This is a genomic window from Mycolicibacterium sp. XJ879 (assembly GCF_053483935.1).
Window position 1 is genome coordinate 1 of the sequence record NZ_JBEFTH010000008.1, and the last position, 55418, is coordinate 55418.

General features: G+C 67.2%; 59 protein-coding genes and 4 pseudogenes (1 of these 63 running past the window's edge). 26 read left to right on the forward strand and 37 right to left on the reverse strand.

Features of this window, described 5'->3' with window-relative positions:
• Nucleotides 1-203: 203 nt before the first annotated feature.
• Complete coding sequence (locus ABQF13_RS17725) at nucleotides 204-629, reverse strand: nuclear transport factor 2 family protein (RefSeq protein WP_448394093.1); 426 nt, start codon at nucleotides 627-629, stop codon at nucleotides 204-206.
• Nucleotides 629-1363, reverse strand: coding sequence for an SDR family NAD(P)-dependent oxidoreductase (locus ABQF13_RS17730; protein ID WP_448394094.1), 735 nt, complete (start codon nucleotides 1361-1363; stop codon nucleotides 629-631). Before ABQF13_RS17730 ends, ABQF13_RS17725 begins: the two co-directional genes overlap by 1 nt.
• Nucleotides 1364-1487: 124 nt before the next feature.
• Here ABQF13_RS17730 and ABQF13_RS17735 point away from each other — a divergent pair, with 124 nt between their 5' ends.
• From ABQF13_RS17735 to ABQF13_RS17760, 6 genes are all read left to right on the forward strand, one after another.
• Nucleotides 1488-2078 (forward strand): TetR/AcrR family transcriptional regulator, encoded by a 591-nt coding sequence (locus ABQF13_RS17735; RefSeq protein WP_448394095.1) that lies wholly within the window; start codon nucleotides 1488-1490, stop codon nucleotides 2076-2078.
• A 247-nt stretch (nucleotides 2079-2325) separates the two neighbouring features.
• A complete protein-coding gene (locus ABQF13_RS17740; protein WP_448394309.1) occupies nucleotides 2326-2961 on the forward strand; it encodes an NADPH-dependent F420 reductase in 636 nt (211 codons plus the stop codon).
• Between the two features lie 34 nt (nucleotides 2962-2995).
• Nucleotides 2996-3958: an SDR family oxidoreductase gene (locus ABQF13_RS17745; RefSeq protein ID WP_448394096.1), complete on the forward strand. Its 963-nt coding sequence runs from the start codon at nucleotides 2996-2998 to the stop codon at nucleotides 3956-3958.
• Nucleotides 3959-3982: 24 nt separating this feature from the next.
• A complete protein-coding gene (locus ABQF13_RS17750) occupies nucleotides 3983-4408 on the forward strand; it encodes a nuclear transport factor 2-like protein (protein ID WP_448394097.1) in 426 nt (141 codons plus the stop codon).
• 147 nt (nucleotides 4409-4555) lie between these two features.
• On the forward strand, nucleotides 4556-4762 hold the full coding sequence (locus ABQF13_RS17755) for an antitoxin MazE-like protein (RefSeq protein ID WP_448394098.1): 207 nt from the start codon (nucleotides 4556-4558) through the stop codon (nucleotides 4760-4762).
• Nucleotides 4763-4775: 13 nt separating this feature from the next.
• Nucleotides 4776-5090, forward strand: coding sequence for a type II toxin-antitoxin system PemK/MazF family toxin (locus ABQF13_RS17760; RefSeq protein WP_448394310.1), 315 nt, complete (start codon nucleotides 4776-4778; stop codon nucleotides 5088-5090).
• Nucleotides 5091-5209: 119 nt separating this feature from the next.
• Here ABQF13_RS17760 and ABQF13_RS17765 read toward each other — a convergent pair.
• A pseudogene (locus tag ABQF13_RS17765) lies at nucleotides 5210-5570 on the reverse strand (GMC family oxidoreductase N-terminal domain-containing protein); the annotation flags it as partial.
• Nucleotides 5571-5755: 185 nt separating this feature from the next.
• On the opposite strand from ABQF13_RS17765, the gene ABQF13_RS17770 reads away from it, so the two are divergent.
• Nucleotides 5756-6151, forward strand: coding sequence for a nitroreductase family deazaflavin-dependent oxidoreductase (locus ABQF13_RS17770; RefSeq protein ID WP_448394099.1), 396 nt, complete (start codon nucleotides 5756-5758; stop codon nucleotides 6149-6151).
• Between the two features lie 548 nt (nucleotides 6152-6699).
• Here the strand turns inward: ABQF13_RS17770 and ABQF13_RS17775 are convergent.
• Together ABQF13_RS17775 and ABQF13_RS17780 are read right to left on the reverse strand one after the other, a co-directional pair.
• A pseudogene (locus tag ABQF13_RS17775) lies at nucleotides 6700-7056 on the reverse strand (RES domain-containing protein); the annotation flags it as partial.
• Nucleotides 7057-7125: 69 nt separating this feature from the next.
• Nucleotides 7126-7473 carry a DUF2384 domain-containing protein gene (locus tag ABQF13_RS17780; protein ID WP_448394100.1) on the reverse strand — a complete coding sequence of 116 codons (348 nt, stop codon included), beginning with the start codon at nucleotides 7471-7473 and terminating at the stop codon, nucleotides 7126-7128.
• Between the two features lie 261 nt (nucleotides 7474-7734).
• Here ABQF13_RS17780 and ABQF13_RS17785 point away from each other — a divergent pair, with 261 nt between their 5' ends.
• Complete coding sequence (locus ABQF13_RS17785; RefSeq protein ID WP_448394101.1) at nucleotides 7735-7872, forward strand: hypothetical protein; 138 nt, start codon at nucleotides 7735-7737, stop codon at nucleotides 7870-7872.
• On the forward strand, nucleotides 7869-9293 hold the full coding sequence (locus tag ABQF13_RS17790; RefSeq protein ID WP_448394102.1) for a hypothetical protein: 1425 nt from the start codon (nucleotides 7869-7871) through the stop codon (nucleotides 9291-9293). Before ABQF13_RS17785 ends, ABQF13_RS17790 begins: the two co-directional genes overlap by 4 nt.
• Before the next feature lie 587 nt (nucleotides 9294-9880).
• On the opposite strand, the pseudogene ABQF13_RS17795 reads toward ABQF13_RS17790, so the two are convergent.
• Nucleotides 9881-10219 (reverse strand): annotated as a pseudogene (locus tag ABQF13_RS17795) (type II toxin-antitoxin system PemK/MazF family toxin); the annotation flags it as partial.
• On the reverse strand, nucleotides 10213-10461 hold the full coding sequence (locus tag ABQF13_RS17800; protein WP_448394103.1) for a ribbon-helix-helix protein, CopG family: 249 nt from the start codon (nucleotides 10459-10461) through the stop codon (nucleotides 10213-10215). The pseudogene ABQF13_RS17795 and the gene ABQF13_RS17800, both read right to left, overlap by 7 nt.
• A 261-nt stretch (nucleotides 10462-10722) precedes the next feature.
• On the opposite strand from ABQF13_RS17800, the gene ABQF13_RS17805 reads away from it, so the two are divergent.
• From ABQF13_RS17805 to ABQF13_RS17820, 4 genes are all read left to right on the forward strand, one after another.
• On the forward strand, nucleotides 10723-11004 hold the full coding sequence (locus ABQF13_RS17805) for a hypothetical protein (RefSeq protein ID WP_448394104.1): 282 nt from the start codon (nucleotides 10723-10725) through the stop codon (nucleotides 11002-11004).
• Nucleotides 11005-11039: 35 nt separating this feature from the next.
• Nucleotides 11040-11264 carry a hypothetical protein gene (locus ABQF13_RS17810; protein WP_448394105.1) on the forward strand — a complete coding sequence of 75 codons (225 nt, stop codon included), beginning with the start codon at nucleotides 11040-11042 and terminating at the stop codon, nucleotides 11262-11264.
• A 157-nt stretch (nucleotides 11265-11421) separates the two neighbouring features.
• Nucleotides 11422-12654 (forward strand): alpha/beta hydrolase family protein, encoded by a 1233-nt coding sequence (locus ABQF13_RS17815; RefSeq protein WP_448394106.1) that lies wholly within the window; start codon nucleotides 11422-11424, stop codon nucleotides 12652-12654.
• Between the two features lie 711 nt (nucleotides 12655-13365).
• Complete coding sequence (locus ABQF13_RS17820; protein ID WP_448394107.1) at nucleotides 13366-14721, forward strand: flavin monoamine oxidase family protein; 1356 nt, start codon at nucleotides 13366-13368, stop codon at nucleotides 14719-14721.
• Between the two features lie 10 nt (nucleotides 14722-14731).
• Here the strand turns inward: ABQF13_RS17820 and ABQF13_RS17825 are convergent, their stop codons facing one another.
• From ABQF13_RS17825 to ABQF13_RS17855, 7 genes are all read right to left on the reverse strand, one after another.
• Nucleotides 14732-15901: an MSMEG_1130 family ribosome hibernation factor gene (locus ABQF13_RS17825; protein ID WP_448394108.1), complete on the reverse strand. Its 1170-nt coding sequence runs from the start codon at nucleotides 15899-15901 to the stop codon at nucleotides 14732-14734.
• Between the two features lie 93 nt (nucleotides 15902-15994).
• Nucleotides 15995-16816: an acyl-CoA thioesterase domain-containing protein gene (locus ABQF13_RS17830; RefSeq protein WP_448394109.1), complete on the reverse strand. Its 822-nt coding sequence runs from the start codon at nucleotides 16814-16816 to the stop codon at nucleotides 15995-15997.
• 37 nt (nucleotides 16817-16853) lie between these two features.
• Entirely contained in the window at nucleotides 16854-17555 is a 702-nt protein-coding gene (locus ABQF13_RS17835) for an SDR family NAD(P)-dependent oxidoreductase (RefSeq protein WP_448394110.1), read from the reverse strand.
• A complete protein-coding gene (locus ABQF13_RS17840; RefSeq protein ID WP_448394111.1) occupies nucleotides 17552-18139 on the reverse strand; it encodes a TetR/AcrR family transcriptional regulator in 588 nt (195 codons plus the stop codon). The genes ABQF13_RS17835 and ABQF13_RS17840 overlap by 4 nt, the downstream gene beginning before the upstream one ends.
• 40 nt (nucleotides 18140-18179) lie before the next feature.
• Nucleotides 18180-19283: a CapA family protein gene (locus ABQF13_RS17845; RefSeq protein WP_448394112.1), complete on the reverse strand. Its 1104-nt coding sequence runs from the start codon at nucleotides 19281-19283 to the stop codon at nucleotides 18180-18182.
• Nucleotides 19284-19322: 39 nt separating this feature from the next.
• Nucleotides 19323-19940: a class I SAM-dependent methyltransferase gene (locus tag ABQF13_RS17850; protein ID WP_448394113.1), complete on the reverse strand. Its 618-nt coding sequence runs from the start codon at nucleotides 19938-19940 to the stop codon at nucleotides 19323-19325.
• Complete coding sequence (locus ABQF13_RS17855) at nucleotides 19937-20638, reverse strand: YwaF family protein (protein WP_448394114.1); 702 nt, start codon at nucleotides 20636-20638, stop codon at nucleotides 19937-19939. Before ABQF13_RS17855 ends, ABQF13_RS17850 begins: the two co-directional genes overlap by 4 nt.
• A gap of 97 nt (nucleotides 20639-20735) precedes the next feature.
• On the opposite strand from ABQF13_RS17855, the gene ABQF13_RS17860 reads away from it, so the two are divergent.
• Nucleotides 20736-22196, forward strand: coding sequence for an MFS transporter (locus ABQF13_RS17860; RefSeq protein WP_448394115.1), 1461 nt, complete (start codon nucleotides 20736-20738; stop codon nucleotides 22194-22196).
• On the opposite strand, the gene ABQF13_RS17865 is transcribed toward ABQF13_RS17860, so the two are convergent.
• Complete coding sequence (locus ABQF13_RS17865; protein ID WP_448394116.1) at nucleotides 22193-22621, reverse strand: type II toxin-antitoxin system Rv0910 family toxin; 429 nt, start codon at nucleotides 22619-22621, stop codon at nucleotides 22193-22195. The two genes, ABQF13_RS17860 and ABQF13_RS17865, sit on opposite strands and share 4 nt — an antisense overlap.
• A 177-nt stretch (nucleotides 22622-22798) precedes the next feature.
• Here ABQF13_RS17865 and ABQF13_RS17870 point away from each other — a divergent pair, with 177 nt between their 5' ends.
• The gene (locus tag ABQF13_RS17870) at nucleotides 22799-23968 is read left to right on the forward strand and encodes a polyamine ABC transporter substrate-binding protein (RefSeq protein WP_448394117.1); all 1170 of its coding nucleotides are present in this window, start codon (nucleotides 22799-22801) and stop codon (nucleotides 23966-23968) included.
• Here the strand turns inward: ABQF13_RS17870 and mddA are convergent.
• From mddA to ABQF13_RS17910, 8 genes and pseudogenes are all read right to left on the reverse strand, one after another.
• Nucleotides 23955-24734 (reverse strand): methanethiol S-methyltransferase, encoded by a 780-nt coding sequence (gene mddA / locus ABQF13_RS17875; protein WP_448394311.1) that lies wholly within the window; start codon nucleotides 24732-24734, stop codon nucleotides 23955-23957. The two genes, ABQF13_RS17870 and mddA, sit on opposite strands and share 14 nt — an antisense overlap.
• 66 nt (nucleotides 24735-24800) lie before the next feature.
• Nucleotides 24801-26252: pseudogene (locus ABQF13_RS17880) on the reverse strand (HD domain-containing phosphohydrolase); the annotation flags it as partial.
• Nucleotides 26222-26974 (reverse strand): hypothetical protein, encoded by a 753-nt coding sequence (locus ABQF13_RS17885; protein WP_448394118.1) that lies wholly within the window; start codon nucleotides 26972-26974, stop codon nucleotides 26222-26224. The pseudogene ABQF13_RS17880 and the gene ABQF13_RS17885, both read right to left, overlap by 31 nt.
• A gap of 49 nt (nucleotides 26975-27023) precedes the next feature.
• Nucleotides 27024-27374 carry a hypothetical protein gene (locus ABQF13_RS17890; protein WP_448394119.1) on the reverse strand — a complete coding sequence of 117 codons (351 nt, stop codon included), beginning with the start codon at nucleotides 27372-27374 and terminating at the stop codon, nucleotides 27024-27026.
• Nucleotides 27375-27464: 90 nt separating this feature from the next.
• The gene (locus tag ABQF13_RS17895) at nucleotides 27465-27695 is read right to left on the reverse strand and encodes a hypothetical protein (protein ID WP_448394120.1); all 231 of its coding nucleotides are present in this window, start codon (nucleotides 27693-27695) and stop codon (nucleotides 27465-27467) included.
• Complete coding sequence (locus ABQF13_RS17900) at nucleotides 27682-27912, reverse strand: DUF6400 family protein (RefSeq protein WP_448394121.1); 231 nt, start codon at nucleotides 27910-27912, stop codon at nucleotides 27682-27684. The genes ABQF13_RS17895 and ABQF13_RS17900 overlap by 14 nt, the downstream gene beginning before the upstream one ends.
• Nucleotides 27913-28012: 100 nt before the next feature.
• The gene (locus tag ABQF13_RS17905; RefSeq protein ID WP_448394122.1) at nucleotides 28013-28708 is read right to left on the reverse strand and encodes an MBL fold metallo-hydrolase; all 696 of its coding nucleotides are present in this window, start codon (nucleotides 28706-28708) and stop codon (nucleotides 28013-28015) included.
• Nucleotides 28705-30099: a xylulokinase gene (locus ABQF13_RS17910; RefSeq protein WP_448394123.1), complete on the reverse strand. Its 1395-nt coding sequence runs from the start codon at nucleotides 30097-30099 to the stop codon at nucleotides 28705-28707. Before ABQF13_RS17910 ends, ABQF13_RS17905 begins: the two co-directional genes overlap by 4 nt.
• An 80-nt stretch (nucleotides 30100-30179) precedes the next feature.
• On the opposite strand from ABQF13_RS17910, the gene ABQF13_RS17915 reads away from it, so the two are divergent.
• Together ABQF13_RS17915 and ABQF13_RS17920 are read left to right on the forward strand one after the other, a co-directional pair.
• Entirely contained in the window at nucleotides 30180-30689 is a 510-nt protein-coding gene (locus tag ABQF13_RS17915) for a DUF6328 family protein (protein WP_448394124.1), read from the forward strand.
• A gap of 49 nt (nucleotides 30690-30738) precedes the next feature.
• The gene (locus ABQF13_RS17920; protein WP_448394125.1) at nucleotides 30739-31593 is read left to right on the forward strand and encodes a DoxX family membrane protein; all 855 of its coding nucleotides are present in this window, start codon (nucleotides 30739-30741) and stop codon (nucleotides 31591-31593) included.
• Nucleotides 31594-31595: 2 nt separating this feature from the next.
• Here ABQF13_RS17920 and ABQF13_RS17925 read toward each other — a convergent pair whose 3' ends face one another.
• Together ABQF13_RS17925 and ABQF13_RS17930 are read right to left on the reverse strand one after the other, a co-directional pair.
• Nucleotides 31596-33029 carry a GntP family permease gene (locus tag ABQF13_RS17925; RefSeq protein ID WP_448394126.1) on the reverse strand — a complete coding sequence of 478 codons (1434 nt, stop codon included), beginning with the start codon at nucleotides 33027-33029 and terminating at the stop codon, nucleotides 31596-31598.
• A 14-nt stretch (nucleotides 33030-33043) separates the two neighbouring features.
• A complete protein-coding gene (locus ABQF13_RS17930) occupies nucleotides 33044-33535 on the reverse strand; it encodes a gluconokinase (RefSeq protein ID WP_448394127.1) in 492 nt (163 codons plus the stop codon).
• Nucleotides 33536-33656: 121 nt separating this feature from the next.
• Between ABQF13_RS17930 and ABQF13_RS17935 the strand changes: the two genes are divergently transcribed.
• The 3 genes from ABQF13_RS17935 (at nucleotide 33657) to ABQF13_RS17945 (ending at nucleotide 35673) form a co-directional block, all read left to right on the forward strand.
• Complete coding sequence (locus ABQF13_RS17935) at nucleotides 33657-34367, forward strand: FadR/GntR family transcriptional regulator (protein ID WP_448394128.1); 711 nt, start codon at nucleotides 33657-33659, stop codon at nucleotides 34365-34367.
• Nucleotides 34368-34375: 8 nt separating this feature from the next.
• Nucleotides 34376-35254 carry an SCO6745 family protein gene (locus ABQF13_RS17940; RefSeq protein ID WP_448394129.1) on the forward strand — a complete coding sequence of 293 codons (879 nt, stop codon included), beginning with the start codon at nucleotides 34376-34378 and terminating at the stop codon, nucleotides 35252-35254.
• Between the two features lie 92 nt (nucleotides 35255-35346).
• Nucleotides 35347-35673, forward strand: a complete 327-nt coding sequence (locus tag ABQF13_RS17945) for a YnfA family protein (protein ID WP_448394312.1) — start codon at nucleotides 35347-35349, stop codon at nucleotides 35671-35673.
• Between the two features lie 118 nt (nucleotides 35674-35791).
• Here ABQF13_RS17945 and ABQF13_RS17950 read toward each other — a convergent pair whose 3' ends face one another.
• Nucleotides 35792-37783: a DUF7064 domain-containing protein gene (locus ABQF13_RS17950; protein ID WP_448394130.1), complete on the reverse strand. Its 1992-nt coding sequence runs from the start codon at nucleotides 37781-37783 to the stop codon at nucleotides 35792-35794.
• 71 nt (nucleotides 37784-37854) lie between these two features.
• Complete coding sequence (locus ABQF13_RS17955; RefSeq protein WP_448394131.1) at nucleotides 37855-39363, reverse strand: carboxylesterase/lipase family protein; 1509 nt, start codon at nucleotides 39361-39363, stop codon at nucleotides 37855-37857.
• A 76-nt stretch (nucleotides 39364-39439) separates the two neighbouring features.
• Between ABQF13_RS17955 and ABQF13_RS17960 the strand changes: the two genes are divergently transcribed.
• Nucleotides 39440-40099 carry a hypothetical protein gene (locus ABQF13_RS17960; protein WP_448394132.1) on the forward strand — a complete coding sequence of 220 codons (660 nt, stop codon included), beginning with the start codon at nucleotides 39440-39442 and terminating at the stop codon, nucleotides 40097-40099.
• Between the two features lie 12 nt (nucleotides 40100-40111).
• On the opposite strand, the gene ABQF13_RS17965 is transcribed toward ABQF13_RS17960, so the two are convergent.
• Nucleotides 40112-40441 (reverse strand): hypothetical protein, encoded by a 330-nt coding sequence (locus ABQF13_RS17965; RefSeq protein ID WP_448394133.1) that lies wholly within the window; start codon nucleotides 40439-40441, stop codon nucleotides 40112-40114.
• A 127-nt stretch (nucleotides 40442-40568) separates the two neighbouring features.
• Between ABQF13_RS17965 and ABQF13_RS17970 the strand changes: the two genes are divergently transcribed.
• Nucleotides 40569-40910, forward strand: coding sequence for an RNA polymerase-binding protein RbpA (locus ABQF13_RS17970; protein WP_448394134.1), 342 nt, complete (start codon nucleotides 40569-40571; stop codon nucleotides 40908-40910).
• Here ABQF13_RS17970 and ABQF13_RS17975 read toward each other — a convergent pair.
• From ABQF13_RS17975 to ABQF13_RS17990, 4 genes are read right to left on the reverse strand one after another with little or no spacing between them, the layout of a single operon-like run.
• A complete protein-coding gene (locus tag ABQF13_RS17975) occupies nucleotides 40907-41683 on the reverse strand; it encodes a polyprenol monophosphomannose synthase (RefSeq protein ID WP_448394135.1) in 777 nt (258 codons plus the stop codon). The two genes, ABQF13_RS17970 and ABQF13_RS17975, sit on opposite strands and share 4 nt — an antisense overlap.
• Nucleotides 41680-43326: an apolipoprotein N-acyltransferase gene (gene lnt / locus ABQF13_RS17980; protein WP_448394136.1), complete on the reverse strand. Its 1647-nt coding sequence runs from the start codon at nucleotides 43324-43326 to the stop codon at nucleotides 41680-41682. The genes ABQF13_RS17975 and lnt overlap by 4 nt, the downstream gene beginning before the upstream one ends.
• The gene (locus ABQF13_RS17985; protein ID WP_448394137.1) at nucleotides 43319-44905 is read right to left on the reverse strand and encodes an amidohydrolase; all 1587 of its coding nucleotides are present in this window, start codon (nucleotides 44903-44905) and stop codon (nucleotides 43319-43321) included. The genes lnt and ABQF13_RS17985 overlap by 8 nt, the downstream gene beginning before the upstream one ends.
• Nucleotides 44906-45379, reverse strand: a complete 474-nt coding sequence (locus ABQF13_RS17990; RefSeq protein ID WP_448394138.1) for an FxsA family protein — start codon at nucleotides 45377-45379, stop codon at nucleotides 44906-44908.
• Nucleotides 45380-45427: 48 nt separating this feature from the next.
• Between ABQF13_RS17990 and ABQF13_RS17995 the strand changes: the two genes are divergently transcribed.
• Nucleotides 45428-46123: a dienelactone hydrolase family protein gene (locus ABQF13_RS17995; protein WP_448394139.1), complete on the forward strand. Its 696-nt coding sequence runs from the start codon at nucleotides 45428-45430 to the stop codon at nucleotides 46121-46123.
• On the opposite strand, the gene ABQF13_RS18000 is transcribed toward ABQF13_RS17995, so the two are convergent.
• The 4 genes from ABQF13_RS18000 to ABQF13_RS18015 all read right to left on the reverse strand — a co-directional run bounded on the left by ABQF13_RS18000 (nucleotide 46120) and on the right by ABQF13_RS18015 (nucleotide 51136).
• Nucleotides 46120-46506: a PPOX class F420-dependent oxidoreductase gene (locus tag ABQF13_RS18000; RefSeq protein ID WP_448394140.1), complete on the reverse strand. Its 387-nt coding sequence runs from the start codon at nucleotides 46504-46506 to the stop codon at nucleotides 46120-46122. The two genes, ABQF13_RS17995 and ABQF13_RS18000, sit on opposite strands and share 4 nt — an antisense overlap.
• Before the next feature lie 2 nt (nucleotides 46507-46508).
• Complete coding sequence (locus ABQF13_RS18005; RefSeq protein ID WP_448394141.1) at nucleotides 46509-46889, reverse strand: PPOX class F420-dependent oxidoreductase; 381 nt, start codon at nucleotides 46887-46889, stop codon at nucleotides 46509-46511.
• Between the two features lie 99 nt (nucleotides 46890-46988).
• Nucleotides 46989-50573, reverse strand: coding sequence for a cobaltochelatase subunit CobN (gene cobN, locus ABQF13_RS18010; RefSeq protein WP_448394142.1), 3585 nt, complete (start codon nucleotides 50571-50573; stop codon nucleotides 46989-46991).
• A gap of 317 nt (nucleotides 50574-50890) precedes the next feature.
• Nucleotides 50891-51136 carry a hypothetical protein gene (locus tag ABQF13_RS18015; protein ID WP_448394143.1) on the reverse strand — a complete coding sequence of 82 codons (246 nt, stop codon included), beginning with the start codon at nucleotides 51134-51136 and terminating at the stop codon, nucleotides 50891-50893.
• A gap of 118 nt (nucleotides 51137-51254) precedes the next feature.
• Between ABQF13_RS18015 and cobG the strand changes: the two genes are divergently transcribed.
• The 3 genes from cobG to ABQF13_RS18030 are packed head-to-tail and all read left to right on the forward strand — an operon-like array spanning nucleotide 51255 to nucleotide 54469.
• Nucleotides 51255-52373: a precorrin-3B synthase gene (gene cobG / locus ABQF13_RS18020; protein ID WP_448394144.1), complete on the forward strand. Its 1119-nt coding sequence runs from the start codon at nucleotides 51255-51257 to the stop codon at nucleotides 52371-52373.
• A gap of 9 nt (nucleotides 52374-52382) precedes the next feature.
• A complete protein-coding gene (locus ABQF13_RS18025) occupies nucleotides 52383-53009 on the forward strand; it encodes a precorrin-8X methylmutase (protein ID WP_448394145.1) in 627 nt (208 codons plus the stop codon).
• Nucleotides 53006-54469: a precorrin-2 C(20)-methyltransferase gene (locus ABQF13_RS18030; protein WP_448394146.1), complete on the forward strand. Its 1464-nt coding sequence runs from the start codon at nucleotides 53006-53008 to the stop codon at nucleotides 54467-54469. Before ABQF13_RS18025 ends, ABQF13_RS18030 begins: the two co-directional genes overlap by 4 nt.
• A 75-nt stretch (nucleotides 54470-54544) precedes the next feature.
• On the opposite strand, the gene ABQF13_RS18035 is transcribed toward ABQF13_RS18030, so the two are convergent.
• A protein-coding gene (locus ABQF13_RS18035; RefSeq protein ID WP_448394147.1) for a multicopper oxidase domain-containing protein crosses the window boundary here: on the reverse strand, nucleotides 54545-55418 show its 3' portion. 1685 nt of this gene lie beyond the right edge of the window; 874 of the gene's 2559 nt are visible here — the last part of the coding sequence; its start codon lies off the right edge, out of view; it ends in the stop codon at nucleotides 54545-54547.

The window sequence follows — 55418 nt, forward strand, 5'->3', positions numbered from 1 at the left end:
CGCGCCGGCCAGGGCTGCGGCCTTGGCTGCATCGCGACTTATGATTTCGACGGTGTTGCCGCCCTGGACAGCCAGGGCGCCGATGGCCCTGGCCATGTTTCCCGAGCCGATGATGCTGATGCTTGTCATGATGTGCTCGCTTCTGCTTGTTGGTTGGTTGGTGGGCCGGTGGCCCGGGTGGGGATGAGGGGTCGGCTTCGCTGTTACGCCGTATGGGTGAGGAGCTTCCAGGGCTGCCCGCCGAGAAGACCCGCAAGGCGCCCTTGCATCTCGACGCCGGATGGCAGCGGGCGCCACCAGATGGTGACCTCGGCGATCTTGCCGTTCCCGTCGAGACGGATGCGGTCTATTCCGTTGACCACGGTGTCGTCGATCTGCAGGCGGAAGGGCGCGGCGTGGTGCGTCTCGCCGCTGAGAACCTCCCCATAGGTGAGGTCGGCGGCCGCCGCGCTGACGGTCCGGATGGCGTCCAGGACTGCCTCGCGGCCGGTGATCGGCTCGTCGTCGAGCGGGCCGATCAGCACCACATCCTCGGCGAGGATGTCCGAAAGTGCTTCTCTGTCTGCGCCGGCGTGCATGCTGTCGACGAATTGGTCGACGGTGTCGCGGTGCGGGGCCAAGGTGGTCATCAGATCGCCGCGACGCCGCCGTCGACAACCAGTTCCATGCCATTGACATAGCTCGAGTCGTCGGAAGCGAGGAACAACGCGGCCGATGCGAGTTCCTCAGGGCGGCCCATCTCTCCGCGTGGGATGAGGGATTCGAACTGCGCCTTCATCGCCTCGTCGAACAGCTCTTCCTGCTTCGCCGTGGCGACCTGGCCGGGGGTCAGTACGTTCACGCGGATATTGCGGTCCTTCAACTCCGAGACCCACACCCGCGCGTAGGCAAGCTGCACGGCCTTGCTCGCTGCGTACACACTCCACTCGGGGTAGCCCTTCAGCGATGCGTTCGACCCCGTCATGAAGATCGAGCCGCCATCGTTGAACAGCGGCAGCGCCTTCTGAACCGTGAACAACGTGCCGCGCGCGTTCAACCCGAAGGTGGCATCGAAGTGCTCCTCGGTGATCTCGCCGAGCCTTGCCTGTTCGCCTGTCCCGGCACTTGCCCACAACACGTCGATCGAGCCTTTTTCCTGTTTGACCGTGTCAAACAACCTGTCCAGATCGTCGAGATCGGCCGAATCACCCGCCACACCGGTCACGTTGCGGCCGATCAGTTCGACGGCCTCGTCCAGAGTGTCCTTCCGTCGGCCCGAGATGAAGACGTGAGCTCCTTCGTCAACGAACAGCTTGGCGCCGGCCAGTGCCAAACCACTTGTCGCACCGGTGATCACCGCGACCTTGCCATCAAGTTTTCCCATGATCTCTTCCGTTTCGTTGCGCCGATACTATGTATACCGATCTGTGTACCTAACCTACTCGCATTCATGCTCGCCGCGCAAGCTATGCACACCGATCGGTACCCAATTGGGCTAAGCTGGGCATATGACGGAGTTGGCGAAGGGGCCGCAAGGCTTGCGCCGCGGCAGGGGAGCGCGAGAGCGCATCCTCGCCGCTTCGCGGCAGCTGTTCCGCGATCAAGGCATCAACAGCACCGGCTTGGACCAGCTCTGCGCGGTGGCCCAGGTGTCCAAGCGCACGTTCTATCAGCACTTCAGCAGCAAGGACGAGCTGATCGCCGAGCACCTGCGTCGTTTCGATCCCGACGTTCTGCCCGAGGTGTTCGACCGCACCGACCTCACACCCCGCGAACGGCTGCTGGCCGCCTTCGACATCGAGGGGCCGCTGTGCCCGTTCATCGCGGCGGCCGTCGAAATCAACTCCCCGGACCATCCCGCGCGCGTGCACGCCCGCGACTACAAGAAGGCCTTTGCCGCGCGGTTCGCCGAAACCGCGCGCGAGGCCGGCGCTGCCAACCCCGAACAGCTCGGCGAACAACTGGCGCTGCTGCTCGATGGCGCCTCGGCGCGCAACCGAGTCCTCAACTCCGAAGGCTTCGCCACCGCCGCCGCCATCGCCGCCGTTCTCGTCGACAACGCGCTCCCCGCAGCAGAGGTACCGCTTGGCACACGCTGAGATTTCGACGTCGGCCGTTGGGCCTCAGCAGTGTTGCTCGTTCAGCGAAAGCGGCGGACGAAAACCTCACGGCTGATGGCGATTACGACGCCTGCTCGCTCAGGGTGGGCCTCGATCTGTTGATGCGCGTATAGAAGGCTTGCCGGGCGCGGCCTGATCACATTATCCCCAATGGTTGACGCATCATCCAAGTAGGTCTATGGTTGAGGAATCAACCAATTCGAATGTCATCGAGACGGGACACCTCATGAGCAGCATCAGCATCATCGGCGCCGGAACCATGGCCAGTGCGCTGGCCGAGCGGGCGCTCGCAGGCGGCAACGACGTCGAGATCGTCGGGCGTGACCAGGCCAAAGCGAAGGAATTGGCCGTCAAACTGGGTGGCGGCGCCACTGTCGGGACGACCGGAACCGCACCGGTGGGGGACATTGTGATCCTCACTGTGCCGTACTCGAGCGCGGCGGCGGTGGTCAGCGCGTACGGGGATGACTTGCGCGGCAAGATCATCGTCGACATCACCAACCCGGTCACCCCCGATTTCACGGGGTTTGTCACCCCAGAGGGCAGTTCCGGCGCGCAGGAAATCGCCAAGGCCGCCCCCTCCGGGGCGCTTGTCGTCAAGGCATTCAACACACTGTTCGCCAATGTTCTGACCGACGGCCCGGCCGAGGGGCACCCGTTGGACGTGTTCATCGCCGGTGACGACCCGCAGGCAAAGGCAAGCGTTTCGAGATTCATCGAGACCCTGGGGCTTCGCCCGATGGACACCGGGCAGCTGCAGATGGCGCGGGCCCTGGAGAACGTGGGCCTGATGCAGTTGGGCCTCATGACCCACTCCATCAAGCACACCAACTTCTCCCTCGGCGTCAACGTTCGCAGCTGAGCGCCCCCGTACCTACTTTGAAAAGGACAGTCACATGCAGGTTTTCATCACTGGCGGGACGGGCCATTCCGGTTCACACATCATTACCGAGCTCATCGCCGCCGGGCACGAGGTCACCGGGCTGGCCCGGTCCGATGCGGCCGCGGCGGCGGTGTCCGCGCTCGGCGCGAAGGTGCGTCGCGGCAGCCTCGAGGATCTCGACGGGCTCAAGGAGGCGGCCGCGGCCTCCGACGGCGTCGTTCACGTCGCGCACCGGCAAGACCTGCTGCCCTCCGGCGGGATCGACGCAGTGACCTCCGCGGAGGTCCCGGTCATCCAAGCCTACGGCGAGGCACTCGCGGGAACCGGAAAACCGTTGGTCGCGGCGGGTAGTATTGCCTCGTCGTCATTCGGGAAAATGGGGCGCCCGGCTACCGAGCAAGACCCGGCCCTGCCCACCGGGCGGGAGTACTCGGGCACTCTGCGATTCCGTAACGCCGTAGAACTCGCCGTGGTCGGCCTCGCCGAGCGCGGAGTGCGGTCGTCGATCGTGCGGTTTCCCACCATTGCGCACGACACGACCGACACTGCCGGATTCCTGCCCGGGCTGATCGCACTCGCGAAGGCGAAGGGCTTCGCCGGTTACCCCGGCGACGGCGCGAACCTGTGGAATGCGGTGCACGTCCGCGATATCGCCACCCTGTTCCGGTTGGCGCTGGAAAAGGGTCCGGCCGGGAGCTACTGGCACGCCGTCGAGGACGAGGGAGTTCCGTTCCGCGACATCGCCGAGGCCATCGGCAGTCGTCTGGGCCTGCCCACGGTCAGCGTGCCCGTGGACGAACTGATGCTGCCGGGATACTTCGGCATGTTCACGAATCTGGTCACGATGGACCTTCCGGCCTCCAACCTCATCACCCGCCAGACCCTGGGCTGGGAACCCACCCAACCCCGCCTGCTCGACGATCTGGACAACGGACACTACTTCACCGAACGCAGAAACGCTGTTGCCCACCAATAAATCTCACTCGCCAACAGGAGAACCATGACCGTATTCGCCTCGCACCGCGACACCATGGAGTCCTTCGTGGACTGCATCAACGGCGGCGTGGACACCGACACCCTCACCGGCCTGCTCGCCGAGGACGTGGTGCTCTACGGCCCGTTCAGCGATGAGCCGATCACTGGCCGCGAGGTCGCCGTGCAGACCATCAAGACCGTCAACGGGCTCTCGTCCGACGACACCTATCTGGAGGTCCTCAGCGGCGACACCCACCACGGCGCACGCTTCCGGCTGCAGGTCGGAGACGCCACTGTCAACGGTATATTCCTCGTCCTGCTGGACGCCGACGGCAGGATCGCCGAGGTCAACATCTTCTACCGCACGCTGCCGGCCGGCGTTGCGCTGCAACGTAAACTGGCGGTCGTGACTGGCATGCCGCCCTGGGAACTGCGGACGAACGGGGAGTGAGTCTCTGTCTGGGGCCTGCGTTGATGAGCATCCCCAGGTAGCTCAGACTAAGCGTAAAGCGGGGCCGTAGCTCGATGTGTTGATTGTCGTCCCAGCCAATCTGACTATCCGGCGACCTGGACCCGGCGTTACATGTAACATGCTGTCATGGCGGTGAGAGACAGGGTCGGCGAGTACCGCCGGCGCATGCGGGAGCGGGGCCTGCGCCCACTGCAAGTCTGGGTGCCCGACGTGCGCACCGACAGTTTTGCCGCCGAGGCTCATCGTCAATCGTCACTGGTGGCGCGGGCGAATGAAAGCAGCGATGACCAGGACTTCATCGAAGCTGTCTCGACGCCATGGGACGAGGAGTGAACCGAGGAGAGATCTGGACCGTAGCGGGGGTGTCTACGCGACAAAACCGCGTCCCGCGGTGATTGTCCAGGATGATCTGTTCGATGCCACGATGTCGGTGACGGTTGCGCCGATCACCAACGCATTACTGGAGGCTCCGTTAATGCGCATTCGGATAGCCGGCGGAGATGGGCGGTTATGCGGACTCGACCACGACAGTGACGTGATGATCGACAAGCTCACAACTGTCAGGAGGTCGAACGTCCACGCGCGAGTCGGTCGGCTGACTGCGGAACAAGTCGTCGAAGTCGAGCGAGCCATGATGGCATTTCTCGGGCTTGCGCGGTAAACGAGAACCGTTGGGCAGGGAGGGCAATGCGGCTTAGTTGACTGGTAATCCGCCATATTCGATTCGGTCGTATTCCTCCTGCGAGGAGTCTCCGGCGATTGCTAGCTCTCAGCCTAGACGCCACCCCAGAGCCAGCGCTGGTCGCCGGTGACCTGCGCCCACAGCTCGTAATCGCTGGCCTGTCCGCGCATATGGGGCGTTGATCGACGAGCAGCCGCCGATTACCCGGCCGCGGGCGTAGTGAATACTGCGGCCGGCCAGACCTGGGTCGGCCTCGGTCGTGAAGCACCAGTCGGTGCGGGGGTTGGCAATCATGTACAGGTAGCCCACCGGCACCTTGATCCAGAACCAGTTGTCTTTTCCGCCGGCCTCGACCAGGAGCACACGGTGATCCGGATTGGCGTTGAGTCGGTTGGCGAGCAGACAGCCCGCACTGCCTGCTCCCACGACGATGAAGTCGAATTCGGCGACTAGGCGCATTTCCGGCATCGTCCCACCATGACGTCGGATGCGTGTCCCAGTGTGCACGACCGCACGGCACCGTCACGTGTGCGACGGATGTTTGCCGGCCGTGTCGACCTCGAGCGGTTCGTCGCCATTGCCGTGGAGGAGTTCGGCCGGCTCGACAGGAGCATCGGGTTCCTCAGTTTAGATAGGCTCCGTGAATGCGCGTACCTCGACGGATCGCACAGTTCAACAAGCGAGTCACCAACCCGGCCGCGCGCCGGATCACGCCGTGGCTTCCGTACCTCGGGACGCTCGAGCACGTCGGGCGAAATTCAGGTGAGCGATATCGAACACCGCCTTTGGTATTCAAGACCCACGATGGCTACGCCATCCTGATCGGCTACGGCCCGCAGACGGACTGGTTGAAGAATGTCCTGGCCGGCGGTCCGACGGTGCTGCGCAAGCGTGGACACGACGTCGCGCTCACTAATCCACAGGTGGTGAGCAAGGCCGAGGCGGCAGCTCTCGTGACACCGCATGCGCGGCTCTTCTACCGGGTGTTTCCCTATGACGAGGCAGCTCTGCTGCTGACGGGTGCGGGCATCGACCACTGACGGGGCAAGCTTCAACCGATATTGCTCGAGTGCCGACTTCCCATAGGTTGGTCGTCGAAGCAAATCCGGACCGGCGAGGATTCGGCCGCGAGTCAAGGCGTGAAAGTAGGGTGTCCCATGATACGAACATATCCCGTTCTCCGGCGCTCGTCGGTCTAGCCACCTTGGCGTTGGTAGGTCCATCGTGAAATGAAGCTTCGCCGACGCGTGCCGCGACAGTCGCACCGGAATGGAGGCGCCCGAATCTCGTGCACGTGCCGTAAGTCGTTGGTGTCGAGGCGCTTTGGCCATATCGATCCGACGCGGCAGACGAGGGTACTTCGGGTGCCACATGATTCATCAGATGAAAACGGCGTATTTTACTGGTAACACTGCATATTCGATTCCGCCGTATTCCTCCACTACTCAGCGGCGCATCGGCCGAGATGGGGCAGGGGAGAGGCGCTGATTCCCGGGATGGATGTGGCCCGATCCCCCCGCGCGCCCCTGCAAGGTTTCGAGACATGTTGGTTTGCTGGAGCTCGCGGTCGGCGGGAAGCATCGGCCAGTTAGCGGCGTCGGCGCCGAATCTCTTCAGCTCCAACTCGTTCCAGCGTCTTGAGTAGTCGACGCACCGTGTCGGGCACGTTCGCGTGAGGTCGGATTACCGCAAGAAGGTCGACGAGCCGTGGAGGAGGTTGACGGACCTCTGATCGTGCGGCATCGACGCGGGACAAAGCGTGAACGAACACGGCGAGTGTCTCACAACCGGGTAGTGCGGCTGCTGGGGCCAGTACGGCGTCAAAGCCGGCGTCGCGGGCGACCGCTGCGATCGCTTGGGTGGTGGCATAGTCGTCTGAGACGAGGTCTGCCTCGTTCACATTTAGATGCGAGCGAGTCTCCTCGTCGGTGAGGTCAAGTACCTGGTGAGCCCTGGTGCCAGTATTTCCCGGTCAGCTTGCGGCGTGGTGCGGTCGCGACCGCATCGGCGAGCGTCACACGTAGGAGCCGTCGATGAAGGATTCGGCCGCGCCGCGTACCTCCTCGTAGCGCTCCTCAGCAAGCAGGTCAATAGGGCGTTCGCCGTCCAGGAGGCGATTCTTGGCATGCAGCCACTGGCCGACGCCTCGGGCAGTCAATGAGCCTGAGAGCAGGAGGACGAGGTCACGGAGCTGCGCGAGCCGATCGTACCGGTCAGGGCGGATGTCGCCGGTTCGCCAGCCCCGCACGGCCCGGTCAGAGACCTGCGTTACTGTAGCGACGTCGACCTGCGTGACGCCGAACGGTTTCAAGGCATCGACAATCTCAGTGGCTTCGACTGCCCGGTCCAATGTGTCCGTCATAACGAGAAACCCTTCAACTTCCGGTTTAACTACCGGTTATACTACCGGTTATACTACCGGTTATACTACCGGTTATACTACCGGTTATACTACCGGTTATACTACCGGTTATACTACCGGCAGGTAGCGGCGCCTGGCAACGCTCCCGGCGACCCGCGACGGTGCGCATCTCCACCGGGTCGCCGGCGCGCTCCGAAGACACGCGATCACTGGGCGAATAAATGTTCGAAGGTTGTCGGAGACGGATCTAAACTGGACCCAGTGCGCACCCGCGATGAGATCGACGCCGAGCAGCGCCTGCGGGCCCCGGTACGGCGGTCGATACGCGAACAGGGTGGCGAACCGTCGAGCCGTCAGGTCGACGAGCTGCTCGATCAAAGGGCGGGGCGGGAAAGTTGACCGACCAGACACAACCGGATCTCACGAGGCTGCCGTCCGGCGAGCTCGAATGGCCCGAATTCATCCAAAAGGCCGCCGGGGCTGGCGATCTCATCGAACGTCACTTCATCGAGTTGAAGTCGGAGATCGACCCAACCGGTAAGGACGGCGCAGCCAAGGTCGCGAAGTTCATCCTGGGCGCGGCGCACCGCGACCCCGAGCGCGCTGCGAAATACCTCGGCGGATACGCCGTGATGCTTCTCGGCGTCGGCGCCAACGACGTTCACGGCCTTGCACGGTTCGAAGCGAAGGATCTCGGGGGCGCGGTTCAGCAGTACCTCGGCGAGCCCGGCCCGCGGTGGGACTTCGTGCGCGTTCGTGTCGACGACGACCACGACGTCATCGTGATAATCGCCGAGCCGCCGGTCGTCGGGAGGGTATGGCCGTGCTGCCGCGAGGGCGTCGGCCTCGCCGACGGGCGGATCTACATACGCGGCGACGGAGAAACGCGCGAAGCGAACCACGACGAGATCCGGGCGCTCGTTGAGCGCGTGCGCGGGACGCCGGCGAGTACTCCGCTCGACCTCGACGTCACCCTCGATGGCGTAGTCCGCCGGTACACCTGCGACCCGTCCCTGGTCGACGAGTATGTCGGATTCGAGCGCCAGCGCCTCGAAGCGGCGGCACCCGAGCCGCCCGCTGTGAAGGCCGAAGAGGTCGGACGGCGAGTTTCTGCGGGCGCCGCCGGGTTCCTGTCGTCCGGCGTCGCCTCCAGTGTAGGAAGCAGCATTTTCGCTACAACGGAGCCTGACCCACGAAGCCGCGAAGAATACATCGCGGAAATCGACGAGTGGGAGCAAGAACTCCGCGCCGACTGGCCGAGGTTCCTTGGGCACGCCGCTGCCATCATCTGTCGCGAAGACCCTGCGCATATCGTGGCGCGCAGCCGCCGCTGGCTGGAGGACGTGAAGATCAAGATTCATCTCGACGGGCCCGTTCGAGCTGACGAAAATCCCGCGGACGACAAGGATTACGTGCCATTGCCGCGCCCACCGCGACCGTGGGGCCCGCGACCCGTCTCTCCGTTCACACCGGACGTTCTGCGCCTACCCAACATGATGGGTATCGATGTACCGCCCGCGGTCTATATGCGGTACGACAACATCGGCATCGACAACTCGGGATCGGTCGACCTGGAAGTGCTCGTGGGTGAGATGCGACCAAACGACCCATACATCAGCAGTGATGGGTTATTCCTCAGTGTGCCTTCCGAACACGGCGATCCGGTCATGGGGAAATGGACCGCAACAGCCAAGGATTACCACGAGATGCTGTCAGGTGAGTTGCAGCTCGAACTCGATGACCCACCCGACCTGACGGAAACCATGCGCAGTTTCCTCTTCAGATCCGACGACGAGGACGACGAAGAGGGTGACGACTGACGCGGCCTATCGCCCTGGAAATCAGCTTCCTCCAGGTGCTCAGACTGCCGCACGATGCCGTCCTGCCCGGGCGGCACGCTTCGAGATGCCGACTGCACTGAGAATCATCGACGAATCCGCCGAATGCTAGATTGATTGCGAAAACTGCCAAATGCACCGAGACCGGACAATCACAGCCTACGCGAAAACTATTGGGGCGCAGCACAGTCTAACGTAGTTAACTTGACATAATGTCGCTTATCGGCGTTTGAGGACCTGGGCATTTACTGCCGGCCGTCCTGAGAGCGATCCTGCGAATATCTGACCGCGCTGCAGATCCGGGCCGTGTCCGACCGCGCGTCGCCATAGACGGTCATCCATCGAAACCGTCCTCCGCGAAATGCGCACCGTCCTGACGGACCCCGTGTGTCCGCATGAACTGCATCACCGGCGGTACCGCAAGCGTTACCCCGCCCAGGCTCCGTCGAGTCATTTCGTCACTGTGACGTATTGGCGTGATGTACCGGCGCCCCGGCCGGGCCAAGCTCCACGTTCATCCCATCGCCGTTCTGGCCGAGCGCCGACCGCTTGGGTGGTAGCCGGTCATAGTCCAGCACACGCCGGAGTCCCCGATCAACCTCGTGCATGATGCTCGGCAGCACATCACCAATCCGGGCCGACAAGTCCGCCTTGTTCAGAGTGACGAGCGCAGTAACGTTCACAACTGAATCCCGTGGGAGGCCCGTGGCGGCTGCAGCGAGAAACACATTGCCGGGCATCGCTGCCAGGGCCGTATTGGCGGTGATTACTGCCCAGAGCACGGTCGCAAGGCGGCTGGCGTTGTACGGATCGGACTGAATAACCAGCACGGGACGGCGCTTGGCCGGTCTCCCGCTAGACGGCGCTCCGAAGTCGGCCCAGTAGAGCTTAGTTCGGCTGATCACCACTCGTCGTCCACTGCGTCCAGCACGCGGTGTCCCACGGCCACGCCGACGGCTTGCGCCTCGTCAACGCCATCAAGCCGCTCCAGGGCGCTGTCGATCTGGCGGGTCAGTGATTGGGTTTCCAACTCGTCAAGGTAGCGCTGCGCCGCTCGAGCGAAGAATTCGGAACGGCTCATGCCAAGCTCGGACGCCGTTCGAGATACCCGGGCGAACGTCTCGTCGGAGACGGAGATGGCTGTCTTCACCACAGGAGTATGACTCGGTATAACTACGTGGCGGGCCGGTGGCGAGGATTCCTCAGCGGTATCGGTCAACGGTTCCTCCATGCGAGGCACCATATCGACGCATACCGACAACTTGTCGGCACCGTGGCGCATCGATCTTCGCTCTCGAGATGGTCAAAGACAGCTTCCAACGTGCGATGCTGAGGGCATTGGAGGCAACCAGGGAACGGGTGTCGTGAACGGAGGGACTGGCGCAGTGGTTCCGCCCCGGAGGGGACGCGATTGATTGACGACGTTGGCGGCAAGCGGCTGGGACAGGGGCAAAAGCCAACGCCATACGACTTCGACAGTATTCCCAACTACGACGACCCTCTTCCCGACTACAGAAGCTTGGCCCGCGAAATCGGACATAGCATCGCCGCCACCCGGCCGCCGAATGTCCTGGCGCACAACGGCCGGGCATTCTGGAAGCTCACCGACGCCAACAGTGGAGCACTCGCCTGGCTCGCATTCACCCGGACAGATGCGCGGTCGGCGCTGCCCGGCGCAAGGTATGGACACTGATCCCATACCTGCAGGTATTCATCGCGAACTGGTTCGTGAGCGTCGACCACGAGATCACCGATCAGAACCAGTGGATACACACAAACATCGACGTTTATGAGGCACGCGAACTGGCACTGCTGGTGCCGCAGCCAAACGTCGAGGACATCAAGCGGATCACCCGGCCCGAAGCGGTGCTGACCCTCGACGAGATCGACCGGCACAAAGTGACGACCGTACTGGGCAAGGGAACTGCTCAAGTGCTGAAAACTCGACGATGACTCACTTGAACAAACAGGAATTCTGGGAGTGGGCGTAAGGCGCGCGACGCTGGTCAAGATCAGAGCCGATGCCGAACTCGCGTCGGCGCGCTAGGAAGTCACGATTACCGCTCGGCCGCATAATGGTCAGTGACCCGTACGGCGAAGGAGCACACCGGTGGCAGATTCGACGGTCCGCAGCACAACTCGGGTCGCTGGCTTTGAGGATCCCGAGCTCGATTTTCAACTGCTCCGCCAGCTCGGGTCGGCCGCCTACGGCGGGGCGTCGGTCGGTGAGTGCCTGGCGGCCGCCGCCCGCATCCGCGAAGCCGGCGCGCACACCTGGACCGACGTTTTCGCCGAACTCGCTGAGCAACAACACACCAACGCACAACAACTCGCCGCGACCGGCAACCGGCTCAGCGCGCGTGACCGCTACCTGCATGCGGCCAACAGCTACCGCGCAGCAGAGTACTTCTCCCCGTTCGGAACCGACAGGCACATCGAGCTGGGTCTCGCCAGCCGCGCCGCCTTCCTTGCCGCCATGGCCGAAAACCGCACGGACATCGAGGAATTGTGGCTTCCCTGGCGCGGGCAGCGGCTTCCCGGCTACTGGTTCACTCCCAAAGGCGGCGTCGGCCGCGGGAAGACGCTGATTGTCACAAGCGGATTCGACGGAACGCTCGAGGAAACCTATTTCCAGATCGGCCTAGCAGCCCTCGAGCGTGGCTGGCGGGTGCTGCAGATCTGCGGACCGGGCCAGATGGATACAGCCCGCACCGAACCGGCAACATCGTTCGTGCCCGACACCGAGAGCTGGGTGTCGGCATGGATCGACATCGCACTGGACCGCCCAGAGGTGGAACCCGACCGGCTTGGGTTGCTGGGCATCAGCTTCGGCGGCTATTTCGTGCTGCGCGCCGCCGCGCATGAGCCGCGCGTTCGCGCGTTGGTGGCCAACTCCCCCGTCATCGATCTGCGCGCATATATGGTTTCGTTTCTGGCCGGCATGGGCGGTGACCCCGAGCAAGTACTCACACCCGCAGAAGATTTCAGCCTCGACGACATCGACCAAATCCCCGACACCGAGATGCCGCCCACCATCAAGGAAATGTCGCGGTCGTTGATCCGACGCTTCGGACAGTCGACGTTCCTCAACACATTTCAGTACCTACGGGAGTTCAACGTCGACCCCGCCGCGATTACCTGCCCTACCCTCGCGCTCGTCGGTTCCGGGGAGGGCGGTGAACCGATCCGCCAATACGAGGCGTTCGCCCAACAATCCGGTGGTCCGGTGACACAGCGGATGTTCACCACCGCCGAAGGCGCGGACACCCATTGCCAGCTCGGCAACCTGACCCTGTCCGCCGGCGTGACACTGGACTGGCTGGACAACATTCTGAACCGCTAACGGTGTCTCGCAACACGCCTGATCGTCAGCCGATACTCCCCCGCGCGGATCGAGGCGGTGCACTCGCAACCACTTGCCCGCTCCCCCTGTGTGCCACCCCAGCACCGTCGATCGCCGCCGTCAGACCCCAGTCGCCGGGATTGCGCGAGCAGACCCACAGCACCGGCCCGCGGACCCTGACCGTTACGCGCGAAAATTGCTCCACGACGAGCCGCGTCAGCTAACCTCTGACAATCGGCTACAACACGGTGAGCTGCCGAGCGAGCCGCAATCTTCCTGTGGGGGAAACGCATGATCAGACTCTTCGCGATCGCTGCAGCCACAGCTGCGCTGGCCTTTGTTGCGGCTCCGATCGCTTCGGCACAACCCGATCCAAAGATTCCCAACGGAGCAGCCAATTGGTGCCCGGGCGGGCAGAAACCGGGACAGGGCGGGCAACGATACTGCCTCGGCGAACCGTTCCCCGATGGCTCGTTCTACTCGCAGACCTGGAGCTTAGGCGCGGGCGGCCCCTTCGGACCGGGCTCCTGGAACAGGATGGCGTCGTGCAGCGCGATGGTAAACGGTTCGATACAGGGCGGTCTGCCCTACGGCGGTGTTCCCGAATGCGGGGGCGGGCCGCGCGTCATCTACTTCTGACGGTCTGGTCATCGAAGCGCGTAGCGAGGTCCGCGTCTGCCGTCTTGAGTAGATTCCTCCTCGGGAGGCAGGATGCACATCGACACAGACGTCGCGGTAATCGGTGCGGGCCTGGCCGGATTGACGGCAGCCCGTGTCCTACGCCGCACCGGTGTCGAGGTCGCCGTGCTGGAGGCCCGCGACCGCGTCGGCGGACGCACGTTGAATCACCGCCTCGGCGACCCGTACGGCGATGCCGTAGTCGAAGTCGGCGGTCAATGGATCGGACCGAACCACAAGCGCATCCGCGCACTGATCGACGAACTGGGCATCACCACATTCGACACCCACGACGAGGGAGCGAAACTGTGGGAGCGCTACGGCCGCATCCGCCGCTACCGCGGTGAGGTCCCCAAGGCGGGCCTGTTAGGCCTGGCCGACGTGCAGATCGCATTGACGCGGCTGGAACGGATGGCGCGCCGAATCGACCCCGCGGCGCCGTGGGCCGCCAAACGTGCACTGGATTGGGACCGCCAAACCGTCGCGTCCTGGGTGCAGCGGCACGTGCGGACCTCGCTGGGGCGCTCGTTCATCGGGCTGGCGTGCGAAGCCGTCTGGGCCGCCGACGCCGCGGACCTGTCGCTGCTGCATCTGCTGACCTACACCAGCTCTAATCACGGTCTGGCGCAACTCATCTCCACCCGCGGCGGAGCTCAGCAGACCCGTATCATCGGTGGAGCGCAACGGATCTCGGATGCGATGGCCGCCGAACTCGGCGACGTCGTACACCTCGGCGTCGCAGTGCGCACCATCAGGTATCGCGATGGCGTCGACATCCTTTCCGACACCACGACGGTGCGCGCCAAACAGGTGGTCGTCGCCATGAGCCCGGCACTGGCGGGACGCCTCACCTACGACGAGCCCCTGCCGGCCGACCGTGACCAGCTCACCCAACGCATGCCCAACGGCTCGGTCATCAAGTGCATGGCCGTCTACGACGAGCCGTTCTGGCGCGCCAACGGACTTTCCGGCCAAGGTGTCTCGCTGAGCGGACCGGTGAAGGTGTTCTTCGACAACTCTCCGCCCGCCGGCACACCGGGCGTGCTGCTCGGCTTCCTGGAAGGCAACCAAGCCCGGGACTTCGCCCGTCTCGGTCCAGCCGCGCGCCGTAGCGCCGTCGTCGACGCCTTTTCCACGATGTTCGGTGCGCGTGGGGCACAACCCATCGACTACATCGAAAAGGTCTGGGCCGCCGATGAATGGACGCGCGGCTGTTACGGAGCTTTCCTGCCGCCCAACACGTGGACCACCCACGGGCACGCACTACGCAAGTCCGTCGGGCCAATCCACTGGGCCGGCGCGGAAACGGCGGTGGAGTCGATGGGCTATATGGACGGCGCGGTGTCCTCGGGCGAACGCGCCGCGGCCAGCGTGCTTGCCGCGCTATAGCGCGGCCACATCACCAACGCAACAGTGCCGCAATGCCGTTGGCGTCGCTGAGCGCACCGGCGGCCGCGCCTTCGACCGGACTGATACGAGCCTTGGTCTCGAGTGCGCGGTCGATCAGCCGTTCGGTGAAGCGGGGTTCCGGTGTGCCGCCCCCGGGGCCGACCTCGTCGCCGCCGTACAAGGCGCCGTCCGCACCGATCGTCCCGGCATATCTGACCTCGGGGTCGTACACCAGGTGAGCGACCCGCCCGGCGGTCAACGCCACGGCGACTTCAGACAACCCGAGTACACCGCCCCCTGCACCGGCGGCGTCGCGCACACGGCTCAGCAACTGGCCCTCACGGTCTCCGTGTTGCTCATGAGCCCACTCGGTCACCGTCGCCGCCAGGGCATTGTCGTCGAGACCGCTGAGCACCCGAGCGTCGGCGAATACGATGTCGCGCAACTGTTGCGGAAATCGCGAGATCGCTGCCTCGGTGAAGCGGTCGCCCCCGCTGACCAGGATCCGCTCCCAACCCCGCTCCTCGGCGAGTTTCGCTGCCGCCTCGACGGCCTGGTCGAGGAACCGCTCGCTGTGCTCGCGTTCGCGTGACTGCCGCTGTTCTCGTTTCGGCGAATTGAACTGCCCCGGCGGACCGCCGCCGATTTGCCCCGCCCGCTCATGCGGGGCCTGAATATAGTCCTGCTCCAGCGTGCGCAGATCTTGCAGCGCTCCGAGCCGCCACTCGAGCATCCGCGCACCGCTCGCCGAGAGAACAACGACACCGGCCGCGCGCCCCTCGTCGAGCAGTTCGAGCAGCGGATGCAGAAACGGCCCCTCGTCGAGAACCAGCCGATTAGCCACGGGCAGCGAACTCTGCAGATGCAGCATCCAATCGCTGTCCAGAGCGACGAATGAGACCCGGCTGCGGCCGGTTTCCGGCCGGGCCGCCAGGCCCTCGATCTGCGGCCAGAGTCGCTCGAGCGCGGCGACCACGTCGCGGCTGCGCTCCGCCTCGGCATCCTCGCCGATCCGCCGCTGCAGTTCCCGGTACCGGTTCTTGAGGTCGATCGCGGTCGCCCGCAGGGTCGGGTCGGGTCGGGGATCGACGTCCACGTAGACCGACAGCACGCCCAGCGCATCTGTCCGACGCGAGAGTTCCCGCAGCCTGTCCTCGTCGAGTCGCTCCAGAGCTACCACGGTCCACCTGCCCTTCGCTTCAGTGGCTGTCTGTACCGACTACCCACAGTCCCGCCGCATCAAGCCCACCGATAGAGCGGTTCTCGCCTCACGCTATTCGTAGTTGAGCTCGGCTACCGGGAATTGCCGGTTGCTGAAGTCGATCTGCGCGGCCGGGTTGGCCACCGCGGTCACCACTCCGGATCCGAAGGCACCTTGGCGGTCGAACAGCGTTGCGGTGCCTACCGCGATCCCGTCGGCCGCCCAGTGCGAGTCGGCCTGTACGGCAAGCCAGTCGTCGAGCGGCAGCCGCGACAGCGCCACCGTCAGGTCTCCGTTGATGTAGCCGATCCCTTTGGTGCCGAGGTTGGTCACCAGGCTGGTCGACTCGGCGATCATCGCCGCTCGGACAAACGGTGAGTTCTTCTCCCCCGCAACGACAACGATTCCATCGTTGAAGAAGCACTTGCGCGATGTGTTCTGATGCGTCCCCGGCGAGCGCGTCCAGCCGACTTCCTCGCTGCCGACGTACGGCAGTACCTCACCGTCCGGCTGCGGCGGCTGCGGGACCGACACCGGTGCGATCCACTGCTCACCGGGCGGCGCCGATGAACGCCGGTACTGCAGCAGCGTTGCGCGCGCCACCGCTTTACCCTCCTGCAGCACATCGCATTCCGCACTGCGCACCCGGCGGCCGTCGCGCACCACCCGTACCTCGACGGTGGTCTTCACCCCGCGGGCAGCCTTGAACAGGTCCGTCGTCAACCGCGTGGGCATGAAGTCATCGGATCCGCAATGGGTCTCCAACACCCGGGCGACCAGTCCGACGACCGCAGGGCCGTTGAGGTGGTCGTCACCCCAGTGGCTCTGGGCGAAACGCGTCGGCATGAAGGCGCCGTCGTCGGTCAGCGTGAAATGCGCCGGTTCCGTGCTCATTTGCGGATCTTTGCACAGCCCCTGAAAGCGGTCGCTGTCAGGTGTTGCGTCCGCCGTTGACGCCCAGGATCTGGCCGGTGATGTAGCCGGCTTCTTCGGAGGCGAGGAACGCGCACGCGGCGGCGATATCCTCGGGCCGACCCATACGGCGCACCGGTGTGGCGTCGATCGTCGCCTGGGTGTCGCCGAGGTATCCCTTGGCCTCGGCCTTGCGCAGCATCGGCGTGTCGATGAAGCCGGGCGGCACGGCGTTGACGGTGATCCCGGCCGGGCCGTATTCGAGCGCCAGTGTCTTGGTCAGCCCGTTGACCGCCGACTTGGCCGCCACATAGTGCGCCATGTAGGGCGCACCGGAGTGGGTGCTCGAGGACGACACGTTGACGATGCGGCCCCAGCCCGCCTCGATCATGTCTGGCAGCACGGCCTGCACACAGTGGAAGACGCCGTTGAGGTTGACGTCGATCACCTTCTGCCAGTCCTCGAACGTGATGTCGATGAACCGTTTGAAACCGTCCAAGCCCGCGGCGTTGACCAGGATCGCGACCGGGCCCAACTGCTTGCGGATGGCCGACATCGCGGCGTCGACCTGGGCGCGGTCCGTCACGTCCACGGCGTGCGCGAACTCGTCGTCGCCGGGCGCGAGGTCGATGATCGCGACGCGGTGCCCGTCGGCGCGGAGCCGCTCCACTACCGCGCATCCGATGCCCGAGGCGCCTCCGGTGACAACCGCTGTCTTCATTGCGTGTGTTCCTTTCCTGGATCTGCGGTGCGCCGTGGTGTCCGCAGGCCGAGCGTGCGCCGCCCCGCGTTCACCAGGTGTTGGTACAGGGCGTCGTCGTCGTGCTCGGCCCACATCGGGCCCACGGCCCCGGCGATCCCGGCGAACACCATTGCGGCCTTGATCTCGCCCGCCGAGCCGGCGTCGACGTCGGCGAGCAACCCCAGCTGGCGGTCGATCAGCTCGCGCCAGTTGGGCTGCTCCTGCAGCGCGGTGGCCACGCTCGGGTCTGCCGCGAGGACGGCGGCAAGCGCGCGGTTACGCACCGCTAGCGCGACGTATCCGCTGAGCATGGCCTCCGCCCTGGCACGCGGGGTGCGCCGGGTTTCCGCGTCGCCGACGATGGTGCGCAGCTCGTCGAGGATTGGGTCGAGTACGGCGGCGAGCAGTTGTTCACGGGTCCGAAAGTGGTGGTAAATCGCGGCTTTGGTGAAGCCCAGCTCGTCGGCGATCATCTGCAGCGACGTGCCGGCGAAGCTGTGACGGATGAACAGCGCGATGGCCGCGTCGATGAGCCGCTGTCTGGTGCCCGCGACAGCAGTCAACGATCAGCTCCTCTCGCCTTTACGGTCGTAAAGGACGATACTAGCCGATCGTAAAGCTGGTGCCGACGCGGCGTATGGCAGTGCCAAACTGCCGGCTCATCTGCTCGAGCCGCGCGCGTAGCCATTCGGCGTCATCGTCGGGCGCGTGTTCGAGGCGCATCCGCCGCATTCGCATCGGCGTCATCGAGAGGTTGGCGAGTTGGCCGGTTCGGCGGTCGATCGACGCGAAGTACAGCAGGCGAAGCTCGTGTCGGAAGGCCTCGTAGCTGCCGATGCCCTCGTAGTCGTCGACGGTGTCGCCGCACCCGTAGAGGATCAGCTTGCCGCGGTACACCTCGACGGGGCGCGGATGATGCGATGAGTGACCGTGCACGACGTCGACACCCTCATCGATCAGCCGGTGCGCGAAGCGGATCTGCGCGGGCGGCACCTCGTAGCCCCAGTTGGAGCCCCAGTGCACGGAGGCAATTGTGATGTCGCGGTCCCGTTTTCGCTCCCGCAGGCGGTTGGCGACGGCGGCGGCGGTGGCCTCGGACAGGTCGGGCAGCAGTGCCACCCCCGCGCGGTCGTCGGTGGCGGCCCAGGGCGCCGGGATGCCGCTCGTCACTGATCCGACCGAGGCGATCACCGCCTGCCCTGCCGCCCGAACAGGTTCGTGAGCCTGTCCGATGTCGGAACCCGCTCCGGCGCAGCCTATTCCGGCGCCGGTGAGCACGTCCAACGTCTCGACCAGGCCACGATGACCGAAGTCGAGGACGTGGTTGTTCGCCAGCGCACAGCCGTCGGGCCGGATCGCGGCCAGGCACCCGATGTTGTCCGGATGCATGCGGTAGTGCACGGCCTTTCCCGAGGCGAACTGGCTTCTGGTGGTGATGCTCGTTTCGAGATTGATGAGGCGGACGTGGGGCCGAATCTCGTCGAGGACGGCCAGCGCTTCACCCCACGGCCACGCGAAGTCGACCGGAACGGGGATGGGGCCGTTGGTCTTTTCGGCAAGCGACACATACGTTCGCGCGTCCTTGACGACGGCTTCGCGCAGCGTCGGATCGCCGGGGTGCGGCAGGACCTGATCGATGCCGCGAGCGGTCATCACGTCGCCGGTCACAAATACGACGACGTCGTCGGTGCCCGCTCTCGACGGCACACCGCCAGTGTCCTCCGAACCCCGCGAGCGCGCAGAACGTCAGGGCCGGCGCGCCCGCACCACCCATACGGGGCGTCGTCCGACGTGGCTGCTCTCGACCACCGCGTCGCTGAAACCAGCCGTATGGCACTGCGCGGCAAAGGAATCAGCTTGTTGACGGGTCCAGCCGTGGCTGGCGAACCCGGTCGCACCCGGCTGTGTCTGGCGCTCGACGGCGAGCAGCCGCCCACCTGGCACCAGCACGCGATGCGCCTCGCGCAGCCCGGCGGTGACATCCTGCCAGTGGTGCACGGTGGCCAGCGACCACAGCACCGTTGCCGACTCGTTGCGCAGCGGGATGCTCTCCGCGGTGCCTTCGACCCATGTCACGTTCGCCGACTTCCGTGTGACCGCCCGCGCCATCTTCAGAAACATCGACGACGGGTCGACTCCGGTCGCGTGGGCGCCGCGGCGCGCGGCCTCCCGGACCGCGCTACCCGGCCCGCAGCCGATGTCGATGACGTGGTCGTCCGCCGAAATCCCTGCGAGGTCCATCACCAGGCGCGCGTTCTTCGGCCCCATCAGCAGGAAGACCAGCCCGCACAGCACGGCCATGACACCGGAGAAACCGGGATGATCGGCGTGATGGTTGACCGGTAATGCCGGTGTTGAGTTCATGACTTCAGCTTGCCGCGTGTCCGTTCCCATGGCCAGGTCATCGCCGCCCACACCGTGAACACCAGAGCGGCGGCCACCACCGGGTACCACGGCCACGGCCCGAATACGTCCAGCAGCGACGCCGTCGATGGCTTGCCGTTGAGGAACCCGTAGTTGGACCCGGCGATGCTGTTGAACGTCATGGTGACCGCCGCCCACCCCAACGTCACCGCCACCACGATGCGGTAACTGCGCCACCGCGGCCGCATCCCCCGGCCCCAGGTGAGATAGATGGCGGTCCATACCACCACCAGGTGGATCCCCCAGAACGCCAGGAACCGGTAGTGCGGAAAGTCGGGACCCGTCAGCGCGGGTGAGATCAACGCCTGCACGCTGAGCACCAGTCCCCAGTAATAGGTCACCGCGTACGCCCAGTGCTTCTGCGACCACAACGCGTACGCGGTCACCATGGTGGCCAGGTCGGTCAGGTGCAACGGCATGGACCACCGCACATCGAACGGGACGAGGCCGTAGACCAGGACCCCGGCGTAGGTCAGCGCCGTCACGGCACCGACGATGCGTCCGAAGCGTCGGGACTGCGCTTGGGTCTGCCGTCGCCCCAGCCCTACCAGCAGTGCGGCGCCGACGGCGAAGACGGCCAGCGCGGCCCAATGCGACGGGCCATATGCGGTGAACTCATCTTGTGCGGTGATGTCCACAAGTCTGGCTGGCCTCGCCGAGGGGGCCAAACGAGTGTGAGCGCCGCCTCAACCCATAATCGAAAGAACCGAAGATGGGCTAACGATCGGAGCGGGTGTGGTCGGAACGGCCGCGGGCCATGCACCCGTACGGTCCCCGAGCCTGTTGGTGGCCGGGCTGTCCGTCGTGGTCATCACCGTCGCTGTGCTGCAGACCGCGGTGGTGCCGGTGCTCGGCGTCATCGCCGAACAACTCCAGGTGTCCACGATCGCCGTGAGCTGGGCGGTGACCGCGAACCTGTTGGCGGCGGTGGCCGCGACGCCGTTGGTCGGGCGGCTGGCCGACCTGCACAGCAAGAAGCGGGTGCTGCTGTGGGTGCTCGCGGTCGTGCTCGTCGGGTCGGTGCTGGCGGCGACGACGTCCTCACTGCCGCTGCTGATCATCGGCCGCGTCCTCCAGGCGGCCTCCTATGCCCTCTACCCCATCAGCATCGCGATCCTGCGTGAAGAGTTGTCGCGCGAGCGGTTGATGTCGGCGATGGCGGTGATGTCGGGCGCGTTGGGCTTCGGCGGCGGTGCGGGACTGGTGGTCGTCGGGCTGTTGATGAGCGGCGACGCCGGCTATCACCGGGTGTTCTGGCTGACCACCGCGTTCACGATCATGGTCATCGCCATCGTGGTGTTCGTGGTCCCCAACCGTGAGCGCAACGCGATTGGAACCATCGATTGGCTTGGCGCGGCCGGGCTGGCTGCCGGTTTGTCGACGGCGCTGTTGGCGATCACCCAGGGCTATTCGTGGGGCTGGGCCTCGCCGGCCACGCTGGGCTGCGCGGCGCTGGGCGTCGCACTGCTCGTCGGTTGGTGGCAGTGGGAACGCCGCGCACGCCAGCCGCTGGTGTCGACGGCGATGCTGGCGCGACGACCGATCCTGCTGACCAACCTCGCCACGATCTTCGTCGGGATGGGGTTGTACTTCGCGTTTCTGGGTTTGACGCTGTTCGTGCAGATACCCCGGGAGACCGCCGGCTACGGCTTCAGCGCATCGGTATTGGAAGCCAGCGTGGTGTACCTGTTACCGGGCGCGGTCACCGGCTTTCTGGTCGCGATGGCCAGCGGCAGGTTCATCGACCGGTTCGGTGCCCGGCCGGTGCTGGTGGTCGCGGCCGTCGCCGGCATCGCGGGGTTCTTGTTCGTCGCGTTCGCGCATTCGCAGGCCTGGCAGGTGATCGTGGCCAGCATTCTGGCCAACGCCTACATCAGCCTGGGTTACGGCGCGCTGCCCGCCCTGATCGTCAGCGAGGTCGAGGCCGACGAGACGGGGGTGGCCACGAGCATGAACGCGATCGCCCGCACGATCGGCAGCTCGACGGCCGCCGCCGTGGTCGCGATGCTGCTCGCCCGCACGATGGCCGGGTCCGATGTGCCGGTGCAGAGCAGCTACGTGGCGATCTTCCTCGGCGGCGCGGTGACCGCCGCCCTGGCGCTGATCCTCATCGCGTTCACCGGTGCACGTAAGCCGACCGCGAAAACCCTTGAGGCGCAGTATGAAACACGCGCGATGAACCGCGAGTGGGGTTAACGCAGCGCCGCGAGGTTGTTCACCGACTTGCGCACATCGGATTCGACGACCTTGGCCACCAAGTTGCCGACCGGGGTGTTGAGCAGACCGCCGGTCAGTTCGGCGACCACCCGGAAGGTCGTTCCGGATTCTCGGCTTTCGACGTGCAGGCACAGCCGGATGCAGACGCCGCCACGCCCCTTGCCGATCAACTCGATCAGCTTGGGTTCGTCGTAGCGGGTCACGTGCCAGTGGATGACGTTGCGGAATCCCTTGACCTTGATCAGCGATGACACGGACGTGCCGACCTCGATGTCGGCGGGCACGTCGCTGCGCCAGCCGCCGAAGATGGTGAGCCATTCGTCGAAGCGTCTCAAGTTCGAAGCCAGCGCCCACGCCTGCTCGGGATTCAACTCAGACGACACCGCCACGTCTACCGTTGCCATGCCCTATCACTACCCGACGACGCGGACCGGGAAACGAATCGAAGCACCCGCCGGGCGGCACAGTGGATTCTTTGGGCGCACGTGGAAGCAACGAAGGATTCCATTGTCATCACGTAAATTCGTCACGGAATCGCTTGCGAAGGTCCGACTCCCCCTCCGACGAAAGGCACCGCCGTCATGCCGTCTTCCTCCGAGGCACTCGATCCCCGCGTCGCCACCTCACGGCGACGCTTCATCGGTGGCGGCGCTGCGGCCGCCGCCGCGATGGTCCTCGGTCCGTCGTTCCTGGCGGCGTGCGGATCCGAGGCCGGCCCTTCAGAGACCGCCACCGGCACGGACGGCCCCGCCAGCGGGACGTTGCGCATCTCCAACTGGCCGCTATACATGGCCGACGGTTTCATCGCGGACTTCCAGGACTCCTCGGACATCACCGTCGACTACAAGGAAGACTTCAACGACAACGAGGAGTGGTTCGCCAAGGTCAAAGAACCGCTGTCGCGCAAAAAGGACATCGGCGCCGACCTCGTGGTACCTACCGCGTTCATGGCAGTCCGGCTTCGCAACCTCAACTGGCTCAACGACTTCACCGAAGGCACTGTGCCGAACAAGAAGAACCTCCGGCCCGACTTGCTGAACGCCCAGATAGACCCTGGTCGCAAATTCAGCGCGCCGTACATGACCGGCATGGTCGGGTTGGCCTACAACCGGGCGGCTACCGGGCGTGACATCACCACGCTGGACGACCTGTGGGATCCGCAGTTCAAGGAACAGGTGAGCCTGCTCTCCGATGTGCAGGACGGCCTCGGCATGATCATGCTGGCTCAGGGCGCCGATCCGGCGGCGCCGACGGTCGAATCGGTGCAGCGGGCCGTCGACCTGGTCCGCGAACAAAAGGACAATGGCCAGATCCGCCGCTTCACCGGTAACAACTACGTCGAGGACCTGGCATCGGGCAATGTCGTGATCGCCCAAGCGTATTCGGGTGATGTGGTGCAACTGCAGGCCGATGACCCTGATCTGCAGTTCGTGGTCCCCGAGTCCGGCGGTACCGACTTCGTCGACAACATGGTGATCCCTTACACGACGCAGAACCAGGCCGCGGCGGAGGCGTGGATCAACTACGTCTACGACCGGGCCAACTACGCCAAGCTCATCGCGTTCACCCAGTTCGTGCCCGTGCTCTCCGACATGACCGATGAGCTCAACAAGATCGATCCGGGGTTGGCGAAGAACCAGTTGGTCAATCCGCCGCAGGCCACCATCGACAAGATCACCGCGTGGGCGCCGCTGGCCGATGAGCAGAAGCAGGAGTACGCGTCCATGTACGCAGCGGTCACTGGCCAGTAGCGGAGCCGGCCGGCGGGGTGGCTGCTGTTGCCGGGTGCGGTACGGCAATGCGCGGCACCAGCATCGGCACGCTCCGGCGATAGGCCTGATAATCCGCGCCGAGGGCGACAGACAGGTCGCGCTCCTCGAGCTGGATGGCCACCAGGATGTAGCCGGTGGTGACGGCCGCGAACAGCAGCCGCCCGCCTGACATCGTCGGCGCGGCCCAGAACGCGATGATGAAGCCCAACATCAGCGGGTGGCGCACCAGCCGGTACAACACCCGGACCTGGAACGGGAGCTCGGTGTAGGGCTGTCCCCGCCACGCCAGATAGACCTGCCGAAGACCGAACAGATCGAAATGGTTGATCAGAAACGTCGCCGCGAACACCATCGCCCATCCGATCCAGAACAACGTCCAGATCGCCACCCGGCCCGCGCTCGACGTGACGTCCCAGACCACCACGGGCACAGTGCGCCACTGCCAATAAATCAGCAGCAGTACCGCGCTGGCCAGCAGCACGTAGGTGCTGCGCTCGATGGCCGGCGGGATCAGCCGGGTCCACCACCGCTTGAAGGCCGGTCGGGCCATCACGCTGTGTTGCAGGGCGAACGCTGCGAGCAGTGCCACGTTGATCGCGAGCGCCTGGCCCAGCGGCGCCGCGATGCCCTGTGACACGCTGCGCGGAACGGCGATGTCGCCGACGAACCCGATGGCATACAGGAATGCGACTACGAAAACGGCGTAGCTGACCACGCCGTAGCTGACGATCAGAATTCGGCTCATGGCCTTATTACGGTTCATCCGGTGATGTTGGTTCAACGCCCTGCGTCAAAACCTGAGGCAAGTGCCTCAAATACCGCGATCGACCTCGTCAACCAAGCCCTGTTGCAGGGCATACATGCTGGCGCCGATACGGTTTGACACCCCGATCTTGGCGTAGGTGCGCTCGACGTGATTGCGCGCCGTCTTCTCGCTGATCACCAGCGCTTCAGCGATCTCCTTATTGGAGGCGCCGCGGGCGACCAGGCACAGCACTTCGATCTCGCGCGGGGTGAGGCCGCCGGGACGGCGCACCCGACGGTGCGCACGTTGCCCTGCGGCGTGCAGAACCGCCTCCACCGCCGTCGGATCGAGTTCGCCCGCCCGTACCCGCTTCTCGAGCCTGCGCGCCGCGGATGAGGAGGACAGTTGTTGGCGGTAAGGGCGCGGCTCACAACCGGATTGGTAGCTCACCGCGGCCGCCAGGATGCGGTCGGGCCTGCTGAGCGCGGCGCCGGGAAGACCGCGTGGATACCCGGTGCCGTTGACACACTCGTGGTGGTTGCCCGCGAGTTGCGCAACGCGTTCCAGGCGTCGCACCTGGCTGAGGATGCGCACCGTCAGATACGGGTGCAGCCGAACCCGCTCGAACTCGGCTGCGGACAAGGGTCCTGGTTTGGACCACACTTGGTTGGACACCCCGATGCGTCCCAGATCGTGCACGTGGCCCGCCCGTCGGGTCATCGCGACCGTGTCGGCATCGAGCCCGCACGCCGCCGCTGCGTCTCCGGCGAGCTGACCCACCCTTCGTGAATGCCCAAGTGTGAACGGACATTTCAAATCGACAAAGTCGCCAAGCGCCATGAGGATCTTGTCCAGCGCGTGCTCATCCAAGCGCTGGTCATGCTCGGGTGCCTCGCGTAGTGCCGCGGCCCACGCATCGCCCGCCGGTGGGCCGGCCAGGATATCGTCGGCGTACGCGACGAACGTATCGACAAGATGCGGGTCGAACTGTCCGCCACGTCTGCGGCGCGCCATCGCGACCGCGCCTTCCACACCCCTGATCCGGTGGTGGACCTCGCCCAGCTCGGCGAGCTGGGCGACGCGCGTCTGCACCGGTATCGCGTCGCCGTGTGCGCCTGCCGGTAACCCGCCGCCGTCGTAGCGTTCAAAGGCGAAAGCCAAGGCCGACTGCACATCTGGGCCGAGCCCGATCCGGTCGGCGAGCAGAGCCGCCGAGGTGCAGTGGGAGTGGATCAGTTGGGACAGGTGCCCTCTGGCGTTGGTGAACAAGGTCGTCATGACGCTCAGCCGGTGCATCAACGGCTGACCGCGGCCGACGTTGCTCATCAAGAACCACAGGTACGGCAGCCCCGACCAGTCCAGCAGGTAGGAGTCGCGGCGCACGGCGATGTCGTCGCCGAACCACCCGGCGTACTCGTGGGAGTCCGCGTGGCATCCGATCCACAGGATCAGGGTCGTGTAGTACACGCAGTTGCGTTGTGCGGGGCTCAGACCCAGCCGGTCGGCCAGCCGGGTGGCTCGACGACCCGGTGCCGAGCCGGGTCGAACGACTCGAAATGCCCGGAGCCGACGACGAAGATCCCGCGCTGCGGAGGACGGAAATCGGCGAGCCGGGCCTGCCGGTCAAGCGGCCCCACCGGCCCTAGGTCCTCACCTCGCCACCACGCGCGTGACCCGGCCACCGCCCACAATTGCGTCGGCGCGATCATGAACCGCTGACCGTTGGGAGCAAGACCGGCAAGCCTGACCCGCCCGCTGCGCAGCACCGGCCCGACGACCCGTCCGATCACCGCGAGCGCCGACCGGTTCGTCCACGTCGCAGCCGGCAGCCGCCGTCCGATGCTGCTCATCAGCCGCGTGCCGGGGGTCGTCTCCAGCTCGATCGTCCAGTCGAGCAGCCCCGCGATCCGCACCAGCAGCGACCACGGCGTCAGCCAGGCGACGTCGATATCGCATTCGATCGGGTCCCCCGTCGCGGCGCTGAAGTACCGCGAGCAACTCTGCTGGCCGGGCGTGGTGGCATAGAACGACCACTCTCCGGATGGACCGCGATGCCATACCGATCGGTAGGCGGGTGAGAAAGAGGTTGCCGGGAAATCCCGCAGGGCCAGGTAGTGCCCACTTCGAAACGGCAGGCCCATCACGCCATAGCCGACGAACCGTTCGTCGTCGCCGGGGGGCAGGGTGGCGTTGCGCGTGACGGCCGCGGCGGCCTCTGAGGGTGTGAGTGTGTTCGTCATACCCCGTATGGTTGGCCGGCCGCCGGCCGCGGCGCATGGGGCGGCTGCCTCATCTCGGGGTGACGGTGACCGTGACGCGGCCTTTGGCGTCACGGTGGGCCACGGCGTGCCCGGCGCGGTCCTGCCCGTCGAATCCGACCAGGGTGAGCGGGCCGCCGTCGTCGAGGAAGTTGCGCCACCAGGTCTTCGCGTCGGGGGCCATGACGTTGATGACGATGTCGTCGCCGGCGCGCCGGTAGTTCACCGGGGTCTCGAACGTCTTGCCTGATCGGCGGCCGACATAGCGAATCTTCACAAATCCTCTGCGCATGATCGAACCGAGCACCGGCGCATCGAGCAGGCCGACGACGAACCCGTTGAATCCATGGACGGCCGGCGAACCGAAGAACCCACGTCCCATGAGGCAAGGGTAACTAGCGAGACCTCCATGAGGGCTGCGATTCTCGCCGGTTCACGACCCGTTCGCAGCATTCGCGGCGATGCTGCTGCGTCAGGCGACCTGGCCCGCACCACCGCGGCGGTGCGTGTCCGTCGACCACAGATGGGCGCAGCCCGGACACTGCATGTGCACCACGGTGGCGTCGTTGCCCAGCAGGTATTGCCAGTGCTCCGAGCAGTTGCGGCGATCCTCGCAATCCTCGCATCCCACGCCGTGGCGGCAGTTGGGGCAGTCGAGCCATACCCGACGTGCGCGGTCGGCGGTGGGATCAATCGGCAGCACGGTTCACCGTCCGATCGGGCAGCACCCCGGCAGCGACCAGGTCGTCGTAGATCTGCTGCTGGTCGGCATCCAGATCGGAGTACAGCATCTCGTATGCGCGCTGCTCCTCGGCGAGCACCGCAATGGGGTCCCAGTCGTCGCCGATGGCCGCCAGCACGGCGGTTCGCCGTCTGGCCTCGTCGAGGGTCAGGTCATAGACGAAGTCGAGACCGGCCATACCGGCACCTCCAAACCATTCGTGACAAAGCGAACGGTTAGGGTGGCCTAAGTAGGCCGCGCCCGGCAATGACGCACGTCACATGTCGTCGCCGACTACGTCACACCTGCTCAGCCAGCCAGCGTCGTTGCCGGCGGACGAATTCCGCGTCGACGACGGCGCCGTGCCCGGGCACGTAGACCGCGTCCGCGCCGCCCACCTCGAGCAACCGGTCCAGCGTGGCGGGCCATGCCACCGGATCGGAGTCATCGTCGATGCAGGGGTCACCGGACTCCTCGACGAGGTCTCCGCAGAACACCACCGCGGTATCTGATGCGGGCACGATCGCGATCAGGTCATGGTCGGTGTGGCCGGGCCCCGGGTGCCCGATCGTCACGGCGATGTCGGTCAGGTCGATGACGGCGGCGTTGGTCAGGTGCTGCGGTACGGACAGGCCCTGGATCGCGCGGTCCACCTCTGCGACGTCGGCGCCGTGCCGGACGGCGTCGTCGCGAAGGTGGTGCCGACCATCCGACATGGTCGCCGCCACTTGCGACGCACAGTAGATCCGCGCGTCGGGGAACGCCGACGATCCGAGGATATGGTCGAAGTGGTTGTGGGTCAGCAGGATATGGCTGACATCGCGGTGCCCCATCGCCGCGATGTCGGCGGTGATGGCCTCGGCTTCGGTCAGGGTGGTGCCGGTGTCGATCAACAAGGTTCCCGCGCTACCGGCCACCACGCCGATAGTGACGTCGAGAAACGGTAGGCGGCAGCGGAATACGGCGTCGGCCAGACGCTCCCACGAGTAGTTCACCGCAGCGTCAGCGGTTGCGCCGATCGGTATTGGTCGAGCACCTGCGGAGTCGGTTCAGCGGTGTAGGGCGTCGTCACGCCATATGACCATACCGGTGGTGAATCCTGTTGTGTCAGAGTCCACGCCGCCTGTCTGGCCGCGCCGAGCGCGACGTACTCGGCGGGTTCCGGCACGTCGACCGGCCTGCCCCACACCGCGGGCGCGATGCGGCGAACGGCTTTCGAGCGCATGGCGCCGCCGACCAGGATGAGACGTCTGACGTCGACGCCCTGCGCGGAGATCTTCTCGATGCAGTACGCCATCGAGGCGAGCAAACCCTCGACTGCGGCGCGGGCAACGTTGGCCGGCACCAGGTTCCGCGTGGTCACGCCGTGCAGGGCGCCCGCCGCTTCCGGCAGGTTCGGTGATCGCTCGCCCTCGAAGTAAGGCACCAGCGTCAGCCCCTCCGCGCCCGCGGGCGCCGACAACGCCAGCCTGTCGAACTCGGCGAAGTCCACGTTGAGCATGCGCGCGACCGCCGCCAGCACGGGTGCGCCGTTGAGCGTGCACACCAGCGGCAGTTGGCGCCCGGTCGCGTCGGCGAATCCGGCGACCAGTCCCGCGGCGTCGTGTGGGGCGGTGTCGCTGACGGCGCTGACCACCCCCGAGGTGCCCAGCGATACGACGCCGTCGCCCAGCGCCGCCCCGAGGCCGAGCGCCGCAGCGGCGTTATCCCCGGCACCCGGGCCGAGCACTGCCCCGGATGCGGTGCGTCCGGCTTCGTCGTGCGGACCCAGCACGGTCGGCAGCAACGGGCGGCGGCCGCGCATCGCCAGCTCGAGCAGATCGGGATGGTAGGCGTCGTGCTCGGCGGAGTAATAGCCGGTGCCGCTGGCGTCGCTGCGGTCGGTACGCAGGTCCGCCACATCGGCGGAACCGGTCAGCCGCCACGTCAACCAGTCGTGCGGAAGACACACCGCGGCTGTCGCGTCGGCGTGCGCGGGTTCATGGTCGGCCAGCCACCGCACCTTGGCTGCGGTGATCGCCGCGACCGGCACCACGCCGACACGTTTGACCCATTCGGCTGCGCCGCCGAGCTCGCGGACCAGTTCGTCGGCCGAGGCGCTGGACCGAGTGTCGTTCCACAACAATGTATCTCGAACGGCACGCCCCGATGCGTCCAGGCACACCATGCCGTGTTGCTGGGCGCCAACCGACAGCGCCGCCACGTCGTCGAGGCCGCCTGCCTCACCGATGGCGGTTTGCAACGCGGACCACCACGACTCGGGGTCCACCTCGGTGCCGGCTGGATGCGGCGAGGAGGCCGATCTGATGATCTCCCCGGTGTCGGCCCGGCACACCACGACCTTGCACGACTGGGTGGACGAATCGATGCCCGCAACGAGATCCACCCTTACGAACCTACCTCGACGGGCGGAGGTGAATGCGTGATCGATATGCACCGTGCCGGTGGTGCTGCGAGAATCGCCAGGTGGATATCGAGCACCCCGGCGCCGTCGAGCGATGGGACGAGAACCGCAACGAGACGGAAGCCCAACGGCTGGACCGCAATTGGACCAGTCTGCTGCAGGAGCTCAGGGTAGCCCAAACCGGTGTCCAACTGCTGACGGGCTTCCTGCTGATCCTGCCGTTCTCCGACCGGTTCGACAAACTCGACGTCCTGATGCGCGGGGTCTATCTGGCCACGGTCGTCTCTTCGATCGGTGCGACCGTCCTGCTTGTCGCGCCGGTGACCTTGCACCGGATACTGTTCCGCCGCCATCGGCTCAAGACGCTGGTGGCCACCTCACACCGGTACGCCGTGGTGGGAACACTGCTGTTGGGTATCACGCTGGCCGGGGTGGCGACCATCATCTTCGACGCCGTGACGGGCCGAATCTTCGCCTGGGTCGCCGGTGGCTTCGCGCTGCTGGGCCTGGGCGTGTTCTGGTACGCGATACCCCTGCTGCGACGCCGACGTTCACAGGGCGACCCATACTGAGGATTGGTCCGGGCGTTTGTCCCGGCGTGGCCCGGGGAACACACGGTTCATGTTGATCCGACGAATCGCGCGCCCCATGCTCTCAGCGGTGTTCATCACACGGGGCGTCGACGCCCTCCGTAGCCCCAAACCGGCGGCCGACGCGACGCGCCCAACCCTCGAGGGGCTGAGCAAGCTGCCCGACCCTGTCGGCACGAACGTCCCCTCCGACGCCGAGACCGTCGCCCGCATCAATGCCGCGGTACAAATCGGCGGCGGCCTGCTGTTGGCCACGGGCAAACTGCCCCGGCTGGCGTCGGCGGCGCTGGCGCTCAGCGTGGTACCGGGCAGCCTTGGCGGCCACGCCTTCTGGCAGGAGACCGACCCGCAGCGCAAGACCGACGAACGACGGGCCCTCGTCACCGACATCAGCCTCATCGGCGGGCTGATCATCGCGGCCGTCGACACCGAGGGCAAACCGTCGCTGGGCTGGCGGGGCCGTCGCGCCGCGCACAAGGTCACCGGAGCCGTCGGCGCCGCGCTGCCCGCCGGTGCGGCCACGGGCGGAGCGCTGGCCGACAGTGCGCTCGCCGAGAAGGTCGGCCACGGGCTTCAGGTCGGCGCCGAACGGGGTCGTGAACTCGCCCACGTCGCACGTGAGCGGGGCACCGAACTGGCCGAGGTGGCTCGCGAACGCGGCCCGGAGTGGGCCGAGGTGGCGCGCAAGCGCGGTGCCGAGCTAGCCGACGTGGCTCGCGAGCGCGGTGCGGAACTGGCCGAGGTCGCCCGCGAGCGGGGCCCCGAACTGGCGGAGACCGCGCGCAAACGCGCGCCCGAACTGGCGGAGACCGCGCGCAAACGCGCGCCCGAGTTCGCCGGCACCGCGCGCGCACAGGTCAAACAACGTCGCGGCCGCAAGCGCTGACGTCACACCACCATCCAGAGGGCCAGCGCTAGTAGGAACGCGCTGAGACCGAGCGTCGTCTCCATCACGGTCCAGGTCTTCAGGGTGGTCTTGACGTCCATCCCGAAGAACCGGCTGACCAGCCAGAAGCCCGAGTCGTTGACGTGTGAGAGCACGGTCGCACCCGCGGCGATGGCGATCACCAACAAGGTGAGGTGCAAGCTGGTCAGGTCGGCCTCGGCGGCCGCGGCGGCGAGCAAGCCGGCCGTCGTCGTCAAGGCGACCGTGGCGGACCCCTGCGCGACGCGCAGCAGCGTGGCGATCACGAAAGCCTGCACGATCAGCGACATTCCGAGGTCAGACAGTGAGTCGGACAGCGCATCGCCGATACCGCTGAGTTCGAGCACACCACCGAACATGCCGCCGGCGCCAGTGATCAGGATGATCGAGCAGATCGGGCCGAGCGCGTTGTCCAGGATCGTGTTGACGTCGGCCATCCGGTGCTCGCGCAGGCCCAGCACGACGATGGCCACGATGACCGTGATCAGCAGGGCAACCGTGGTGTTGCCGAGCAACATCAGGTACCGCGCCCAGGTGGCGTCGTCGGCGACCACACCGGCGGTGATGAGCGTGTTGAACACGGTGTTGAACGAGATCAGCACCATCGGCAGCAGCAACAACGCGAGCACGGTCGGAAACGACGGAGCCGTCCGGGTCCGGGTCTGTGTCCCCGCACCGCTGCCCGCGGCGTCGTCGCCGCCGGCGTCCTCGTCACGTCCGCCGTTCAAGGAACCGAACAGCGTCTCCGGAATGTCGACGTGCACCCGGTGTCCGAGCACCCGTGACACGAGCATCACACCCACGAACCACGACACGATCGCGATCGGCGCACCGACAAGCAACGTCAACCCGATGTCGGCGTCGAGTGCCTCAGCGGCCGCGACGGGCCCGGGGTGCGGCGGCACCAGGGCGTGCATCGCGGCGAAGGCGCCGGCGGCCGGCAGCGCGTACAGCAGAAGCGAACCGCCGAAGCGCCGCGCGACCGTCATGATGATCGGCAGGAAGACGACAAGACCGGCGTCGAAGAAGATCGGAAAGCCGAACAGCAGCGCGGCCACCCCGAGCGCCAGCGGTGCGCGCTTCTCGCCGAACCGGCCGATGAGCGTGTCGGCGAGCACCTGTGCGCCGCCGGTGATCTCGAGCAGGCGCCCGAGCATGATGCCGAAACCGACGAGGATAGCCACCGAGCCGATCGTGTCGGCGAAGCCGAACGAGAGCGCGTCGGGGATGTCACCGACGGGGATGCCTGCGGCGATCGCGGTCAGCACGCTCACCAACACCAGCGCCACGAACGCGTGCAGCTTCAACTTCATGATCAAGAACAGCAGAAGGGCGACAGCTGCCGCGGCGATCAAGAGCAGTGTGCCGGCGCCGTACGCCGGTTCGATTGCTTGCACCAGGCCTCCCAGACCTATTCGGTTGTGCTGACGTAGGTCTCGATAATCGAATCGATGCTCTGATCGACGTCGATGGTGACGCCGTCCTCATCGCTCTCGAGCGGCTCGAGGGTGGCGAACTGGGATTGCAGCAGTGATGCGGGCATGAAGTGGCCGGGACGGCTGGCCTGGCGCCTGCCGATCACCTCCGGGGTGCCGCTGAGGTGCACGAATTCAATGGCGGGACAGTGACGGCGCAGTTGGTCGCGATACCTGCGCTTGAGCGCCGAGCAGCTCATCACCCCGCCGCGATCGCCCCGCTCGGCCAGCCACTCCCCGATCGCGTCCAGCCACGGCCGGCGGTCGTCGTCGTCGAGCGGTTGGCCCGACGTCATCTTGGCGATGTTGGCCGGCGGGTGGAAATCATCGGCGTCGGCGTACGGCACCCGCAACCGCTGCGCCAACGCCGCCCCGACGGTCGACTTGCCCGACCCCGATACGCCCATCACGACGATTGGCGACGTCATCTATTGCACCTATCCGTTGTGGCTGACGTCACAACCATGCCGCGATGGTCATATGATTGCAAGGCTGTTACAGAAAGATATGCCTTTAAGTGTTGCGATGCAGTTATGACAGGATGTATCCGTGTCGTCGGAATCGAACGTCGGCGCCTTGCACGCCAGTTTGCTCACCGCATTGGGCACCGCGATCGTGTCCGGTGCATATCCGGCGGGCCATGTGCTCACGCTCGACGGGGTGAGCACACAGCACGGTCTGTCGCGCAGCGTCACCCGTGAGGTCGTGCGCGTGCTCGAATCGATGGGTCTGGTCGAGTCCCGCCGTCGAGTGGGGCTCACGGTCCAGCCGGTCGAGAAGTGGAATGTGTTCGATCCCATGCTCATACGCTGGCGCATCGACGTCGGCGACCGCACCGCCCAGCTGATGTCACTGTCGGAGTTGCGGCGCGGCTTCGAACCCATCGCCGCCGCCCTGGCCGCGCGACGCGCGAACCCCGACCAGTGCCGGACCATGGCCGCGGCCGTCTCCGACATGGTGGTGCACGGCCGATCCGGCGACCTCGAGTCATACCTATTGGCCGACAAGCTCTTTCACCGAACCGTGCTGGAGGCCAGCGGCAACGAGATGTTCCGCGCGCTCGACGGCGTCGTCGCCGCGGTGCTCACCGGCCGCACCCACCACGGCATGATGCCCAGCACACCCAACCCGGAGGCCATCGAACTGCACGACGAGGTGGCCCGCGCCATCAGAACCGGCGACGGGGCCGCCGCCGAGAAGGCGATGCGCGCCATCATCGACGAGGCGGCGGCTGACCTATGTCGTGAGCTGAATGGTTAACTGCCACCGTGGACAGGGAACCGAAACTCGCCCGGCGATTCTTCGATCGAATCGAACCAGTGCACGCCGTCACCTACTTCGCGCCGGAAGCCCGCGCCGCCCTCGATGGGCTTGGCTTCAAAGGCTTCTGGATGGGTTACTTCGCGGCCCGCTCGGCCCCGTTCGGGATCGTGCCGCCGCAAGTGGTGACCGCCGCGTTCTACAACTTCGCGCCGCTCCGAGTGGCCAGGGCCCTGCCCGCCGCCTGGGACGTCGCCACGCCGGCCGACGCGCTTCGGGTGCGTAGGGAGGCAGCGGTGGCGGCGCTGCGCCGCAACGGCGTCGCCGACGACGAGAACGTGCGCCAAGCCGCCGAACTGGCCGCCAAGGCCGCCCGCAGCGCACCGCTGGACGGCCGCGCGCTGTTCGCCGCCAACGCGGCGCTGGACTGGCCCGACGAACCGCTGGCCAAGCTGTGGCACGCCGCCACGCTGCTGCGTGAACAACGCGGCGACGGCCACATCGCCGTGCTGGCGGCCTGCGGGATCTCCGGACGCGAGGCCAATGTCTTGCATGCGGCCGCGGGCCGGGTGCCCAAAGAGATGATCATGCGCAGCCGCGACTACGACGACGAACAGTGGCGGCTCTACAGTGACCGGTTGGCCCGGCGTGGCTTGCTCGACGGCGACGAACTGACCGCGGCCGGACGCGAACTCAAAGCCCATATCGAAGACACCACCGACCGGCTTGCGCTGTCGGCGCTCGAGGCGTTAACCGACGACGAGGTGGAGACGCTGTTCCGGGCGTTGACGCCGATCACCCGTGCCGTGGTGGCCGGCGGCGATCTGCCCGCCGCGACGCCGATGGGGCTGAACCGCGACGACCTCGACAACGACTCGGCCCGCTAGTTGGCGCATTTGGCGCGAGCGTGCGGGTTTGCGGGCGACACGCCGTGGAATAGCCGAAGTTTGCGCACGCTCGCGGCACGCTGGAAGCCGTGATAGTGCTCAAGTCGATGCTGTTGTTCGCGTTGGCCGCGGTGCTCGAAATCGGCGGCGCCTGGTTGGTGTGGCAAGGGTTTCGCGAACATCGCGGTTGGCTGTGGATCGGCGCCGGCGTCATCGCGCTGGGCACCTACGGGTTCGTTGCGGCGTTTCAGCCCGACGCCCACTTCGGCAGGGTGCTCGCCGCGTACGGCGGCGTCTTCGTGGCCGGCTCGCTGGCGTGGGGAATGGTCGCCGACGGCTTCCGGCCCGACCGGTGGGATCTCGCCGGGGCGGCGATCTGCCTACTCGGCGTCGGCGTCATCATGTACGCGCCCCGATGATGCTGCTGCGAGGCCGCCGTGAGCGTGCGCAAACTCCGGCGATCTCTCGGCGTGTCGCCCTCAAACTCGCACGCTCGCGGGAATGGGGTGGGCTCGCGGCTAAGGGGGCTACGCGGCCCTATTGGTTGCGATTCCATTCCAGCCATCCGACGCCGGTGCGGCCATCGACGGCGGTGACGGCGGCCCACGCCCGCGGGAACTGGCTGACCCGACCGTCGGGTGAGGTCAACCGCACCGGTGCGTGACCGTGCACGGCGATGCTCACCGTGACGTCACCCGGCGCCAACGTGAGCGTCGTCTGCAGTGGTAACCCGTTGTCGCCCATCTCTTCTCGCGCCGCCACCGTCTGCAGTTCGATCAGCTCGTGGTCCGGGTGCTGGATGTAGCCGATACCCACCGGCGGTGCGCCCGGGACCCGGACGTCGACGCCGTGCAGACGAGTGCCGTCGTCGAGGTGCAGCGCGCTCCACACCCACTCCATGGACCACCAGTCGCGCACCCCCCACGAGTGGTCGCGCTGGCCGGGCACCGAATCCAGTTGGTAGCTCTGCCCGTCGGCGGACACGGTGCCCGACACCCCGCACGGGATCTCGTAGCGCGGCGTGATCCGGTACTGGTATGGCACGCCCTCGGTACGCAACACCAGGTCCATCGTCAGCTCGGTCGGCCGGCCGGCCTCGCCGCGCAGCAGCGCGGCCGGATCGTCGTAGGCTTGCGCGGGCCCGCGCAGTGTCACTCGGTAGCTCTGCAGCGGCTCGGTGATCTCCATCGTGAGATCCCCTGCCGCACAATGCACCTGCATCGGATCGTCCGGCAGCGGGGCCTCGAGGTCGACGATCGCGATGGTGGGCATATCCGGCCCGCACAGCAGCCCGTTGATCCACGCGACGTTCTGGTTCGGCACTAGGCCCAGCCGGATCCAGCCGCCGATCTTCTGCGCGGGGTCGACGAAGTCGAAGTACCAGCTCTCGTTCCACAGCTCCTCATCACCAGGTGCGTGGGCGCCTTCGTCGGTGGGCTCGGGCCGCAACGGTTCGAGCCCAACGGGTTCTGGCAGGATCGCCGCGGCGTCGGTGTCCAGCACATGGTGGCAATGCCGATCCAGCATGGTCATGAACATCTGATCGCCGCGCTCGGTGCGCTCGACCAGCATCGAGGACACGATCGACATGACCACCCCGAAGTAGCTCTGCCTGCGTACGCCCTCGCGGACGTCGTCGAGGGTCAGCGGCGCGTCGGGGCCCAGGGCCTCGTGGTAGGCGCGCAGCAGCGCGTCGTAGTGCTCGCGGCGGTCTTCGACGGGCAGGGCGCAGCCGAGGAAATAGGCGACGTCGGTCAGCGCCGGTCCCCACGTGACGGTCTGCCAGTCCACCACGGTCAGCGCGCGGTCGGCGCCGGGTCCGCCGAAAAGCAGGTTGTCCAGCCGATAGTCGCCGTGGATCAGCCCCATCGGGCGCTGCGGATCGGCTTCGACAGCGAGGTAGGCGTCGAAGCTGGCGACCAGCCGCTCGCAGACCTCACGCTGTTGGTCGGTGATCCGGTCGGTGAAGCGCTCGGCGAACCCGGCGTAGAGCTGGCCGATCAGCGCCTGGTTGATTGGCGTGTCGCGGTTTAGCCAGTCGGCTTGCGCGGCCGCCGGATCACCGAGCAGCGGGGCGTGCACGCGGCCCAATTCGGCCAGCGCTAGCTTCGCCTGCTCGACTGTGGCACCGCGGATTTCATCCCCGACGGTGGCCGGCGCCGCGTCGCCGAGCAGAAGGTGAAACGCCCCGGTCTCGCTGTCATAGCCGGCGGAATGGCACGGTGCCACCGGACCACCGATGCGCGGCGCGATGTCGGTGTAGAACCTGACCTCCCGTTCGTAGAGGCCCAGCGTCAGGCCGGCCTGGCGACTGGCGGGGTCGGTCGCGGCGACCTTCAACACCACCGACGGTGGGCCTTCCTCGCCGTCGGCGTAGGTCAGCGTCACGCGGTAGCACTCGCTCATCTGTCCGGTACCGATGCGTTCGGTGCCGAATTCGGTGACGGTTCCGGCGCCGATGGTCGCGGTGAGCCAGTCGGCGTTCAGGTCGGTGGGCCGTTCGATCACGGCGCTCTGCGTGGGGGCCATACCTGGCAACCTAGCAGTGGGCGAAATCACAACGTTGACGGGTGTCAAAAAATTGTCGGATTCGCTGCGAATCACCGGCTGGCCAGGGAAAACCCTTCCCATGCCTGCCTGCGGGCGGCGTGCGGATCGAACTCGACGCGGGGTCGATGGTCGAGCACCATCACCGCCCGCTCGGCGGCGGTGTAGGCGGGCCAGTCCCCCTTCGGCATCCCGGTTCGAGCGAAGGCGTGCCACCGGCTCTGGATGTCGTCGCTGACCCGCAACGCGGTGCGACGGTCGGCGACGGCGGTCAGTAGCCGTCCGAAACCGCTGCGGTAGACGTCGAACACCGCCAACAGCTCGGTGGCGTGGGTGGCGCCCAGTCCCGACCACCGCAGCGTGCGCGGGGCATAGTCGTAGCGGTACAGGTAGGTCGGGGTGTGCACGCTGTGCGACTCCGCGATCTGCCATGCTGCCGACCCGAACGCGAAGTCGCCGCCGAACTGGACGCACGCGCGCGGATCCGGATAGCCCGGGTAGGCGGCGGTAATACGTTCGCGCTCAGCGGGGTCGACCTCCGCCAGCAGGCGCTCGATCATCGGCTCGGTCATCGGCAGCAGTTTGAGGAAACGGCCGAACAACCGGGCCTCCTCTTTGTTCGTGCCCACGATCAGCGGTACCCGGTGGGCTTTTCCGTTGCGCATCGCCTCGACCGGATCCAGCGGCAGGTAATCGCCGCCGCTGGTGGGGCCGGCCGCGAACGCGCCGAGCATCTCGCGTTGCCCATGTTTGATCAGCCGGTCGAACGCGGTCACCAAATCGATTGGGTGCGCGGCCATCACCGCGTTGGCGCCGTCCGCCTTGCGCGCGCCGAGCAGTGCGGCGAACCGTTCCGCGTACTGCTCCGCGACTTCCTTGGTACGCACCATACCCGCCGCGGGGCTCTCCGAGATCGCTTGCGTAAAAAGGCCTTTGGCTTCCGGTACGGCCAACAGGGTGGCGACGGCGTGCGCGCCGGCGCTTTCGCCGAAGATGGTGACGTTGTCGGGGTCACCGCCGAACATTGCGATGTTGTCGCGCACCCACCGCAACGCCATCACCAGGTCGCGCAGGTACAGGTTGTCGTCGAAGGTGAACTCGTCGTTGGACAGCGACGACAGGTCCAAACATCCCAGCGCGCCCAGCCGGTAGTTCACCGAGACGTAGACGCAGCCGTTGCGGACCAGCGACGCCCCGTCGTAGATCGGGGTGGCCGACGTGCCCATGAAATAGCCGCCGCCGTGGATGAAAACCATGACCGGAAGCGGCGCTTCGGGCGGCCGCTTGGGGGCGACCACGTTGAGCGTCAGACAGTCCTCGCTCATCGGCTGGTATTTGCCGGGCGCCAGCATCGTGTACATGCGCTGCTGGGGCGCACAGTTGCCGTACCCGTGGCAGTACCGCACACCACGCCACGGCTCGACGGGCTGCGGCGCACGCAGCCGCAGCGAACCCACCGGCGGGCGGGCATAGGGAATGCCACGCCAGCGGTTCACTCCGTCACGGGTGAAACCTTCGATGGTTCCGGCGTCGATCTTTGCGCGGACGGTGTGTTCGTGCATCACCCGACGGTAGCGAATGCGCGCCCGCCGCCGCGCCTGGCCGGGCCCGCCGTGTCGGCCCGCTAACCTGGCCGGTATGCGAATCGCTGGGCTCATCGCGGTCTCGGTGCTGCTAGCCGGATGTTCCCAGTCGGTCGGCGGCGAGGCCGAACGGATCGAGCCGATCCCCCCGGATCCGGGCCGCACCACCACGACCGCCCCGACCACCACCGCACCCGCCCAGCCTCCCGATGCCGGCACGCCTATCGCCGACGTCATCGCCTGGATCGAGGCGGGCGACCCGGCCGACCCGGCCCAGTACAACGTCGCGTTCCGCGACGGCACCACAACGCAGTTGGGCGACGATGTCGCGTTCCGGACCCCGACGAGCACCACGCGATGCATGACCGACGGCGCACTGGTATGCCTGCTCGATTTGGCCGACCCGCCGCCGCGGCCCGCCGACGCGTACGGCGAGTGGAAGGGCGGCTGGGTCGACTACGACGGCACCACCGTGGCCGTCGGCTCCGTGCACGGCGATCCGGGACCCTTCACCGCCGGTGTGGGCGCGGAACTGCCCTACGGCCAGGTGTTGGCGTTCGGCGACTACCGGTGCCGTTCCGACACCGTCGGCCTGTTCTGCGTCAACTACGCGCACCAGTCCGCGGTCAAGTTCAGCGACGCGGGCGTCGAACCGTTCGGCTGCCTCCAACCGGTGACCGCCCCGCCGCAGATCGGGCAGATGTTCAGCTGCTGAGGAACTTCCCGGCTAGCGCCAGCCGTCGGCGGCCTTGGCGGCCCGCATCAACTCGGTGCACAGGTGGCGCAGTTCGTCGTTGTCGGCGCCTTCTTCTATGGCGGTCGCGACGTCTTCGGCGGCGCAGCGGACCTGATACACCCGGTCAGCGAGTTCGGTGGCCTCTTCGGCGGTGAGCACCACCGCGTCGGGCGCCAGGGATGTGCCCTTGACGAGCGTGCGTTGTTCGTAGGCGCGCTGCCGGCACGACTGTCGGCAGTACTGTCGACGCCTGCCCAGGCCTGCGTCGGCGACTTCGCGGCCGCACCAGCGACAGGGTTGGGGACGTAATCGCCGTGCCACGGAACCTGACTGTAAACGTAGGGACCGGCCGATCCCGGTATCATGGACGGTCGAGTCGGGAACTTATCTGGCGCGTTGGGGCGTTCATGTACCGGACAACCAGGGTTTTATTTGAGGAGTGTTGACGATGGCTGATCGTGTCCTGAGAGGCAGTCGCCTCGGAGCTGTGAGCTACGAGACCGACCGCAACCACGACTTGGCGCCGCGTCAGGTCGCCCGGTACCGCACCGACAACGGCGAGGAGTTTGACGTCCCGTTCGCCGACGACGCCGAGATCCCCCACACCTGGCTGTGCCGCAACGGCATGGAGGGCACGCTGATCGAGGGTGACGCGCCCGAGCCGAAGAAGACGAAGCCGCCGCGGACCCACTGGGACATGCTGCTCGAGCGTCGTTCGATCGAGGAACTCGAGGAACTGCTCAAGGAGCGCATGGACATCATCAAGGCCCGGCGCCGCGGCACCAGCTAGCGGGTGACACCGACTCCGCGGGCCCGGTCCAGGCGCCCGCGGATTCCCCACTCCGCGACCTTGAACAGGGCTTCGCGGATGTTGGATCCGCTCATCTTGGACTGCCCGAACTCACGTTCGGTGAAGGTGATCGGCACCTCCACCACCTGAAACCCGTTGTTGATGGTGCGCCAGGTCAGGTCGATCTGGAAGCAGTAGCCCTTGGAGTCCACGGCGGTCAGGTCGATCTTCTCCAGCACCTCACGCCGGTAGGCGCGGTAGCCGGCGGTGATGTCGTGGATGTCGACGCCGAGCAGAATGCGCGAGTAGCCGTTGGCCGTGCGTGACAGCACCAGCCGCCGCTTGGGCCAGTTGCGCACCTCTCCCCCGGGCACGTAGCGCGAACCGATCGCCAGATCGGCTCCGGCGTCGACGGCGTCGAGCAGGCGGTGCAGCTGTTCGGGCGGATGGCTGCCGTCAGCGTCCATCTCGATCAGGACCGCGTACTCGCGGCGCAGTCCCCACTCGAAACCGGCCAGGTAGGCCGCGCCCAGACCGCCTTTGGCGGTGCGGTGCATGACGTGCACCGTGTCCGGGTCGGCCAGCGCGAACTCGTCGGCGAGGTCGCCGGTGCCGTCGGGGCTGCCGTCGTCGACGATCAGAATGTGCACCTCGGGGCACGACTGCTGAACGCGCCGCACGATCAGCGGCAGGTTCTCCCGCTCGTTGTACGTGGGGATGATCACCAGCGCACGCTGGCTTGGGCGTTCCCCGGGGCCCGGGCCCGTCGTCATGTGGCTCCTCTTACCTTGTCGCCGCTGGATCGACGACGCGCAACTGTCCAATTGTGCAGTATCGCGGCGATCACGCTGCCGACGCCGACGGCGATCAGCAGCCCCTGGATCGCCGGACCCCACCCGGTCGCCACTGTGAGCTGGCTTTTCAGCCGGACCGCGGTGTCGAGGTAGGCGGGTTCGAAGAACTCGGTGCGGGCGATCTCATGGCCGTCGGGAGCGATGACGGCGCTGATCCCGGTGGTGCCCGCGACGACGGTGTAGCGGTCGTGCTCGACGGCACGCAGCCGCGCGAACGCGAGCTGCTGTTCGCTCATCGCCTCGTCGAAGGTGGCGTTGTTGGTAGGTACGGCCAGCAGTTGCGCGCCGTTGCGCACCGACTCGCGTGGGGCACGATCGAAGATGACTTCCCAGCACGTGGCGACCCCGACCGGAATGCCCGCCGCCGTCACCACCCCGTCCCCGTCCCCGGGGATGAAGTAGCCCGCGCGGTCGGCGTACGGCGACAGGTGGCTGAAGAAGCTGCGCCACGGCAGATACTCGCCGAACGGCTGTACGATCCGCTTGTCGTGGCGATCCACGGGACCACGCTCGGGATTCCACACGATCACCGAGTTCGTCGACACCGGGTTGTCGGGGCTGTGGCCGTCGGCCGCCACCACCCCGCCGACCAGGATCGGCGCGTCGATGGCCGCTGCGGCGTTGGAGATCAGCTTGTTGGCGTCGGGGTTGCGCAGCGGATCGATGTCCGACGAGTTCTCCGGCCACACGACGAACATGGGCTGCGACGCCCGCCCGGCGCGCACGTCGGCGGCCAGCCGCATCGTCTCGCGCACGTGGTTGTCGAGAACCGCGCGCCGTTGGGCGTTGAAGTCCAGCCCGAGGCGCGGCACGTTGCCCTGGACGACGGCGACGGTCACCGGCTGGTCTTCGCCTGCCCCCATGCCGGATTGGCGCACCGCCGGCCAGGCCAGCGCGGTGGCCAGCAACACGACGGTGATACACGCCCCGGCCAGCACCACGGCCGGCGGGCGCGCCTTGTGCGCTTCGTCGCGGCGCCACCACTGCGCGACCTCGAAAACGATGGCGGCGAAGCTGAACCCGACCAGCACCACGGCGAACGACAGCAGCGGCGCCCCGCCGATGCGGGCCAGCGGCAACAGCGGCGCATCGGTCTGGCTGAAAGCGACTACACCCCAGGGAAATCCGCCGAACGGCACGGTGGACTTCAGCCACTCCTGTGCCGCCCATAGCCCCGCGAACCACAGCGGCCAGCCCGGCAGGCGTCGCACCAGCACGGCCAGTGCGCCGAACAACGCCGGGAACAGCGCTTCGACGAGCGACAAGGCGATCCACGGGACCGCCCCGACAAACCCGCTGACCCACGGCAGCAGCGGCAGGTAGAAAGCCGCCCCGAAAAGAAACCCGTATCCGAAACCGCCTGCAGTCGTGGTCGTTTCACGGGTCAACACCCATGCCAGCGCCCCGAACGCGACGACGGCCAGATACCACCAGTCAAACGGCGGGAAGCTCAGACACAGCAGCAGGCCCGCGACGATTGTCACCGTCAGCTGCGGCAGCCGCGCCAGCACCGCCCGGCCGAACCGCTCGGCCCGTGCGCGCCATCTCGGCGGCTCAGCCATGGATGACGACACCACGATGGACCGTCTGTCGGCAACGGGGCAGTTTCCCGTCGAGTCGTGGCAGCGCGGGCACCCGCGAGCGTTGATCCGTCGACCAGCGTTGCACCGCGTTATCAGGTGCGGCCACCTCGAGCTCGCCGGTCTCCCAGACCGCGTACGAGGCGCGCGCGCCGGGAACCAGCGTGCCGGTGATGCCGTCGCGCACCCCTGCGGCCCGCCAGGCGCCCCTGGTGGCCGCCGAGAACGCCGCGCGCGCCGACAGCGCGCTGCCCTGCGTGCGGTGCCGGATCGCCGCACGTACCGTCGCCCAGGGATTCATGCTGGTGACGGGTGTATCGGAGCCGAAGGCGAGTGGCACGCCTTGGGATGCTAACAGCGCGAACGGGTTGAGCGCCCCGACGCGGTCGGGTCCGAGACGCTGCGCGTACATGCCGTCGACGCCGCCCCACAGCGCGTCAAAATTCGGTTGCACGCTGGCGAACACACCCCACGCGCCGAGCTGGCGGGCCTGTTCGGCGGTGATCATCTCGAGATGTTCGAGCCGGTGCCCGCACCGCGCCACGGCGGGCGCGCCGAAGGTGTCGACCACGCGGTCGAGCGCATCGACCACGGCGGTCACGGCCGCGTCGCCGATGACGTGGAAACCCGCGGTGATGCCAGCCTCGGTGCAGGCGTGCAGATGTGCGCTGATCGCATCGGTGTCGAGATAGGTGTTGCCGCAGCAATTTTCGGCGTCACTGTAGGGCTGGTGCAACCACGCCGTGCGGGAGCCCAGCGCACCGTCGACAAACAGGTCGCCGGCCAGCCCGTGGGTGCCGGTGCGCTCGATCAGCGCTCGGGCCTGCTGCGCGTCGGTGACCGCCTCACCCCAGTAGCCGACGATGTCGACGCCGTGGTCGATGCGCCGGATCTCGGCCCAGTCGTCGAGGCCGCCGATGTCAGGGCCCGCGCATTCGTGCACGGCGACGATGCCGAGTGCGGCGGCGATGTCCAAGGCGGCTGCTCGGGCCTGGTCGCGCTGTTCGGGGGTCAGCCGGTCGCGGGCGGCGGCGCGCACGAGGTGGTGCGCGTCGCCGGTCAACGGCTGCTGCGCGGCGTAGCCGGGCGCGTCCGGCAGGCCGGAGATGAGCCGGCGCAGCGCGGTGGTCGCGACCGCCGAGTGGACGTCGACGCGGGTCAGGTAGGCGGGCCGGTCGCCGACCGCGGCGTCGACGTCAGCGGTGCTGGGTGGGGTGCGCTCGGGCCATCCGGACTCGTCCCAGCCGTGCCCCCAGATCACGCCGTCGGGATGGGCGGCGGCGTGCTCGCCGAGCAGCTGCAGGCAGTGCCGAAGCGAGGTGGCCGCGCGGAGGTCGAGCCCGATCAGGGTCAGGCCCGTGGCGGTGAGGTGGACGTGGCTGTCGACGAACGCCGGCGCGACGAAGGCGCCGTCGAGGTCAGTGATCTGGGCCTCGGGGAACTGTGCGCGGCCAACGTTGTCGCTGCCCAGCCACGCGACGACGCCGTCGCGCACCGCCAGCGCGGTCGCGTCGGGCATGGCGGGGCTGTGCACCCGCCCGTTGAGCAGGAGGTCAGTCACTTATTCGGGCTTGCGCTCCACGGTGTGCGGATCGGTGTCGACGACGTCGATCACCTCGCCGTCGATGTAATCACCGCGCGGCTGCGCGGTGTGTCGCAACCCCGCGACGCCGACGGTGATCAGCGGCATCCGGCGCGCGGCCAGCGCCGTGACCAGCGGGCGCACCGCCGCCCTGGTGGGCGGCAGGAGGAGCAAGGCACCGAGCATCGAGCTGGCCAGTCCGGGTATGACGACGAGCACGGTACCCAGCGCGACGAGCAGGCTGTCTTTGGCCGCGTCCGGTACGGCGGCGGCGCTGAGCCCGGACTGCAGGCGGCGGAGTTGCCGTCGCAGCTGCGATCCGGCCAGCACGAGGCCCACGGCGAAGGCCGCGACCAGCATCAGAAGGGTCCAGCCGATGCCGATGGTCGCGGTCAGCGCCACGATCACCGCGATCTCGAGGACCACGTACAGCAGGAACAGCCGCATCGCCATATCCGCACAACGTCCGAAACAGCCGGTCTGGTTCCGTAGATTGGCAACGTGACCAAGATCAACCTCGAAACCCCGGACGGCCCGATCGACGCGCTGCTGGGCGTTCCGCAGGGCGACGGACCTTGGCCGGGCGTGGTGGTGGTGCACGACGCGATCGGTTACCGGCCCGACAGCGAGGCGACCTCGGCGCGGATCGCGGCGGCCGGGTTCATCGCCGTCACACCGAACTTGTACTCGCGCGGCGGCCGCGCGCGGTGCGTGACCCGGGTGTTCCGGGAGCTGCTCAGCAAGCGTGGCCGTGCGCTCGACGACATCCTGGCTGCCCGCGACCATCTGCAGGCCATGCCGCAGTGCACGGGCGCGGTCGGCATTGTGGGGTTCTGTATGGGCGGGCAGTTCGCGTTGGTGATGTCGCCCAACGGTTTTGGTGCCTCAGCCCCGTTCTACGGCACACCGCTGCCGCGCGATCTCAGCGACACGCTGGACGGGGCGTGTCCGATCGTGGCCAGTTTCGGCCGTCGCGACCCGCTCGGGCGCGGGGCGCCGGCACGGCTGCGCGAGGTGGTCCAGGACAAGGATATTCCCGCCGATATCCAGGTGTATGCCGACGCCGGCCACAGTTTCGCCAACAAACTGCCTGCTCAGCCGCTGCTGCGGATCGCCGGGTTCGGCTATGACGAGGCGGCCGCCGACGACGCGTGGCGGCGCGTCTTCGCGTTCTTCACCGAGCACCTGACGACCTAAGTCGCCGGCTGTACCTCGATGGCTGAGTGCACCTTGTCGATGCCGCCGCGCAGGATTGCCTGCGGTATCCACCACCACGCGTGGTACCAGTAGCGCTTGGTGACCTTGTCGAAGACCCGGCGGGTCTCGGACTTCGGCAGGTTGCGCGCGACCGCCTCCACCGGATCGCCCTTGGGTTTGCCGAGTGCACCGGACTTCTGGATGGTGACCCTCGGAGTGTTGTTGATCCGCTTGGTTTTCCAGGAGCCGTCGTCGGTGATGATCAGCAGCTTGTCGCCGTCGCGGACGCCCCACACCGGTGTGCGCTTCGGCCTGCCGTCCTTGGTGAACGTGGTCAGCAGGATGTACTTGGACTTGGCGACGTCGGCGAAGGTGTCAGCCATCCTCACGCCGCCTTCAGTTCGATCGAAACGTTGTTCTTCATTCCGCCGCGCAGCTTGCTGAAGAAGTTGAACGTCTTGCCGAGCAGCCCGTAGCGCTTGCCGAGCGCGTCGTAGGTCTCGGCGTTGGCCGATTTGTCGAGGATCGTCGCGACGGCCTCGACGGGTTCGCCCTTCGGGTTGCCGCGCGCATCGCATTTCGCGATGGTCACCCGCGGTGTGTTGCGGATCCGCTTGACCTTCCACGACTTTTCCTGCGTGATCACCAGCAGCCGGTCACCATTGGGCGCCGCCCAAACCGCGGTCGGCTTGGGCCGACCGTCTTTGGTGAACGTCGTCAGCAGGATGTATTCGGATTTCGCAACGTCGGCGAAGGTGACAGACACGCTCCCAACTTACTGGGCAGGCCGGGTGGCCGTTGACTCTGCGCTCAGGGCGAAAAATTCGACGAAACCGCGCCCTGGACGCAGAGTCACGCGCGGACGTCAGCCTTCGAGGTCGCCTTCGGTTTCGAGCAGCACCTGGCGCAGGCTTTCCAGCGTCGCCGCATCGGGTTGCGCCCACATGCCGCGGTCCACGGCCTCCAACAACCGTTCGGCCATCCCGTGCAGCGCCCATGGGTTGGATTCGACCATGAATTTGCGGTTCTCGTCGTCCAGCACGTACTCGGCGGTGAGTTGCTCATACATCCAGTCGGCCATCACGCCCGCGGTCGCGTCGTAGCCGAACAGGTAGTCGACCGTGGCAGCCATCTCGAAGGCGCCCTTGTAGCCGTGCCGGCGCATCGCGTTCATCCAGCGCGGGTTGACGACGCGGGCCCGGAACACGCGGGTGGTCTCCTCCGACAGCGTGCGGGTGCGCACCGAGTCGGGCCGGGTGTTGTCGCCGATGTAGGCCGCGGGGTCCTTACCGGTCAGCGCTCGCACGGTGGCGACCATGCCGCCGTGGTACTGGAAGTAGTCGTCGGAGTCGGCGATGTCGTGTTCGCGGGTGTCGGTGTTCTTGGCGGCCACCGCGATCCGGCGGTACTGGCGGCTCATGTCTTCAGAAGCAGGCCAGCCGTCCAAATCTCGGCCGTAGGCAAACCCGCCCCACGCGGTGTACACCTGGGCCAAGTCGGCATCGTCGCGCCAGTTGCGGCTGTCGATCAGCTGCAGCAGCCCTGCGCCGTAGGTACCGGGTTTGGATCCGAAAATCCTTGTAGTGGCGCGTCGTTGGTCACCGTGTTCGGACAAGTCGACTTGGGTGTGGGCGCGCACATAGTTGGCCTCGGCGGGCTCGTCGAGGTTGGCGACCAACTGCACGGCGTCGTCGAGCATCGTGACGACGTGCGGGAACGCGTCGCGGAAGAACCCGGAGATGCGCACGGTCACGTCGATGCGGGGCCTGCCGAGTTCGGCGAGGCCGATCGGTTCCAGGTCGACCACGCGCCGCGAGGCCTCGTCCCACACCGGCCGCACCCCAAGCAGGGCCAGCACTTCGGCGATGTCGTCGCCTGCGGTGCGCATCGCCGAGGTGCCCCACACCGACAGCCCGACCGACTCCGGCCACCGGCCGTGGTCGTCGCGGTACCGGGCCAGCAGCGAATCAGCAAGTGCCACACCGGTTTCCCACGCCAGCTTGGACGGCACGGCGCGGGGGTCCACGGCGTAGAAGTTGCGTCCGGTGGGCAGCACGTTGACCAGCCCGCGCAGCGGTGAGCCCGACGGGCCGGCCGCGATGAACCGGCCCTCCAACGCGCGCAGGATCTGATCGATCTCGGCTGCGGTACCTGCCAACCTGGGTACCACCTCGTTGGCCGCGAACCGCAGCACCGCGGCGACGTCGGCGTTGTCGGTCAGCGTGTCGACGATATCCGGGTTCCACCCCGACCCCTGCAGCGCGGCAACGAGTTCGCGGGCTTGAGATTCTGCTGCGTCAACGGCGGTGCGTTCGTCGTTGCCGTCCTCGGCCAGGCCGAGCGCCTGGCGCAGCCCGGGCACGGTGTGCTCGCCGCCGAACAGCTGGCGGGCCCGCAGCACCGCCAGCACGAGGTCGAGTTCGGCTTCGCCGGCGGGTGTTTCGGCCAGGATGTGCAGACCGTCGCGGATCTGGACGTCTTTGATCTCGCACAGCCAGCCGTCGACGTGCAGCAGCATGTCGTCGAACGAGTCCTCGTCGGGCCGGTCCTCGAGCCCGAGGTCGTGGTCCATCTTCGCCGCGCGCATCAGCGTCCAGATCTGCTGGCGGATGGCGGGCAGCTTGCCGGGGTCCAGCGCGGCGATGTTGGCGTGTTCGTCGAGCAGCTGCTCCAAACGGGCGATGTCACCGTAGGTTTCGGCTCTGGCCATCGGCGGGATGAGGTGGTCGACCAACGTCGCGTGCGCGCGGCGCTTGGCTTGGGTGCCCTCACCGGGGTCGTTGACCAGGAACGGGTAGACCAGCGGCAGGTTGCCCAGCGCGGCATCCGGTGCGCAGGCGGCCGACATACCCAGCGTCTTGCCCGGCAGCCACTCCAGGTTGCCGTGCTTGCCGAGGTGCACGACGACATCCGCGCCGAAACCCTGGTCCAGCCAGTGGTAGGCGGCCAGATAATGGTGGCTCGGCGGCAGGTCGGGGTCGTGATAGATGGCGACCGGGTTCTCGCCGAAGCCGCGTGGCGGCTGCACCATCAGCACCACGTTGTCGGCCTGCAGCGCTGCGATGACGATTTCACCGTCGCGGTCCTGGCTGCGGTCGACGAACAGCTCACCGGGCGGCGGACCCCATTGCGCCGTCACGGCATCGGTGAACTCCGCGGGCAGCGTGTCGAACCACGCCCGATAGTCCTTGGTGGACACCCGGATCGGGTTACCTTCCAGTTGGCCTTCGCTGAGCCAGTCGGGGTCCTGTCCCCCGCGTTCGATCAAGGCGTGGATCAGCGCGTCCCCATCGCCGGCGTCCAGGCCCGGAATGTCGCCGACCGCGTACCCGTGCTCGCGCATCGCCCGCAGCACGGCGACGGCGCTGGCCGGTGTGTCCAGGCCGACGGCGTTGCCGATGCGGGCGTGCTTGGTGGGATAGGCGCTGAACACCACCGCGACCCGCTTCTGCTCCGGCGGGATCGCGCGTAACCGGGCATGGCGCACCGCAAGCCCGGCGACGCGGGCGCAGCGTTCCGGGTCGGCGACATAGGAGATCAGCCCTTCGTCGTCGATCTCCTTGAACGAGAACGGAACCGTGATGATGCGCCCGTCGAACTCGGGAACCGCGACCTGGCTGGCGACGTCGAGCGGGGACAGCCCGTCGTCGTTGTCGTGCCACTGCGCCCGCGAGCTCGTCAGGCACAGCCCTTGCAGGATCGGGATGTCGAGGGCGGCCAGATGCGCCACGTTCCAGGTGTCGTCGTCACCTCCGGCGGTGACGGCGGCCGGGGTGGCGCCGCCGGCGGCCAGCACGGTGGTCACCATCGCGTCGGCGGTACCGAGCAGCTCGAGCAGTTCGGCGTCGGCCGTGCGCAGCGATGCGCAGAACACCGGCAGTGCCCGCCCGCCCGCGTCTTCGATAGCCGCGCACAGCGCATCCACATAGGCGGTGTTACCCGCCAGGTGTTGGGCGCGGTAGTAGAGCACCGCGACGGTGGGGCCGTCGGCGTTGCGGACCGGACGCTCGAGAACGCCCCAGGTCGGGGTGGTCACCGGAGGAGCGAACCCAAAGCCGGTCATCAACACCGTGTCGCACAGGAACGCGTGCAGCTGCCGCAGGTTTTCCACCCCGCCCTGCGCGAGGTACAGGTGGGCCTGCACGGCCACACCGGCCGGCGTGGTGGAGTGGCCCATCAACTCCGCGTCGGGTGTCTGTTCGCCGCTGACCACCACCGTGGGCAGCCCGCTGGCCACCACCGAATCGATGCCGTCCTGCCACGCCCGGTAGCCGCCGAGGATGCGTACCACCGCGATGTCGGCCGCGCCGAGCAGTTCCGCGAGTTCACCGTCGACGAGCCGCGACGGGTTCGCCCACCGGTACTGCGCGCCGCTGGCGCGCGCGGTGATCAGGTCGGTATCGGAGGTCGACAGGACCAGGACGGTCGGGGTGCGTTGGGGCGGAGCCACGCCCCATTACTACCCCATCACCAAATTTCGCGGTTTGTGGAGCCGTAGCCGCGGTCAGCGCGGCTAGGACTCCTCAAGTCGCCCAGCCGGGGATCAGCGCCGATTCCACCGATCGTGGGTGGTGTTCGGATACGGCAAGCCCAGCGCGGCGACTAGGACGACCAACAGCGCGCCGAAGATCAGGAGTTCGAACATCGTTGTTCCTTCCAAGAGATCCAGATGTGCAGAAGCTACGACCAAAACCAGCCCAAGTGATCGATATGTGTGGCACGGATCACCGCGGCCAGCGCTGTGGCCGGCGTCACACGCAAGGGGGTTTAGAGGCGGTCCGTTTGGCGGCTCATGAGGGAGTTTTCGAGCCACGCGTACCGCTTCGGGTACTGGCGTCGCACCGGCTTCTGCTTCTTCTGCATTGCGGCCGGTTTCGCGCAGCGCGGGGCCGCGGTGCCCCACAGCACCTGCTGTTCGGTGATCAGGACCGGCTCGTCGACGGGCGCCTGCGCGCGGACGCTACGGGTAGTCGGGGTGGCTGTTGGGTCAGAATTGGTTGTCAGACTGCTCATTTCATACTCTCCACCGTGGTTGCCCGGTATCTGATGAGAAAGCTTCGACCGCTGACGCCCGGGCGTCATGCGTAGCCGACTACCTGTGTTTCAGGTGACCCCGGCGTACGGTGAGCCCATGGCTCGTACCCGCGATCACGACGCCTGCCCCGGCGCCTTGCACGTGCACCGCGCCGCCGACGGTGCGCTGGCGCGGGTGCGGCTTCCCGGCGGGATGATCACCGCCGCGCAACTGCGGGCGGTGGCGGGCGCCGCGGCGCGGTGGGGTTCTGGCACTGTGGAACTCACGTCGCGGGGCAACATCCAGATCCGCGGCATACAGGACGACCCGGTCGGGGTGGCCGATGCTCTCGCGGCTGCGGGGCTGCTGCCGTCACCGACACATGAGCGGGTGCGCAACATCGTGGCCTCCCCGCTGTCGGGCCGGACAGCGACGGCCGCCGACGTCCGCTTCACCGTCACCGATCTCGACGACGCGATCCAGGCGCGGCCCGGGCTCGCGGCGCTGCCGGGCCGGTTCCTGTTCGGCATCGACGACGGCCGCGGCGACATCTCCGGGCTGGCCGCCGACACCGGGGTGCACTTCGTCGGTGATTCGGCGGCGCTGCTGCTGGCGGGCCGCGACACCGGCGTGCGGCTGTCGGCACCGCAGGTGGTGCCCACGCTGGTCGACGTCGCTGCGCGGTTCGTCGACATCTGCGGAAAGGCTTGGCGCGTCGCCGAACTCGATGACGCCGGTGCGTTGATCGCCGATCTGGCGGTGACGGCCGATGCCGGTGCGACGTGGGAACCGGTCACGCGCCCACCGGTCGGCTGGATCGAACAGCACGACGGCCGCATCGCGTTGGGCGCGGCCGTGCCGCTGGGCGTGTTACCCGCCCGCACGGCCGAGTTCCTGGCCGCCATCGACGCGCCGATGGCGATCACCCCGTGGCGTTCGGTGTTGGTCTTCGATCTCGACGAAGCGCGCGCCGACACCGCGCTGCGGGTGCTCGCCCCGATGGGTTTGGTGTTCGACGAGCGCTCGCCGTGGTTGTCGGTCAGCGCGTGTACCGGCAGCCCGGGCTGCGCGCACTCGGCTGCCGACGTGCGCGCCGACGCCACCGCCGCAGCGGGCGAACCGGCCACCGGCCACCGCCATTTCGTCGGCTGCGACCGGGCCTGCGGCAGCCCGGGCGTCGGCGAGGTGCTGGTGGCCACCGGAGACGGATATCGGCCGCGCACCGCGCCACCGTAGGGTGAGCGGGTGCTCGACTACATTCGCGACGCCGCCGAGATCTATCGGCAGTCGTTCGCGATCATCCGCGACGAGGCCGACCTGGCGCGCTTCCCCGCCGATGTGGCCAGGGTGGTCGTGCGGCTGATCCACACCTGCGGGCAGGTCGACGTCGCCGAGCACGTCGCCTACCGCGAGGGCGTGGTCACCAAGGCCCACGCCGCGCTCGCCGCGGGCGCACCGGTGCTGTGTGACTCGTCGATGGTGGCCGCGGGCATCACGCGGTCGCGGCTGCCCGCCGACAACGAGGTGGTGTCGCTGGTCGCCGACCCTCGGGCACCCGAACTGGCGGCGCGACAGGGCACCACCCGCTCAGCAGCCGCGGTGGAGCTGTGGGCCGACCGCCTCGGCGGCGCCGTGCTGGCCATCGGCAACGCGCCGACCGCGTTGTTCCGGCTGCTCGAACTGCTCGACGACGGCGCCCCCACCCCGGCGGCGGTGCTGGGCGGCCCGGTCGGTTTCGTCGGGTCGGCGCAGTCCAAGCAGGAACTCATCGACCGGCCGCGCGGGATGTCCTATCTCGTCGTGACGGGTCGCCGCGGCGGCAGCGCGATGGCCGCCGCGGCCGTGAACGCGATTGCCACCGAAGAAGAATGACCGAAGTTCCCGGAAGACTGTGGGGTGTCGGGCTCGGACCCGGCGACCCCGAACTGGTGACCGTCAAGGCGGCACGGGTGATCGGCGAGGCCGACGTCGTCGCCTATCACAGCGCGCGGCACGGCCGTAGCATCGCGCGCGGCATCGCCGAACCGTATCTGCGGCCGGGCCAGATCGAGGAGCATCTGGTCTATCCGGTGACCACCGAGACCACCGACCATCCCGGTGGATACGCCGGCGCGATCGAGGACTTCTACCGCGAGGCCGCCGACCGAATCGCCGCCCATCTGGAGGCCGGCCGCAACGTGGCGCTGCTCGCCGAGGGCGATCCGCTGTTCTACAGCTCGTACATGCATATGCACACCCGGCTCACGCAGCGGTTCGACGCGGTGATCGTGCCCGGTGTGACGTCGGTGAGTGCCGCGTCCGCGGCCACCGGCACCCCGCTGGTGCAGGGCGACGAGGTGCTGTCGATCCTGCCCGGCACGCTCGGCGTCGACGAGCTCAAGCGGCGCCTGGCCGACACCGACGCGGCCGTGGTGCTCAAGCTGGGTCGCTCGTATCCTGCGGTGCGCGAAGCGCTTTCGGCGTCTGGGCGGCTCGACGAGGCGTTCTACGTGGAACGGGCCAGCACCGACGCGCAGCGGGTGCTGGGCGCGGGCGAGGTCGACGAGCACGCCGTCCCGTACTTCTCGCTGGCGATGCTGCCGGGCCGGCCGCGACGCGCGCAGATCATCGGCAGCGTCGCGGTCGTCGGGCTGGGTCCCGGCGACACCGCGTGGATGACGCCGCAGAGCCGCCGTGAACTGGCCGCGGCGACCGACCTGATCGGCTACGGCCCCTACCTCGACCGCATCGGGGTTCGCGACGGCCAGCGCCGCCATCCCAGCGACAACACCGACGAGTCCGCGCGTGCGCGGTTGGCCTGCACACTGGCCGAGCAGGGCCGTGCGGTCGCGGTGGTGTCCTCCGGGGACCCGGGTGTGTTCGCGATGGCCACCGCGGTGCTCGAGGAAGCCAAGCAGTGGCCCGGCGTCGACGTGCGGGTGATCCCGGCGATGACGGCCGCGCAGGCCGTGGCCAGCCGCGTCGGTGCCCCGCTGGGCCACGACTATGCGGTGATCTCACTGTCGGACCGGCTCAAGCCGTGGGACGTGATCGCGGGGCGGTTGACCGCTGCGGCGGCCGCCGATCTGGTGCTGGCGGTCTACAACCCGGCGTCGAAAAGCCGCACCTGGCAGGTCGGCGCGATGCGCGATCTGCTGCTCGAGCACCGCGACCCCGGCACGCCGGTGGTGATCGGCCGCGACGTGTCGGGCCCCGCCGAAGAGGTGAAGGTGGTGCCCCTCGCCGACCTGGACCCGGCCGACGTCGACATGCGCTGCCTGCTGATCGTCGGGTCGTCGCAGACCCAGTGGTACGGCGAGCGGGTGTTCACCCCGCGCCGCTACCCCTCCTGATGCCGCCAGCGCTCAGTTAGGTACGGTTTCAGCCCGCCATTGCGTACCCAGGTGAGCGCTCGCGACAGATGTTCGCTAGCCGACTTTGATGATGCCGTGCGCGCCGCGTTCGGCGTCGACCATCGCGTGGGTGACGAACGGGTAGTGCCCCGGCTCGTCGAAGCTCAGCTCGACGAAACCGCCTTGGGCCGCGGACAATCCGAGGCTCTGCGCGCCGCCGGGGCCCGGCCGCAGCCGGTAGTCGCCTTCTGCCCACACGGTGTCGAACTGGCCGCCGACGACGTGAAAGGAGCTGCCGCGATTGGGTCCGGCGGCCAATACCCAGATCCGTACCCGTTCGCCGACGTTCGCGGTCAGCGGCGCATGGTCGTACTGGTTGGCATAACCGTTGAACACCACCAGATCCGGGGTGTCGGCGGCGACCTTCGCGGCGTCGACCTCACCGCCGGGCGAGCCGAGGTAGAACTCCGACTGCACCATCAGGTATTCGCGGTCGACCGGCGCCAAATCCGGCGGGTCGATGACCACCGCGCCGAACATGCCGTTGGCGATGTGCACCGACATCGGCATCGTCGCACAGTGATACAGCCACACGCCGGCGCGCGGCGCGGTGAACCGGTAGACCAGCCGTTCGCCCGGTTGGATCGTGCGCATCGGGCCGTCGGGGGCCAGCGCCCCGGCGTGAAAGTCGATCGAGTGTCCGATGGTGCCGTCGTTGACGAGGGTGATCTCGAAGACGTCGCCGACCTTGCCGCGCAGCGTCGGGCCCGGTGCCGAGCCGCCGAATGTCCACAGCCGCTGGGTGATTCCCGGTGACACCTCCTGCTCGGTCTCGGTGACGGACAACGTGACGCGGTGGTCGGGGGTCGCGGCGGCCAGCACCGGGTCGTGCGGGGCGAAACCGGCGCCGGGGTGCGCGGTGAGACTGCGCGCGATGTCGTCGGCGCCG

Excerpts from the sequence above, each read along its gene's own strand:
- ABQF13_RS17770 (WP_448394099.1), top strand. The coding sequence starts at position 5,756 with ATGCGCGTACCTCGACGGATCGCACAGTTCAACAAGCGAGTCACCAAC.
- ABQF13_RS17930 (WP_448394127.1), bottom strand. The coding sequence starts at position 33,535 with ATGACGTCGCCAATCGTCGTGATGGGCGTATCGGGGTCGGGCAAGTCG.
- ABQF13_RS17970 (WP_448394134.1), top strand. The coding sequence starts at position 40,569 with ATGGCTGATCGTGTCCTGAGAGGCAGTCGCCTCGGAGCTGTGAGCTAC.
- ABQF13_RS17820 (WP_448394107.1), top strand. The coding sequence starts at position 13,366 with ATGCACATCGACACAGACGTCGCGGTAATCGGTGCGGGCCTGGCCGGA.
- ABQF13_RS17885 (WP_448394118.1), bottom strand. The coding sequence starts at position 26,974 with ATGACGAACACACTCACACCCTCAGAGGCCGCCGCGGCCGTCACGCGC.
- ABQF13_RS17870 (WP_448394117.1), top strand. The coding sequence starts at position 22,799 with ATGCCGTCTTCCTCCGAGGCACTCGATCCCCGCGTCGCCACCTCACGG.
- ABQF13_RS17725 (WP_448394093.1), bottom strand. The coding sequence starts at position 629 with ATGACCACCTTGGCCCCGCACCGCGACACCGTCGACCAATTCGTCGAC.
- ABQF13_RS17920 (WP_448394125.1), top strand. The coding sequence starts at position 30,739 with ATGTTGATCCGACGAATCGCGCGCCCCATGCTCTCAGCGGTGTTCATC.
- ABQF13_RS17735 (WP_448394095.1), top strand. The coding sequence starts at position 1,488 with ATGACGGAGTTGGCGAAGGGGCCGCAAGGCTTGCGCCGCGGCAGGGGA.
- ABQF13_RS17950 (WP_448394130.1), bottom strand. The coding sequence starts at position 37,783 with ATGGCCCCCACGCAGAGCGCCGTGATCGAACGGCCCACCGACCTGAAC.
- mddA (WP_448394311.1), bottom strand. The coding sequence starts at position 24,734 with ATGAGCCGAATTCTGATCGTCAGCTACGGCGTGGTCAGCTACGCCGTT.
- ABQF13_RS17890 (WP_448394119.1), bottom strand. The coding sequence starts at position 27,374 with ATGGGACGTGGGTTCTTCGGTTCGCCGGCCGTCCATGGATTCAACGGG.
- ABQF13_RS18030 (WP_448394146.1), top strand. The coding sequence starts at position 53,006 with ATGACCGAAGTTCCCGGAAGACTGTGGGGTGTCGGGCTCGGACCCGGC.
- ABQF13_RS17865 (WP_448394116.1), bottom strand. The coding sequence starts at position 22,621 with ATGGCAACGGTAGACGTGGCGGTGTCGTCTGAGTTGAATCCCGAGCAG.
- ABQF13_RS17780 (WP_448394100.1), bottom strand. The coding sequence starts at position 7,473 with ATGACGGACACATTGGACCGGGCAGTCGAAGCCACTGAGATTGTCGAT.
- ABQF13_RS18015 (WP_448394143.1), bottom strand. The coding sequence starts at position 51,136 with ATGAGCAGTCTGACAACCAATTCTGACCCAACAGCCACCCCGACTACC.
- ABQF13_RS17745 (WP_448394096.1), top strand. The coding sequence starts at position 2,996 with ATGCAGGTTTTCATCACTGGCGGGACGGGCCATTCCGGTTCACACATC.
- ABQF13_RS17750 (WP_448394097.1), top strand. The coding sequence starts at position 3,983 with ATGACCGTATTCGCCTCGCACCGCGACACCATGGAGTCCTTCGTGGAC.
- ABQF13_RS17830 (WP_448394109.1), bottom strand. The coding sequence starts at position 16,816 with ATGAGCACGGAACCGGCGCATTTCACGCTGACCGACGACGGCGCCTTC.
- ABQF13_RS17900 (WP_448394121.1), bottom strand. The coding sequence starts at position 27,912 with ATGGCCGGTCTCGACTTCGTCTATGACCTGACCCTCGACGAGGCCAGA.
- ABQF13_RS17850 (WP_448394113.1), bottom strand. The coding sequence starts at position 19,940 with ATGAACTCAACACCGGCATTACCGGTCAACCATCACGCCGATCATCCC.
- ABQF13_RS17740 (WP_448394309.1), top strand. The coding sequence starts at position 2,326 with ATGAGCAGCATCAGCATCATCGGCGCCGGAACCATGGCCAGTGCGCTG.
- lnt (WP_448394136.1), bottom strand. The coding sequence starts at position 43,326 with ATGGCTGAGCCGCCGAGATGGCGCGCACGGGCCGAGCGGTTCGGCCGG.
- ABQF13_RS17755 (WP_448394098.1), top strand. The coding sequence starts at position 4,556 with ATGGCGGTGAGAGACAGGGTCGGCGAGTACCGCCGGCGCATGCGGGAG.
- ABQF13_RS17835 (WP_448394110.1), bottom strand. The coding sequence starts at position 17,555 with ATGAAGACAGCGGTTGTCACCGGAGGCGCCTCGGGCATCGGATGCGCG.
- ABQF13_RS17975 (WP_448394135.1), bottom strand. The coding sequence starts at position 41,683 with ATGACGACGGGCCCGGGCCCCGGGGAACGCCCAAGCCAGCGTGCGCTG.
- ABQF13_RS17990 (WP_448394138.1), bottom strand. The coding sequence starts at position 45,379 with ATGGCGATGCGGCTGTTCCTGCTGTACGTGGTCCTCGAGATCGCGGTG.
- ABQF13_RS17730 (WP_448394094.1), bottom strand. The coding sequence starts at position 1,363 with ATGGGAAAACTTGATGGCAAGGTCGCGGTGATCACCGGTGCGACAAGT.
- ABQF13_RS17955 (WP_448394131.1), bottom strand. The coding sequence starts at position 39,363 with ATGCACGAACACACCGTCCGCGCAAAGATCGACGCCGGAACCATCGAA.
- ABQF13_RS17960 (WP_448394132.1), top strand. The coding sequence starts at position 39,440 with ATGCGAATCGCTGGGCTCATCGCGGTCTCGGTGCTGCTAGCCGGATGT.
- cobG (WP_448394144.1), top strand. The coding sequence starts at position 51,255 with ATGGCTCGTACCCGCGATCACGACGCCTGCCCCGGCGCCTTGCACGTG.
- ABQF13_RS18000 (WP_448394140.1), bottom strand. The coding sequence starts at position 46,506 with ATGGCTGACACCTTCGCCGACGTCGCCAAGTCCAAGTACATCCTGCTG.